The following is a 54,433-nucleotide window of genomic DNA, read 5'->3' on the forward strand; positions in this document are numbered from 1 at the left end:
AGCGCCACATGCAAACGGCCCGCTCACGCGGGCCGTTTCGTTTGCCGCGCCGGCCGGGCCGCAGGGGTCAGGCCAGCGCCAGGTCGCCGGGCTGGACGGCCTCGGCCGGGGCCGGGACCTGTTCGCCGGCCGCCTGCCGCACCGGTGCGAAGCTGCGGCGGTGGTGTACGCAGGGGCCGTGGCTGGCCAGCGCCGCCAGGTGCGCGGGGGTGGCGTAGCCCTTGTGCTCGTGGAAGCCGTAGACCGGGAATTCCTCGTGCAGCTGGCACATCAGCCGGTCGCGGCTGACCTTGGCCAGGATCGAGGCGGCCATGATCGCCGGCTCCAGAGCGTCGCCGCCGACGATCGCCTCGGCCATGCACGGCAGCGAGCGCGGCAGCATGTTGCCGTCGATCCGCGCCAGCTGGGCGTGTTCGCCCAGCGCCAGCACGCAGCGGCGCATGCCCTCCAGGGTCGCCTGCAGGATGTTCAGGCGGTCGATCTCCTCGACCGGGACCAGCTCCACGTGCCAGGCCAGGGCGCGCTCGACGATGCGCGGGTACAGGTCCTCGCGCTGGGCGTGGCTGAGCTTCTTGGAATCGTCCAGGCCGCGGATGCGCCGGCGCGGATCCAGCACCACCGCGGCCACCGCCACCGGGCCGGCCAGCGGGCCGCGCCCGGCCTCGTCCACGCCGGCCACGCGCAGCTGCCTGCGGTCGATCGGGAACAGCCCGCCGTCGGCCCCCTCGGGCATGAAGCTGCGGGCCACGCGCAGGGCGCGCCGGCTCATGCCGCGCCCCCGTGGCCGCCGAGCAGCTCGGCGATGGCGTCGGCCGCCGAGGCCGAGGCATCGCGGCGCAATTCCCGGTGCAGGCGTTCGTACTCCGGCAGCAGCGCCTGGATCGCGTCCGGCTGGTTGAACCACTGCAGCACCGCCGCCGCCAGCGCGTCGGGGGTGCAGTCGTCCTGCATCAGTTCCGGGGCCAGGTCCTTGCCCGCCAGCACGTTGGGCAGGGCGTAGCGCTCGACCTTGAGCAGGCCCAGCGCCTTGACGATGCGGTAGGTCAGCGGCGAGACGCGATAGCCGACCACCATTGGCCGCTTGGACAGCATGGCCTCCAGGGTGGCGGTGCCGGAGGCCAGCAGGACCACGTCGGCGGCGGCGAGCACGTCTCGCGCGCGGCCGTCGAACAGGTGGGTGTGGCTGGAGCGCAGCGGCGAGCGCCGCAGCTGCTGCTGGAGCAGTTCGCGGCCGGCGGCGTTGGCGGCCGGGATCGCCACGTGCAGCGGCTTGAGCACCTCGCTGACCTGCCAGGCCGCGCGCAGGAAGGTGTCGCCCAGGCGGCCGATCTCCCCGAGGCGGCTGCCCGGCAGCACCGCCAGTACCGGCGCGTCCACTGGCAGGCCCAGGCGCGCGCGGGCGCCGGCACGGTCCGGGTGCAGCGGCATGGTGTCGGCCATCGGGTGGCCGACGAAGCGCGCGTCCACGCCATGGCGGGCGTAGATCGCCGGCTCCATCGGGAACAGGCACAGCACGCGGTCGGCGCTGGCGCCGATCTTCCCGGCGCGCTTCTCGCGCCAGGCCCAGACCGAGGGGCTGACGTAGTGCACGGCCGGTACGCCGCGCTGGCGGAACCAGCGCTCCAGGCCGAGGTTGAAGTCCGGGGCGTCGATGCCCACGACCACGTCCGGGCCCCAGGCCAGGCCGCGGCTGCGCAGCTCGCCACGCAGCTTCAGCAGCCGCGGCAGGTGGCGCAGCACCTCGGCCAGGCCCATCACCGCCAGCTCGCTGGCGTCGTACCAGGTCTCCACGCCGGCGCGGCGCATGGCGTCGCCGCCGATCCCGGCGAACCTGGCGTCCGGGTAGCGCCGGCGCAGGGCCTCGACCAGGCCGGCGCCGAGGCCGTCGCCGGAGGCTTCGCCGGCGACCAGCAGGATCCGCGGGGCCAGGCCGCCGCGGGTGCGGACTGCGGGGGCGGGCGCGGGCATGGCCATCAGCGCAGCAGGGGACGCTCGCCGCCGTCGATGAACTCAAGCAGCTGGCGCACGTCGTCGCTGGCCTGGGCCTGCACGCCGAGCTGCTCGCGGGCCTCGGCCAGCGGCAGCCCGGCCACGTACAGGGTGCGGTAGGCGCGCTTGATCGCGGCGATGCGCTCGGGCGCGAAGCCACGGCGCTTGAGGCCCTCGCTGTTGATGCCGCGCGGGCGCCCCAGCGAGTTGCCGCCGACCATGGTGAACGGCGGCACGTCGCCGTTGACCAGCGCGCCCATGCCGAGGAAGGCGTGGTCGCCGATGCGGCAGAACTGGTGGGCACCGGCGAAGCCGCTGATGATCACCCAGTCGCCCACGGTGACGTGGCCGGCCAGGGTGGTGTTGTTGGAGAACACGCAGTTGTTGCCGACGATGCAGTCGTGGGCGACGTGGCTGTAGGCCAGCAGCCAGTTGTCGTTGCCGATGCGGGTGACGCCGCCGCCGCCGCCGGTGCCGCGGTTGACGGTGACGAACTCGCGGAACACGTTGCGGTCGCCGATCACCAGCTCGGTGCGCTCGCCGGCGAACTTCTTGTCCTGCGGTTCGCCGCCGATCGCGCAATGGCCGATGAAGCGGTTCTCGCGGCCGATCCGGGTGGGCCCGGTGAAGCTGCAGTGCGGGCCGATCTGGCAGCCGTCGCCGATTTCGACCTCCGGGCCGATCACGGTGTAGGCGCCGACGCTGACGCCCTCGCCCAGGCGGGCGGAGGGATCGATCACGGCGGTGGGATGGATCCGGGCCTTGTCGTTCATGGAAGTTTCCTGGTCACTCGCGGGTGCCGGCGCACAGCACCTCGGCGCATGCGACTACCTCGCCGTCGACCTTGGCTTCGCCGTAGTACATGGCCATGTTGCGGATCACGCGCTTGACGCACACGTGCAGCTCCAGCACGTCGCCGGGCACCACCTGCTTGCTGAAGCGGGCGTTCTCGACCTTGACCATGTAGAACAGCTTGGACTGCGCGTCGCGGCCCATGGACAGCTGGGTCAGCACGCCGCCGGCCTGGGCCAGGGCCTCGATGATCAGCACGCCGGGCATGATCGGCTGGCCCGGGAAGTGGCCCTGGAAGTAGGGCTCGTTGATCGAGACGTTCTTGCGGCAGACGATGCGCTTGCCCTCGATGTCCAGCTCGTCGACCCGGTCGACCAGGAGGAACGGATAGCGGTGCGGAATCAGCGTCCGGATGGTGGTGACGTCGATGGGCAACTGCACGGTTTCGTTCATTCGGGGCTTCCCTGGGAGGAGGCGATGACGCGGCGCGCCAGCGCGTCCAGTTGCTTGAACCGGGCGGCGTTCTTCCGCCAGGTGCGGTTGTCGGTTAGCGGGGTGCCGGAGGAGTACTCGCCCGGCTCGCGAATGGAATGGGTGACCAGCGACATGGCCGTGACCAGCACCTTGTCGGCCACCTCGAGGTGGCCGAGGATGCCGGCGCCGCCGCCGACCAGGCAATAGCGGCCGATCTTCGCGCTGCCGGCCGCGGCCGAGCAGCCGGCCATGGCGGTGTGCGCGCCGATGCGCACGTTGTGGCCGATCTGGACCAGGTTGTCGATGCGCACGTCCTCCTCGAGGACGGTGTCGTCCAGCGCGCCGCGGTCGATGCAGCTGTTGGCGCCGATCTCGCAGTCGTCGCCGACCACCACGCCGCCCAGCTGCGGCACGTTGACCCAGTGGCCGGCGTCCATGGCCAGGCCGAAGCCGGCCGCGCCCAGCACCGCGCCGGGGAGGATGCGCACGCGCTTGCCCAGGCGCACGCGGGTGTACAGCGTGACCCGGGCCTGCAGCTCGCAGCCTTCGCCCAGTTCGCAGTCGTCGCCGATGACGCAGCCGGGGCCGACCACGCAGCCGGCGGCGACCTTCGACCGGGCGCCGATGGAGACGAACGGGCCGATATGCGCGTCCGGCGAGACCTCGGCGGTCGGATCGACCACCGCGCTGGGATGGATGCCGGGCGCGCGCGCCGGCACCCGTTCGAACAGGGCGGAGATGCGGGCGAAGGCCACGTACGGGTCGCGCGCGATCAGCGCGGTGCCGCGCACGTCCCCGGCGTCCTCGGCGCGCACCACCACCACCGCGGCGGCGGTGGTGGCGAGCTGGCCGCGGTAGCGCGGGTTGGCGAGGAAGGCCAGCTGGCCGGGGCCGGCGCTGGCGAGGGTGGCGACGCCGCGCACGGGCGTGGCGCCGTCGCCCTGCAGCTGCAGCGAGAAGCGCTCGGCCAGGGCGGCGGCGGTGAATTCGGGATGGTCCATGGCGCGCATTCTAGCGTCCCCGGCAAGTGCCCCGGCTCCACCCGGGCTCAGCGCCGCGACAGCAGCACCAGCAGCGCGCCGGTGCCGCCCTGGGCCGGCGGCGCGGAATGGAAGGCCAGCACCTCGCCGCGCTGGCGCAGCAGGCGGTCGACCAGGTTCTTCAGCACCGGCACGCCGCCGGCGCCGCCCTTGCCGTGGACGATGCGCACGCAGCCGAAGCCGGCGTCCAGCGATTCGGCCAGGAAGCGCGCCACCAGCATCTCCGCCTCCAGCGCGCTGGCGCCGTGCAGGTCCAGTTCGTCCTGGGCGGCGAACTGGCCGCGGCGCAGGCGTTGCCAGTCGCGCGCGTTGACCCGCTCGCGGCGGAACGCGCTGGCATCGCCGCGCAACAGCACCGCATCCGGCGACCCGGCGAGCAGTCCGGCCATGCCGCGCGCGTCGCCGCCGTCGTCCTCGCGGCGCACGGCCGGACGCGGCCGCGGCCGTTCCGGCGGCGGCGCGGCGTCGGTCCGCAGCGGGTCCACCTTGCCGACCGCGGCGCGGAACAGGGCGGCATCGTCTTCATCCTCGTGCATTGGCGAAGGGTAGCGCAGCCGCACTGCGAACCGCTGCCGGGCGACGGGCGCGACGCTTCCGGTATCATCGGGTCGTTTTCGAGGAAGCCCATGCGCGTACTGGTTAGCAACGACGATGGCGTCGATGCCCCCGGCATCCACGCCCTGGCCCAGGGGCTGCGCGACGCGGGGCACGAGGTCTATGTGGTGGCGCCCGACCGCGACCGGTCCGGCGCGAGCAATTCGCTCACCCTGGACCTGCCGATCCGGGTCAAGCGGCTGGACCACTACACCTGCTCGGTGGCCGGTACGCCGACCGACTGCGTGCACCTGGCCCTGACCGGCATGTTCGAGTTCGAGCCGGACATCGTGGTCTCCGGGATCAACAACACCGCCAACCTGGGCGACGACGTCATCTATTCCGGCACCGTGTCGGCGGCGATGGAAGGCCGCTTCCTCGGCCTGCCGGCGGTGGCGGTGTCGCTGGACACGCGCAACCACGAGGCGAAGCACTACGAGACCGCGGCGCGCGCGGCGGTGGAGATCGTGGCGCGGCTGAAGGCCGACCCGCTGCCAGCCGACACCATCCTCAACGTCAACGTGCCGGACCTGGCCTGGGACGCGCTGCGCGGCTTCGAGGTCACCCGCCTGGGCAACCGCCACCGCGCCGAGGCCTGCGTGGCCCAGCCCGATCCGCGCGGCCGCACCGTGTACTGGATCGGCCCGGCCGGCCCGGAACAGGACGCCGGCCCCGGCACCGACTTCCACGCCGTGCGCACCGGGCACATCTCGATCACCCCGATCCACGTCGACCTGACCCGCTACCAGGCGCTGGAGAAGGTCGCCGGCTGGGTCGGCGGCCTGACCGCGGCGCTGGCAGGCAACGACCCGGAGGCCTCGGCGTGACCCCGCGCCTGCGCCTGCAGCCGGAGGCCGTCGGGGTCGGCATGACCTCCCAGCGCGTGCGCGACCGCCTGGTCCAGCGCCTGCGCGAGGGCGGCGCCAACGGCGGCATCACCGACGAGAACGTGCTCAACGCGGTGCGCGTGGTGCCGCGCCACCTGTTCGTGGACGAGGCCCTGGCCAGCCGCGCCTACGAGGACACCGCGCTGCCGATCGGCCACGGCCAGACCATCTCCCAGCCCTGGGTGGTGGCGCGCATGACCGAGGCGATCCTGGCGGCGCAGCCGAAGAGGGTGCTGGAGATCGGTACCGGTTCCGGCTACCAGGCGGCGATCCTGGCCGCGCTGGGGCTGGAGGTGTACACGGTCGAGCGCATCGGCGAACTGCTGCGGCAGGCGCGCCGGCGCTTCCGCGCCCTGGGCCTGAACGTGCGCAGCAAGCACGATGACGGCCGGGTGGGCTGGGCCGAGCACGGCCCGTACGATGCGATCCTGGTCACCGCTGCCGCCCCGGCCCTGGTCCAGGCGCTGCTGGAGCAGCTGGCGGTAGGCGGCGTCCTGGTGGCGCCGGTGGGTGGCGCCTCGGCGCAGTCGCTGCTGCGGCTGGCCAAGCGGCCGGATGGATCGATCGAAGAACAGACGCTGGCGCCGGTGGTGTTCGTGCCGCTGCTGGCAGGAACCCTGGACTGAGCGCATGCAGGTATTCGGCCCCCTCTACGACCGCGCCCTGAGCTGGGCCGCCCATCCCCGCGCCCCGACCTACCTGACCGTCCTCAGCTTCATCGAGGCCATCTTCTTCCCGGTGATGCCGGAGGTGATGCTGGCGCCGATGTGCGTGGCCCAGCCGAAGCGGGGCTGGCGGTTCGCCAGCCTGAGCCTGGCCGGCTCGATGGCCGGCGCCATGGTCGGCTACGCCCTGGGCCACTTCGCCTTCGAGGCGGTCAAGCCGCTGCTGGAATGGATGGGCATGCTCTCGAAGATCGAGGAGGGCATCGCCACGATCCAGGCGAAGATGGTGGAGTCGCCCTGGGCGGTGTTCTGGTTCCTGGTGCTGGGCGGGTTCATGCCGATCCCGATGAAGGTCTTCACGTGGGCCTCGGGTATCGTCGGGGTGCCGTTGCTGCCGTATTTCCTGAGCATGCTGGTCGGGCGCGGCAAGCGCGTGTACCTGCTGGCGGCGGCGATCCGCTTCGGCGGCGCGCGCGCGGCCGAGGCGCTGCGGCGCTGGATCGAGCCGCTGGGGTGGGTCGCGACCGCGCTGGTCGCCGCCGCGGTGGCCGTGCTTGTGTGGAGGGCGAAGTTCGCATGAAACCCGAGGGTCTGACCCCGTTCGCGCGCCTGCTGGCCGCGCTGGTGCTGCTGGCCATGCTGGCTGCCTGCGCCAAGAGCACCGTGGTGCGCACGCCCCAGTCCGGAGGCACGAGCGCCGGGCAGGCCGCGGCCTCCTCGAAGGGCCAGCCCGGCAAGTCGGTGGTGGTCCAGCGCGGGGACACGCTTTATTCCATCGCCCGCCGCCACAACACCACGGTGGCGGACATGGCGCGCTGGAACAACCTGGCCCCGCCGTACACCATCTACCCGGGCCAGCGCCTGGCCCTGGGCGCCGGCAGCGGCAGCAGCAAGCCTGCCGCCTCCGGCACCACCGCCAGCAGCGGCGGGACGCGGACGCAGGCCCAGGCCCCGGCCGCCTCCACCGGCACCTCCGGCGCGCAGCGGCCGGCCGCGGCCCCGGTGGCCAGTGGCATCCGCTGGCAGTGGCCGGCGCAGGGCGTGGTCATCGCCACCTTCGTCGAGGGCAATGCCACCCGCCAGGGCATCGACATCGCCGGCAGCAGCGGCCAGGCGGTCAATGCCGCCGCCGACGGCGTGGTGGTGTATTCCGGCGCCGGCCTGGTCGGCTATGGCGAGCTGATCATCGTCAAGCACAACGAGCAGTGGCTGTCGGCCTACGGCCACAACCGCAAGCGCCTGGTGGCCGAAGGCCAGGCGGTGAAGGCCGGGCAGCAGATCGCGGAAATGGGCCGTACCGGCACCGACCGGGACAAGCTGCATTTCGAGATCCGCTACAACGGCAAGCCGGTCGATCCGCAGCTGTACCTGCCGAAGAGGTAACCGGCGCAGCTGGCACGCAGGGGCGGATCCCCAGCCCGGCGCCTGCATGCGCCGGGCGTCCGGTCCGCGCGCGATCCTGGCGGATCGCAAGCGCGCGCCCCGGACCCGCTACAACGGAAAACCCGTGGATCCGCTTCTCTACCTGCCGAAGAAGTAACCGGCGCAGCTGGCACGCAGGGGGCGGATCCCCAGCCCGGCGCCTGCATGCGCCGGGCGTCCGGTCCGCGCGCGATCCTGGCGGATCGCAAGCGCGCGCCCCGGACCCGCTACAACGGCAAGCCGGTCGATCCGCAGCTGTACCTGCCGAAGAGGTAACCGGCGCAGCTGGCACGCAGGGGGCGGATCCCCAGCCCGGCGCCTGCATGCGCCGGGCGTCCGGTCCGCGCGCGATCCTGGCGGATCGCAAGCGCGCGCCCCGGACCCGCTACAACGGAAAACCCGTGGATCCGCTTCTCTACCTGCCGAAGAAGCAACACGCGCAGCTGGCACGCAGGGGCGGATCCCCGGCCCGGCAGGCTCCGTCGTCCCGGCGAAAGCCGGGACCCAGTGGCTTCAGGGGGGCGCAGGACGAGGCTTGGGTGGGCTGAAAGCCAGGCGCACTGCGTCCCGGATCCGGCCTCGTGTGATCCGTCGCGGGCCGTTCGTGCCCGCCAGCCGCGTGCGCCCGGTTCAGCCCAGCAGCATGGCCACCACCACGCGGCGGCCCTCGCCGGCCAGCACGTTGTAGGTGCGGGCGGCGGCGGCGTTGTCCATGGCCTCGATGCCGATGCCGCGGGTCAGGCAGGCGGCCAGGGCCGCGGCCGGGGGAAAGACCTGGCGTGCGCCGGTGCCCAGCACCACCAGTTCCGGCTCCAGGGCCAGCAGGGGCGCGAGGTGGGCCGGCTCCAGGGCGGCGGCCGAGGCCGGGGCGTCCCAGTCCTCCAGCAGGCGGTCCGGGGCGATGGCGAAGCTGCGGGTCAGCACCTGGTCGTTCACGCGGGCGCTGGTGGCGTCGGCCCCGCGCAGGACGAACCCGTAATCCGGGCGTTCGTGGCTCAGCTGCATGGACGGCTCCTGGCGCCGCTTACGCGCGCGGCAGCACGATCGCGGGCGCTTCCTTCGACGGGCGGTACAGCGTGACGGTATGCCCGATGCGCTGCACCAGGGCGGCCCCGGTCTGGCCGGCCAGCTCGGCGATCATCGCGTCGCGGGCCTCGCGGTCCTCGGCGCCGACCTTCACCTTGACCAGCTCGTGCCGCTCCAGGACCTGGTCCAGCTCGGCCACCAGGGCCGGGGTGATGCCCTTGCCGCCCACCTGCATCAGGGCCTTGAGGCTGTGGGCCTGGCCACGGAGGAAACGGGTCTGGGCAGGGGTAAGGGCAACGGACATGCGGATGCGGAGGGGCTTGCGGGCGGATCAGGGTATCATGGCGACCCGTCACGCCGCGGGCAGCGCGCCCGGCTTCCCATCGCATGTCACGCAGCTCCCGCAGCAAGAGCAGCCACCGCTGGCTCCGCGAGCACTTCTCCGATCCCTACGTGAAGAAGGCCCAGGCCGAGGGCCTGCGTTCGCGCGCCGCCTACAAGCTCGAGGAGCTGCTGGAGCGCGACCGCCTGCTGCGGCCGGGCATGGTCGTGGTCGACCTCGGCGCCGCCCCGGGCGGCTGGTCGCAGTACGTGCGCCAGGCCCTGGGCGACAGCGGCCGGGTCGTGGCCCTGGACATCCTGGAGATGCCGCCCCTGGCCGGGGTCGAGTTCCTTCATGGGGATTTCAGGGAGGATGCCGTCTTATCCCAGCTGGAGACGCTGCTGGACGGCCAGCCCGTGGATCTTGTCCTTTCGGACATGGCCCCCAATATGAGTGGCGTGGACGCGGTCGACCAGCCGCGGGCCATGTACCTGGCCGAGCTGGCGCTGGACTTCGCCGACAACCACCTGCGCCCCGGCGGCGCCTTCCTGATCAAGCTGTTCCAGGGAGTCGGGTTCGACGAGTACGTGCGCCAGCTGCGGCGCCGCTACGCCAAGGTGGCGATCCGCAAGCCGGCGGCCTCGCGCAAGCGTTCGCCGGAAGTCTATGCCCTCGGCCAGGGCAAGCTGGCACAGATGAAGTAAGCTGGCCCGGACGCCGGCGGCAATTTTTCAGGACATGCAGGAAAGAACGGGACACCGGAGCCGATGAGGATGAACGACTTGACCAAGAATCTGCTGCTTTGGGTGGTCGTCGCCGTCGTGCTGATGGTGGTCTTCCAGAGCCTTTCGCCGCGCGGCGGCGGCACCGTGGCCGCGGGCGAGACCCCCAGCTACACCCGCTTCCTGCAGGACGTGGACGCCGGCCGCATCCGCTCGGTGGTGTTCACCGACGAGAGCACCTTCACCGCCAACGCCATCCGCTACCGCCGCACCGACGGCACCGAGGGCCAGGTGGTCGGGCCGATGGACGGCAAGCTGATCGACCAGCTGGTCAGCAAGAACGTGGACATCGTGCGCGAGAAGCCGTCCACCGGACCGGGCTTCTGGGGCATCGTGCTGAACTTCCTGCCGGTGCTGCTGCTGATCGGCTTCTGGATCTTCATGATGCGGCAGATGCAGGGCGGCGGAGGCGGAGCCAAGGGCGCCATGTCCTTCGGCAAGTCGCGCGCCAAGCTGCAGGGCGAGGACCAGGTCAAGGTCACCTTCGCCGACGTGGCCGGCTGCGACGAGGCCAAGGAGGAGGTCGCCGAGCTGGTCGAGTTCCTGCGCGATCCGTCCAAGTTCCAGCGCCTGGGCGGCAAGATCCCGCGCGGCGTGCTGATGGTCGGCCCGCCGGGCACCGGCAAGACGCTGCTGGCCAAGGCCATCGCCGGCGAGGCCAAGGTGCCGTTCTTCTCCATTTCCGGCTCGGACTTCGTGGAGATGTTCGTGGGCGTGGGCGCCAGCCGCGTGCGTGACATGTTCGAGCAGGCCAAGAAGCACGCCCCCTGCATCATCTTCATCGACGAGATCGACGCGGTCGGCCGGCACCGCGGCGCCGGCCTGGGCGGCGGCCACGACGAGCGCGAGCAGACCCTCAACCAGCTGCTGGTGGAGATGGACGGCTTCGAGGGCGGCGAGGGCGTGATCGTCATCGCCGCGACCAACCGCCCCGACGTGCTCGACCCGGCGCTGCTGCGCCCGGGCCGCTTCGACCGCCAGGTGGTGGTCGGCCTGCCGGACGTGAAGGGCCGCGAGCAGATCCTCAAGGTGCACATGCGCAAGCTGCCGCTGGCCGACGACGTCGAGCCGCTGGTGATCGCGCGCGGCACCCCGGGCTTCTCCGGCGCCGACCTGGCCAACCTGTGCAACGAGGCGGCCCTGTTCGCCGCGCGCGAGAACGCCAAGGAAGTGCGCATGGACCACTTCGACCGCGCGCGCGACAAGATCCTGATGGGCGCCGAGCGCCGCTCGATGGCCATGAGCGAGGAAGAGAAGCGCCTGACCGCGTACCACGAGGCCGGCCACGCCATCGTCGGCCGCCTGGTGCCCGAGCACGACCCGGTCTACAAGGTCACCATCATCCCGCGCGGCCGCGCCCTGGGCGTGACCATGTACCTGCCCGAGGGCGACCGCTACTCGATGAACCGCGTGGCGATCGAGTCGCAGCTGTGCTCGCTGTACGGCGGGCGCGTGGCCGAGGAGCTGATCTTCGGCGAGGACAAGGTCACCACCGGCGCCTCCAACGACATCGAGCGTGCGACCAAGATGGCGCGCAACATGGTCACCAAGTGGGGCCTGAGCGACGAGATGGGCCCGATCGCCTACGGCGAGGAGGAGGACGAGGTGTTCCTCGGCCGCTCGGTGACCCAGCACAAGAACGTGTCCGACGAGACCGCGCGCAAGATCGACGAGGTCGTGCGCTCGATCCTGGACAAGGCCTACGCGCGGACCAGGAAGATCCTCAGCGAGAACATCGACAAGCTGCACGCGATGTCGCAGGCCCTGCTGCAGTACGAGACCATCGACGCGCCGCAGATCGACGCGATCATGGAAGGCCGCGAGCCGCCGCCGCCGGCCGGTTGGAGCCGCTCGGGCAAGGATGGCGGCGACAAGGGCGGCGATCCGCGTCCGCTGCCGCCGGTCGGCGGCCCGGCGACCCAGACCTGAGGCATGGCCGGGATTCCGCCCGAGCCGCGTCGCGACCCGGCCGGGGCGGAAAAGCCCCGGCCGAGCTATTACGTCCGCAACCCGTGGCGCAACGTCGGCGCCGGCGCCTTCGCCGGGGCCTCGACCGTGCTCTCCGTGACCACCCTGTTCTACGCGCTGGGCCGGCTGCCACTGGTGCTGGTCGGCGCCAGCCTGGTGGTCGCGGCATTGGCCTTCGGCTTCGGCCTGTACGCGCGGCGCCGCGCCGCCCGGGTCGACGCCGCGATCTTCGGCGACGACCGCTAGGCGGCGCGCCGCACCAGGGGACATCGCCATGTTCGACACATCGCCCCGGCTGGACTGCGCCGGACGCATCCTGTCCCTCGACCGTACCCGGGTCATGGGCATCGTCAACGTCACCCCGGACTCGTTCTCCGACGGCGGCGCGCACGCCGATGCCGCCTCGGCCATCGCCCACGGCCTGCGCCTGGTCGAGGAGGGCGCCGACCTGCTGGACGTGGGTGGCGAGTCCACCCGTCCCGGTTCGGAAGGCGTTTCCGTCGAGGAGGAGCTGCGCCGGGTGATCCCGGTGATCGAGGGCCTGGCCGCGCGCACCGGCGTGCCGATCAGCATCGACACCTCCAAGCCGGAGGTGATGCGCGCGGCGGTGGCCGCCGGCGCCGGCATGATCAACGACATCTGCGCGCTGGAGCGCGAGGGCGCGCTGGACGCGGCCGCGGCGCTGGGCGTTCCGGTGGTGCTGATGCACATGCGCGGCGAGCCGCGCTCGATGCAGGAAGCGCCGCACTACGACGACGTGGTCGCCGAGGTCCACCGCTACCTGGCCGACCGCATCTTCGCCGCCGAGCTGGCCGGCATCCCGCGCGCGCGCCTGGTGGTCGACCCGGGCTTCGGCTTCGGCAAGGACGACGGCCACAACCTGGCCCTGCTGGCGCAGCTGGAACGCTTCACCAGCCTGGGCGTGCCGGTGCTGGCGGGCATCTCGCGCAAGCGCACCATTGGCGCGCTGACCGGGCGCCAGGTCCCGGCCGAGCGCGTGGCCGGCTCGGTCGCCGCGCACCTGGTCGCGGCCCAGCGCGGCGCGCGCATCGTGCGCGTGCACGACGTGGCCGCCACGGTCGACGCGCTGAAGGTGTGGGAGGCGGTGGCCGCGGTGCCGGCCCCGCGCAAGGATCCGGCGCCGGCGGGGATCCGCTGGCCGGACGAGGACTGACCCGGGCGATGCCTGCCGACACCCGGCCCCTGGCGATCGCGGTGATGGGCCCGACCGCCTCGGGCAAGACCGCGTTCGCGGTCGAGCTGGCGCGGCGCCTGGACGGGGAGATCGTCAGCGTCGACTCGGCCCTGGTCTATCGCGGCCTGGACATCGGCGCGGCCAAGCCGGACGCGGCCGAGCGCGCCGGCGTGCCGCACCACCTGATCGACGTGCGCGAGCCGTGGCAGCCGTATTCGGCGGCCGAGTTCGCCGAGGACGCGCGCGCCGCGGTGCTCGGCATCGCCGCGCGCGGGCGCCTGCCGGTGCTGGCCGGCGGCACCGGCCTGTACTTCCAGGCCCTGCTGCGCGGACTGGCGGCGATGCCGCCGGCCGACCCGCAGGTGCGCGCCGCGATCGCGGCCGAGGCCGAGGCGCGTGGCTGGCCGGCACTGCATGCCGAACTGGCCGCGGTCGACCCGCATGCCGGCGCGCGCATCCGTCCCGGCGACGCCCAGCGCATCCAGCGCGCGCTGGAGGTGTACCGGGTCAGCGGCCGGCCGATCAGCGCCTGGCAGCGCGACCCGCCGCCGCCGCGGCTGCCGTTGAAGGTGCTGAAGCTGGTGCTGGCCCCGGACAGCCGTGCCGAACTGCACGCGCGCATCGCCGCACGCTTCGATGCGATGCTGGCCGCCGGCTTCCTCGACGAGGTGCGGCGCCTGCGCGCGCTGCCGCGGCTGCGCGACCACCCGGCGCCGCTGGACCTGCCGGCGCTGCGCGCCGTGGGCTACCGCCAGGCCTGGGAATTCCTGGACGGGCAGGGCGATGCCGCCGGCTTCCGCGACCGCGCGATCTTCGCCACCCGGCAGCTGGCCAAGCGCCAGCTGACCTGGCTGCGCGGCGAGCTGGACACGCTCTGGTTCGACCCCCGCCAGGACCCGTCACGCCTGCGCGCGACGGTGGCGCGGTTCACCGGCCGCGACTGGCCGGACGCCGGCACCCCGCTTGTGTAACATGCCCCCTGGACCCGGGGAGGTCCACGGAACCACCACCCACAACAACAAAAAGGAATAAGGGGGAGCCAGATGTCCAAGGGGCAGTCACTGCAGGACCCGTTCCTGAACGCCTTGCGCCGCGAGCGCGTTCCGGTCTCGGTCTACCTGGTCAACGGGATCAAGCTGCAGGGTACGATCGAATCCTTCGACCAGTTCGTGGTGCTGTTGCGCAGCACCGTGAGCCAGATGGTCTACAAGCACGCCATTTCCACCGTGGTTCCGTCGCGCAACGTCCGGGTTGGCCCCGGCGGCGGATACGTGCAGCAGCCGGCCGAGGGTGGAGAGGACGGCGACGAGGGCGCATGAGCGCCCGGGAGCATTGATTGTTCGAACGATCCCGCAAGGGTGAACACGCGCTGCTGATCCAGCCCCACGCGGGCGGGGCGGCGCCCGAGGACGTGCTGGAGGAGTTCGCCGACCTCGCCCGCTCGGCCGGCGCGAGCATCGCGGCCACGCTGACCGCGCGCATCGACCGGCCCAACCCGGCGACCCTGATCGGCAGCGGCAAGCTCGAGGAGGTCAAGGCCGCGGCCGAGGCCACCGGCGCCGACCTGATCCTGGTCAACCACCAGCTGACCCCGGTGCAGGAGCGCAACCTCGAGCGCGCCCTGCAGCGCCGGGTGGTGGACCGCACCGGCCTGATCCTGGACATCTTCGCCCAGCGCGCGCGCAGCCACGAGGGCAAGCTGCAGGTCGAGCTGGCCCAGCTCAAGCACATGGCCACCCGCCTGGTGCGCGGCTGGACCCACCTGGAGCGCCAGCGCGGCGGCTCGATCGGCCTGCGCGGCCCCGGCGAAACCCAGCTGGAAACCGACCGCCGCCTGCTGCAGAAGCGCCTGGAGCAGTTGCAGAAGCGGCTGGACAAGGTCGAGGTGCAGCACGCGCAGATGCGCCGCGCCCGCGTGCGCAGCGAACTGCCGCGGGTGGCCCTGGTCGGCTACACCAACGCCGGCAAGTCGACCCTGTTCAACACCCTGACCGGCGCCGGCGCCTACGCCGCCGACCAGCTGTTCGCGACCCTGGACCCGACCGTGCGCCGCATCTCCCTGCCCGGCGGCAGCGTCGTGCTGGCCGACACCGTCGGCTTCGTCCGCGACCTGCCGCACGAACTGGTGGCCGCGTTCCGCTCGACCCTGTCGGAGGCACGCGAGGCCGACCTGCTGCTGCACGTGGTCGACGCCGCCGACCCGCACCGCGAGGACCGCATCGCCCAGGTCGACGCGGTCCTGGCCGAGGTCGGCGCCGGCGAGCTGCCGCAGCTGCTGGTGTTCAACAAGATCGACCGGATCGAAGGCGCGCAGCCGCGCCACGACCACGCCTCCTCCGCTGCCGACGAACCCGGGCACCGCGAGCGGGTGTGGATCTCCGCGCGCGACGGCCTGGGCCTGGACCTGCTGCAGGACGCCCTGGCCCGGCGCCTGGACCTGCAGCGCGCCGCCGGCGAATTGCGCCTGCCGCCGTCCGCCGGGCGCCTGCGTTCGCACCTGCACGCGCTGGGCGCGGTCCGCGGCGAGCACGCCGACGAGCACGGCTGGCTGCTGCAGGTGGACCTGCCGCGCGGCGAGGCCGAGCGCCTGGCCGCGCGCGCCGACGGCGCGCCGCTGCGCGCGCTGCTGCCGGAGCCGGCGCGCGAGGAATGGGAGACGGACGGGCGCTGAGCGCCCGGCGGCGCCCGGCCCGTCCGGACGGGCGTCCGCCTGCGACTTGCTAGAATCGGACGGCGACCTGCCTGGCGGTCCCCCACCGCCACAGGGCCCCTCATCTCGGAGCGTTCATGGTCTGGAATACACCCGGCAAGGGTGGGGACTCCCCCGACAACAACCGCCGCAACCCCTGGCCCCCGCGCCGCCCCTCCGGTGGCGGCAACGGCCTGGGTGGCGGCTTTGACCGGCTGCGCGACCTGTTCGGAGGCGCCGGCGGTGGCATCGGCCGCTGGATCCTGCTGGCCGTGGCCCTGCTGGTGGTGCTGACCAGCTTCCAGCTGGTGGGCGAGCAGCAGCGCGGCGTGGTCCTGCGCTTCGGCCAGTTCGCGCGGGTCATGCAGCCCGGCCCGAACCTCAAGTGGCCGTGGCCGATCGAGCGCGTGGTCAAGGTCAACGCGACCCAGATCAAGACCTTCAGCAACACCGTGCCGGTGCTGACCCGCGACGAGAACATCGTCAACGTGGCCATGAACGTGCAGTACCGGGTCGGCGACCCGCGCCTGTACCTGTTCGGCTCGCGCGACGCCGACCGGGTGCTGGAGCAGGTGGCGCAGAGCGTGGTCCGCGAGCAGGTCGGCCGCGCCACCCTGGACACCGTGCTCGGCGCCCGCGGCCCGCTGTCGGTGAGCGCCGCCGAGCAGCTGCAGGCCTCGCTGGACGCCTACCGCACCGGCCTGGTGGTGACCGAACTCAACCTGCAGGACGCGCGTCCGCCGGAGGAGGTCAAGCCGGCGTTCGACGAGGTCAACAGCGCCCAGCAGATCAAGGACCAGCTGATCAACGAGGCGCGTGCCTACGCCGCGCGCGTGGTGCCCGAGGCGCGCGGCGAGGCGGCCCGCCGCCGCACCGTGGCCGAGGGCTACAAGGCGGCCAAGATCGCCCAGGCCGAGGGCGACGTGGCCCGCTTCTCGCTGCTGCGCGAGGAGTACCGCAGCGCGCCGGAGGTGACCCGCAAGCGCCTGTGGCTGGAGACCGTGCAGGACGTGCTGTCGCGCAACCGCAAGGTGGTCGGCGGCGACAGCCGCCAGCTGATCTACGTGCCGATGCCGGGGGCCAACGCCGCCAGCCAGCCGCAGGCGGGCACCGCTGCGCCGGCGCCGGCCGGCGAGGCCTTGCTGCCGGTGATCGAAAGCAGTCCCGACAACCTGCGCGACGGGACCCGTGACGGGACCCGCACCGGGCGCGGGGAGGTGAGCCGATGAAATATCCCCTGTGGATCGCGCTGGCGGTGGCCGGCCTGCTGGGCCTGATGGGCTCGGTGTTCGTGGTGCGCGAGGACCAGGTCGGCCTGGTCCTGAACCTGGGCCGGGTGGCCCGTACCGACATCGGCCCGGGCCTGCACTTCAAGGTGCCGCTGGTCGAGACCGCGCGCGTGTTCGACCGCCGCTTCAGCCTGATCGACTTCTCCCCGGAGCGCTACCTGACCTCCGAGCGCAAGGACGTCAGCGTCGACTTCGTGGCCGTTGGCTACATCGACGACGTGCGCGCGTTCTACCGCGCCACCGGCGGCGACGAGAGCGCCGCCGCCGACCGCCTGGCGCCGATCATCAAGGACTCGCTGCGCAACGAGATCAACGCCCGTACCCTGACCCAGCTGGTGTCCGGCGACCGCAGCGGGGTCATCCAGCGCCAGCTGGAGGGCATCAACCGCGGCGCCCTGACCCTGGGCATGCGCATCGTCGACATCCGCCTCAAGCAGATCGACCTGCCCACCGATTCGGACGTGATCAAGCAGGTCTACGACCGCATGCGCGCCGAGCGCAAGCAGGTGGCCAGCGCGCTGCGCGCCGAGGGCGAGGAGCAGGCGCGCACCGTGCGCGCGCAGGCCGACCGCGACCAGGCGGTGATCGTGGCCGAGGCCGAGCGCGACGCGCAGCGCCTGCGCGGCGAGGGCGATGCCGAGGCGGCGCGCCTGTACGCGCAGGCGGCGGCGGCCGATCCGGCGTTCTACGCCTTCTACCGCAGCCTGGAGGCCTACCGCCGCGCGTTCGCCGACGGCCAGGGCGTGGTGGTGCTGGACCGCAACGACCCGTTCCTGCAGTACCTCAAGAGCGATCGTTGATGCTGGAAACGCTGGTCCCGGCGCTGTGCCTGGCCGCCGTGCTCGAAGGGCTGTTCCTGTTCGCCGCGCCGCGCGCGTGGCGGCAGGCGATGCTGCGGCTGCTGCAACGGCCGGACGACGCGCTGCGGCGCTTCGGCCTGGGCGTGCTGCTGGTGGCCGTGGCGGTGCTGTGGCTGGTACGGCAGGCCTGAGGGCCCTCGATGGTCCATGACGCGGGCGCCACGGGGCGCCCGCGTCGTTTCCGGGGATGCGCTCAGCGCCAGTCGATCTGGCCGCGCACCACGCTGGCCACCTGGCCGCCGGACCAGACCTGGCCGTCGCCGTCGACGTACATGTCCAGGCGCGCGTCGTAGCCGACCTCGCGGCCCTGGCTGACGGTATAGCGGCCGCCGCTGCCGGGTAGGGCGTCGCGCAGCGCCAGCCATGCGGCCAGGGTGGCGTTGGCCGCGCCGGACGCGGCGTCCTCGAAGATCGCCGGGCCGCCGACGAAGGCGCGCGCGGCGACCTGGTAGTCGCGCCCGGCGCAGCGGGCGAAGGCCAGCACGCCCATGCTGTCGGTGGCACGGGCCAGGCCGGCGATCGCGTCCCAGTCCGGCTGCGCGTTGCGCAGGCTGGCCTCGTCGCGGGCCTCGGCCACCCACCAGCGGCGGCCGCCGTCCATCAGCGCCGGCGGCAGTTCGCCGGGGGGCAGCCAGTCCAGCGCCTCGAGCATGCGCGAGGCGCGCGCGTCGGCCACTTCCACCAGGTGCGCGCGCGGGGTGCGGATGGCGATGCGGCGTACGCCGCCGGATTCCTCCACCCGCAACGGCAGCAGCCCGGCCACCCCCTCCTGCAGCAGCAGGCCATCCGCGTCCGGCCTGGCCAGCCCGGCCTCCAGCACCGCGTGCGCGGTGCCTACGCTGGGATGGCCGGCGAACGGCACCTCGCGCTTCGGGCTGAACATGCGCAGCGCATAGCTGGCGCCGGGCTGGGTCGGCGGGAACACGAAGGTGGTTTCCGGCAGCCGCGTCCAGCGCGCGATGGCCTGCATTGCCGCGTCGTCCAGGCCGGTGGCGTCCAGCACCACCGCCAGCGGGTTGCCGGCGCCAGGCCGGTCGGCGAACACGTCCACCTGGACGAAGGGGCGCAGGGGCATCGGGGAACCTCGGGGGTGGGCAGGGCGCCCGAGATTACCAGTCCACCGTTCCGCGGATCACCGCCTGCACCGGGCCGCCGACCCAGACCTCGCCGTCGCCGTCGACCTCCAGCCGCAGGCGTGCATCGCGGCCCAGTTCGCGGCCCTGGCTGGCCAGGTAGCGGCCGCCGCGGCCGGGCAGGCGCCCGGCCCGGTGCAGGGCGGCGGCGACCAGGGCGTTGACGCTGCCGGTGGCCGGGTCCTCCGGGATGCCGACGCCGGGTGCGAAGGCGCGCACCACCAGGTCGGCCTCGCCGTCGCCCGGGGCGAACACCGCCAGCTTGCCTTTGCCCGGCAGCGCCGCGATCGCGCCCAGGTCCGGCCGCAGGCCACGCACCGCGGCGGCATCGGCCAGTTCCAGCAGCCACCAGTCCGGGCCGTTGTTCCACAGCGCCGGCGGCAGCGCGCCGCGGCGCGCGCCGAACACCGTGTCCGCCAGCAGCCAGTCCGGCGCGGCCAGGTCGCGGCGCTGCGCACGCGGGCTGCGCACCGCCGGATGCAGCGCGTCGCCGGCCTGGTCGGCACGCACCGGCAGCAGGCCGGCGGCGCATTCCTGCACCAGGCGCCCGGCGCGCGGGCGCGCCAGGCCGGCATCCACCGCGGCCCAGGCCGCGCCCACGCTGGGATGCCCGGCGAACGGCAACTCCATCACCGGGGTGAAGATGCGGACGCGGTAATCGGCCTGCGCGGTGGTCGGTGGCAGGAAGAAGATGGTCTCCGAGAGGTTGGTCCAGGCGGCGAAGGCCTGCATGCGCGCCTCGTCCAGGCCTTCGGCGTCGAGCATCACCGCCAGCGGATTGCCGGCGCCGGGGGCATGGGCGAACACGTCGAGCTGCAGGAAGCGGCGGGTCGGCATGGCAGGCGTCCTCGGTGGGGAAGAGCAGGTTAGGCGCAGCGTGCATGCCTGCGCGAGTGCGCGCGCGATGCCTCGGGCGTGGCGGGGAATGGTTGCCGGTGTGACGCTTCCCGCAGCCTGATGGAAGCTGCAACGAAGTGCGCCGGCGCGCCCGGGATGCGCGTGGATTGCGCTTAGAATCGGCGGCTCATGCCCGGTGGTCGGGTGGTCAAGCCAACTCAATGTCCGCAGCTTCGCCCGCGCAAGACGCCGCCCAAGGCGGCTGGATCGTCCTCAAGTTCGGCGGTACCTCGGTGTCCCGCCGCCATCGCTGGGACACGATCGGCAAACTGGCGAAACAGCGGGCCGAGGCCACCGGCGGCCGCGTGCTGGTGGTGGTATCGGCGCTGTCGGGGGTGACCAACGAACTGACCGCGATCGCCGACGGCAGCGAGGACGCCGCCGCGCGCGTGGCCGCGCTGGAAGCGCGCCACCGCGAATTCCTCGCCGAACTGGAGCTGGATGCCGACGTGGCGCTGGGCGAGCGCCTGGCCGTGCTGCGCGGCCTGCTCGAGGACCCGCGCGCCGCGACCCGGCCGCTGGACTGGCAGGCCGAGGTGCTGGCCCAGGGCGAACTGCTCTCGTCCACCCTGGGCGCGGCCTACCTGCGCAAGCAGGGACTGGACATCGGTTGGATGGACGCGCGCGACTGGCTGCGCGCGCTGCCGCCGCAGCCGAACCAGAGCGAGTGGGCGCAGCGGCTGTCGGTGAACTGCCACTGGGAGTCCGACGGAGACTGGCGCGCGCGTTTCGCGCGGCAGCCCACGCGCGTGCTCATCACCCAGGGCTTCATCGCCCGCCACCAGGACGGCGGCACCGCGATCCTCGGCCGCGGCGGTTCGGATACCTCGGCCGCGTACTTCGGCGCGCTGCTGGGCGCCAGCCGCGTGGAGATCTGGACCGACGTGCCCGGCATGTTCAGCGCCAACCCGCGCGAGGTCCCGGACGCGCGCCTGCTCAGCCGCCTGGGCTACGCCGAGGCGCAGGAAATCACCACCACCGGCGCCAAGGTGCTGCACCCGCGCTCGATCAAGCCATGCCGCGACTCCGGCGTGCCGATGGCGATCCTGGACACCGAGCGCCCGGAGCTGCCAGGCACGGTGATCGACCGCAGCGCCGCCACCGTGGCCGGCGTGAAGGCGATCAGCCGCCGCAACGGCGTGGTCCTGGTGTCGGTGGAGGACATCGGCATGTGGCAGCAGGTCGGCTACCTGGCCGAGGTGTTCGCGCTGTTCCGCAAGCACGGGCTGTCGGTGGACATGATCGGCACCTCGCAGACCAACGTCACCGTGTCGCTGGATCCGAGCGAGAACCTGCTGAGCCAGAACGTGCTCTCGGCGCTGGCCGAGGACCTGGGGAAGATCGGGCGGGTGAAGGTGATCGTGCCGTGCGCCGCCATCACCCTCGTCGGCCGCGGCATGCGCTCGCTGCTGCACCGGCTGTCCGAGGTGTTCTCCAGCTTCGTGCACGAGCGCGTGCACATGATCTCGCAGTCGTCCAACGACCTGAACCTGACCTTCGTGATCGACGAGGCCGACGCCGACGGCCTGCTGCCGCAGCTGCACGCAGCGCTGATCGACAGCGGCGCCATGCCGGTGCAGGAAACCGAGGTGTTCGGCCCGCGCTGGCGCGAGATCAACGGCGCGGTGCGGCCGCGCCCGCAGCCGTGGTGGAAGCTGGAGCGGCCGCGCCTGCTGCAGCTGGCCGAAGCCGGCACGCCGCGCTACGTCTACCACCTGCCGACCGTGCGCGAGCGCGCGCGGCAGCTGCAGGCGGTGGCCGCGGTGGACCGCCGCTACTACGCGATCAAGGCCAATCCGCACCCGGCGATCCTCAAGGTGCTGGCGGAGGAGGGCTTCGGCCTGGAGTGCGTGTCGCTGGCCGAGCTGCACCACGTGTTCGCCGCGGTGCCGGGGATCGAGCCGTCGCGGGTGCTGTTCACCCCCAGCTTCGCCCCGCGCGGGGAATACGAGCAGGCGCTGGCGCTGGGCGTGACCGTCACCGTCGACAACGTCGAGTTGCTGCGCAACTGGCCGGAGACCTTCCGCGGCCGCTCGCTGTGGTTGCGCATCGACCTGGGCCACGGCGACGGCCACCACCAGAAGGTCAACACCGGCGGCAAGGAGGCCAAGTTCGGCCTGTCCGCGCAGCGGGTGGACGAGTTCGTGGCCGAGGCGCGCGCGCTTGGCATCGTCATCACCGGCCTGCACGCGCACCTGGGCAGCGGGGTGGAGAACATGGGCCACTGGCGGCAGATGTGCGACGAGCTGGCCGGCTTCGCCCGCCGCATCGGCACCGTGGCGACCCTGGACATCGGCGGCGGCCTGCCGATCCCGTACGCGCCGGACGACGAACCGTTCGACCTGGAGGCCTGGGCCGCGAGCCTGGCCGAGGTGCGCGCGGTGCACCCGGCGTTCGGCCTGGTGGTCGAGCCGGGCCGCTTCCTGGTGGCCGAGGCCGGCGTGCTGCTGGCGCGCGCCACCCAGGTGGTGGAGAAGGACGGCATCGTGCGCGTGGGCCTGGACGCGGGCATGAACGCGCTGGTGCGCCCGGCGATGTACGACGCCTGGCACGACATCGTGAACCTGCAGCGGATCGATGCCCCGGCCGATGGCCAGTTCGACGTGGTCGGCCCGATCTGCGAGTCCAGCGACCTGTTCGGCAAGCGCCGCCGGCTGCCACGCGACACCGCCCCGGGCGACGTGATGCTGCTGGCCGACACCGGCGCCTACGGCCATGCCATGGCCAGCCGCTACAACCTGCGCGAGCTGCCGCCGGAGGACGTGATCGATGGGCCCGTGGCCTGACACGGGCCTGCTCCCGGGCGCCGCCGCCGTGGCCGGCGCCGCCCGTGGCCCCGGCGCGCGGCGGTCAAGGCTGCCTTCGGCCGCGCTTGGCGCTACGCTGGCGGCTTCCGTGGCGGGCCGCGGCGCGGCCGCCACCCCCGATTTCCTGCCTGGCGGCCCCGCACCGCGGCGCCCGGCGTGCTCCACCCTGGATCCTGCATGACTGCATTCGACCGCGATTCCATCCGCGTTTTCCGCTTCGTCCGCTGCGGCTTCGACCCGGCGACCGGCGTGGCCGAGCTGGCCTACGCCTTCGACGAAGGCCCGGAGCTGGTGGAAACCGTCACCATCCCCGGCGCCCCGTTCGCGCTGGACGCCACCCGCGCCGCGGCGGTGGAACAGGCCCTGCGCCTGCTGCACCTGGTCGCGGGCGTCAGCTACTACAAGGCCGCGGTGCCGCCGCAGATCCGGATCGACGGCTACCCCATCGACGAGGCCACCGCCGCGCTGATGGAGCAGGTGTACCTCAACGGCCTGGGCGAGTTCGCCTACCGCAACGGCCTGGACCTGCGCGGGCGCATCCGCTTCCCGCGTGACGGCGCCGCAACCGGGCAGGCACCGGCCGCCGGGCTGCCGGAACGCGCACTGGTGGCCATCGGTGGCGGCAAGGACTCGCTGGTCAGCATCGAGGCGCTGCGCGCCGCCGGGGTGGAGCAGACCGTGGCCTGGATCGGCGGCTCGCAGCTGATCCGCACCTGCGCCGAGCGCACCGGCCTGGCCACGCTCAACATCGGTCGCGCGCTGGCGCCGGCGCTGTTCGAGATCAACCGCCAGGGCGCGTACAACGGCCATATCCCGGTGACCGCGGTGAACTCGGCGATCCTGGTGCTGGCCGCGCTGCTCACCGGCCACGGCCAGGTGGTGTTCTCCAACGAGCGCTCGGCCAGCTACGGCAGCCTGATCCCGGGCACCGGCGAGGTGAACCACCAGTGGTCCAAGGGCTGGGCCTTCGAGCAGGCCTTCGGCGAGCACGTCGAGCGCGTGGTTGCGGCCGACCTGCACTACTACTCGCTGCTGCGCCCGCTGTCGGAGCTGGCGGTGGCGCGGCAGTTCGCGCGCAGCGACCGCTACGACGCGCATTTCTCCAGCTGCAACCGCAACTTCCACATCCTCGGCGAAAAGCCGGCGCAGCGCTGGTGCGGGCTGTGCCCGAAGTGCCACTTCGTGTTCCTGGCGCTGGCACCGTTCATGCCCAAGCCCCGGCTGGTGAGGATCTTCGGGCGCAACCTGCTGGACGATCCGGGCCAGGCCGCCGGCTACGACGCGCTGCTGGAGTTCCAGGACCACAAGCCGTTCGAGTGCGTGGGCGAGGGCAGGGAATCGCGCGCGGCGATGGAGCAGCTGGCCGGCCGTGCCGAATGGCGCGAGGACGCGCTGGTGGCGCGCTACGCGCGCGAGATCCGGCCGCAGCTGGATCCGGCGGAACTGGCGATCGAACCGCTGCTGCAGGCCGGTGGCGAGCACCGCGTGCCGGCCGCGCTGTGGGAGCGGGTGAGTGCGCATTTCGCAGCTTGAGGGACGGCGCGTCGCGTTGTGGGGCTGGGGGCGCGAAGGCCGCGCCGCCTGGAAGGCGGTCCGCACGCGGCTGCCGCAGCTGCCGCTGGCGCTGTTCTGCAACGAGGCCGAGGCGGCCACCGTCGCCGGCCTGGGCGATCCGCTGCTGCAGCCGCGCACCCAGGTCGATGCCGATGCGCTGGCCGCGTTCGACATCGTGGTGAAGTCGCCGGGCATCAGCCCGTACAAGCCCGAGGCCCTGGCCGCCGCCGCGCGCGGCACGTGCTTCATTGGCGGGACCACGCTGTGGTTCGGCGAGCATGCCGATGCACGCACCGTGTGCGTGACCGGCACCAAGGGCAAGAGCACCACCACCTCGCTGCTGGCCCACCTGCTGCGCGCCGGCGGCCACCGCACCGCCCTGGCCGGCAACATCGGCCTGCCATTGCTCGAAGTACTGGATCCGCAACCGGCGCCGGAGTTCTGGGCGATCGAACTGTCCAGCTACCAGACCGGCGACGTCGCCCGCAGTGGTGCGCATCCGGAGGTGGCGGTGGTGCTCAACCTGTTCCCCGAGCACCTGGACTGGCACGGCAGCGAAGACCGCTACATCGAGGACAAGCTGCGCCTGGTCACCGGAGCGCGGCCGCGCACCGCGGTGCTCAACGCCGCCGATCCGCGCCTGGCGCGACTGCAGCTTCCGGACAGCCGCATCGTGTGGTTCAACCGCGAGGACGGCTGGCACCTGCGCGACGACGCCCTGTACCGCGGCGACGCCTTCGTGTTCGACACCGCGGCCGTGCCGCTGCCCGGGCGCCACAACCGCGGCAACCTGTGCGCGGTGCTGGCGGCGATCGAGGCGCTGGGCGTGGACGCCGCGCCGCTGGCGCCGGCGGCGATGGACTTCCGCCCGCTGCCGCACCGCCTGCAGTGGCTGGGCGAGCGCGACGGCATCGGCTACGTCAACGATTCGATCAGCACCACCCCGCACGCCAGCCTGGCGGCGCTGGACTGCCATCGCGGCTCGCCGGTGGCGATCCTGCTGGGCGGCCACGACCGCGGCCTGGACTGGCACGGCTTCGCCGAGCGCCTGCGTGCGCAGCCGCCACGGGCGGTGGTCACCATGGGCGCCAATGGCCCGCGCATCCATGACTTGCTGGCACCGCTGGCCGCCGAGGGCCTGTTCGCGCTGGAAGCGGCCGACGACCTGGCCGACGCGGTGGCCCGCGCGCAGCGGCTGCTGGCCGGCCGCGGCCTGGTCCTGCTGTCGCCGGGCGCGCCGAGTTTCGGCGCCTATCGCGACTACACCGAGCGAGGCCGCCACTTCGCGGCCCTGGCCGGGTTCGATCCGGACGGCATCAGCGCCATTCCCGGGCTTGGCGTGGCCTGAGCGACGTAGCCGGGGCCGCGGGGGTGCACGGCGGCAAGCCGCGGTGCGGCGCGCGGACGGGCCGCGCGCGCAGGTGCAAAGGGATGGGCCGCGCGGCGGCCCCGGGGATCAGTGGCTGCGCTCGACCGCGTAGCGGGCCAGGCCGCGCAGCGCCTGCAGGGCCTCGCTCTCCGGCAGCCCGGCAAGCGCCGCCTCGGCCTCGGCGGCGTAGTCCATCGCGCGCTTGCGGCTGTACTCCAGGCCGCCGGTGGCGCGGATCGCGGCCAGCACCTCGTCCATGGCCGAGGTGTCGCCTTCCTGCACGATCTGGCGCAGGCGCTGGCGGGTGGCCTCGCCGGAATGGGTCATGGCGTGGATCAGCGGCAGGGTGGCCTTGCCCTCGGCCAGGTCGTCGCCGAGGTTCTTGCCCAGGGTGGCGGCATCGGCGGTGTAGTCGAGCACGTCGTCGGCGATCTGGAAGGCATAGCCCAGGGCCATGCCGTAGTCGTACAGCGCCTGCTGGGTGGCGGCGTCGGCATTGGAGGCCAGCGCGCCCAGGCGGGTGCCGGCGGCGAACAGCACCGCGGTCTTGCGCTCGATCACGCGCAGGTAGGCGGCCTCGTCGGTGTCCGGGTTGCGCACGTGCAGCAGCTGCAGCACCTCGCCTTCGGCGATGCGGTTGGTGGTGTCGGCCAGCACCTGCATCACCTCCATCCGGTCCAGCTCGACCATCAGCTGGAAGCTGCGCGAGTACAGGAAGTCGCCGACCAGCACGCTGGCGGCGTTGCCCCAGATCGCGTTGGCGGTGCTGCGGCCGCGGCGCAGGTCGGATTCGTCGACCACGTCGTCGTGCAGCAGGGTGGAGGTGTGGATGAACTCGATGATCGCCGCCAGCTGGTGGTGGTCGGCGGTGGTGCCGAAGCTGCCAGCGGTGGCCTGCCCGGCCAGCACCACCAGCATCGGGCGCAGGCGCTTGCCGCCGGCCGAGACGATGTGCTCGGCGATCTGGTTGATCAGGACCACGTCCGACGCCAGGCGGGTGCGGATCAGGCTGTCGACCGCGGCCATGTCGGCGGCCGCGAGGGCCTGGATCTGGGGCAGGGAGGCGTAGGAGGGGGAGCTGAAGTGGTCTGCCATGCTGGCCGCCTGGAATACAGGCGCGGAATTATAAGCCGCCGGCAGCGGGCAGCCCCAAGCAGGGGGGGGCTGGCCACTGGCGCGCCCTTCGGACCGGTGCCTGCCTGGCGCGGGGCGCGCTGCGCGTTCGGATACCTGAACGCGCAGCGCGTGGTCCTGCCTTGGGCCGGAGCGTGGGCAGGGGCAGGCTGGCCGCGACGGAAGCGGGGCGGTCCGCCGGCCACGGGCGGGCAACGCGGGGCCGGGCGCAGGGATCGGCACGCACCTGCGGAATATCCCTACGCAAGGATCCGCTCTCCGGCGATGGCGCGGGAGGGGCGGCTATACTCTCCTACCTTCCCCGGATCCGGTCGGGTCCTGCACACGGAATCAGAACTATGGCGCGCGGCATCAACAAGGTGATCCTGGTCGGCAACCTCGGCGACGATCCCGAAACCAAGTACACGCAGTCCGGCATGGCCGTGACCACCATCCGCCTGGCCACCACCAGCGTGCGCAAGGACCGCGATGGCAACACCCAGGAGCGCACAGAGTGGCACCGGGTGAAGTTCTTCGGCAAGCTCGGCGAGATCGCCGGCGAGTACCTGCGCAAGGGCTCGCAGTGCTACGTGGAAGGCTCGATCCGCTACGACAAGTTCACCGGCCAGGACGGCCAGGAGCGCTACATCACCGAGATCATCGCCGACGAGATGCAGATGCTCGGTGGCCGTGGCGGCGGTGGCGGCGAGGGTGGCTATGCCGGCGGCGACCGGCCGCAGCGCAGCGCCCCGCCGCGCCGCGAGTACGGTGGCGGCCAGCGCAGCGCCCCGGCGCCGGCCCCGGCCGCCCCGGCGGCGGGCGGCTTCGACGACGGCTTCGCCGACGACGACATCCCGTTCTGAGCCGGCCCGCGCCGCCCCGGCGGCGCCGGCCCGGTCCCGGAATGTCCCGGCGCGGACGGCCCTGGCCGTCCGCGCCGCGTTTGTGCGCCTGCCGGTCCGGAAAGGGACGGCACCGGTACTGGACCTGCCGCCCCGGGGCCGATAACGTGGCGGCCTCTTTGTATGCAGGGGTAACAGAATGGCCGGCCCGGGCACGCCACAGTTGACTTTCCGCGCCGTCGTCCTCGCCATCGTGCTCGCGGTGGTGCTGTCGGCGGCCAATGCCTACCTCGGCCTGTTCGCCGGCCTGACCGTGGCCACCGCGATCCCCGCGGCGGTGGTGTCCATGGGCGTGCTGCGCCTGCTGGGCGGCGGCACCATCCTGGAGAACAACATCGTCCAGACCGGCGCCTCGGCCGGCTCGTCGATCGCCGCCGGCGTGATCTTCACCATCCCCGCCCTGGTCCTGATGGGCTACTGGCCGGACTTCGACTACTGGTGGGTACTGGGCATCGCCGGCCTCGGCGGCCTGCTGGGCGTGCTGTTCTCGGTGCCGCTGCGGCGCACGATGATCGTCGAGGAGCCGCTGCCGTTCCCCGAGGGCAAGGCCGCGGCCGAAGTGCTCAAGGCCGGCGAGAATCCCGGCCCGGGCCTGAAGATCCTCGGCATCTCCGCCGCCATCGGTGGCCTGGTCAAGCTGGCCGCCGCCAACGGCCTGCGCCTGATCCCGGACAGCTGGGCGGTGGCCGGCTACTTCGCCAACAACAAGGTGATCGGCTATCTCGGCACCGGCCTGTCGCCGGCGCTGCTGGGCGTGGGTTACATCGTCGGCCTGAACGTGGGCATCGTGGTGCTGTCCGGCGCGATCCTGTCCTGGCACATCGCCATCCCGCTGTACCACGCCTTCTTCCTCGACAGCGATCCGGCCCTGGCCAGCGCGATTGCCGGTGCACCGGCGGCTGACGCGGCCTTCGCCATCTGGTCGGCCAAGGTCCGCTTCCTGGGCGTGGGCGCGATGCTGATCGGCGGCGTGTGGACCCTGTTCTCGCTGCGCAACTCCCTGCTGGCCGGCATCAAGAGCGGCTTCGCCGCCGCGCGCAAGGGCGCGATGCACGGCGCGGTGATCGCCGAGACCGACCGCGACCTGCCGATGAAGTGGATGCTGGTGGCGCTGGTGGCCTTCGTGGTGCCGCTGTGGCTGCTGTACCACGCCATCGTCGGCTTCTGGGTGGCCAGCCTGGCCATGACCCTGATCATGATCGCGGCCGGCTTCCTGTTCGTGTCCGTGTCCGGCTACCTGGCCGGCCTGGTCGGCTCGTCCAACAACCCGGTCTCGGGCATCACCATCGCCACCATCCTGTTCGCCTCGGTGGTGCTGCTGGTGCTGCTGGGCGCCGACGGCCAGGCCCAGGTCGGCGGCGCGCCGCTGGGCGCGGTCGCGGCGATCATGATCGGCGCGGTGGTGTGCTGCGCCGCGGCCGTGGGCGGCGACAACCTGCAGGACCTGAAGACCGGCTACCTGGTCGGCGCCACCCCGTGGAAGCAGCAGCTGATGCTGGGCATCGGCGCCTTCTCCTGCGCGCTGATCATGGCCCCGGTGCTGAACCTGCTGCAGGAGGCCTACGGCATCGGCTCCAAGACCCTGCCGGCGCCGCAGGCCAACCTGATGGCCTCGGTGGCCAAGGGCCTGTTCGGCGGCGAGCTGCCGTGGACCATGATCGGCATCGGCGCGGTGATCGGCGCGATCGTGATCGCGATCGACGGCTGGCTGAAGAAGACCGGCAAGCGCTTCCGCGTGCCGGTGCTGGCCGCGGCCATCGGCATCTACCTGCCGCTGGAACTGATGGTGCCGATCTTCCTCGGCGGCCTGCTGGCGCACCTGGTCGAGCGCTTCCACAAGGCCAGCCCCGACGACGAGGCGGCGCTGGACCGCGTGCACCGTCCCGGCGTGCTGTTCTCGGCCGGCCTGATCACCGGCGAGGCGCTGATGGGCATCGGCATCGCCCTGCCGATCGTGATCAGCCAGGACGCCGAGGTGCTGGCGCTGCCGGTGGACCTGGGCGCCGCCGGGCAGTGGGTGGGCCTGGTGGTGCTGGCCCTGGTCGGCTGGCTGCTGTACCGCACCGGCAAGCGCGCAGAACAGGCGGGCTGAGCCGGCAGGCTCGGCAAACCGGGCGGAAGGCCGGCATGACCTTCCGCCTTTGCGCCGGCCCGGCGGCGCTGCCTAGCATCCGGGATCGCCTTCATTCCAAGGAGTCCCCGATGTCCGCACGCACGCCCCTCGCCCTGGCCCTGGCCGGCCTGCTCGTCCTCGGCGTGGCCAACGAGGCCGAGGCCGCCCGCGGCTTCGACGTCCGCGACCTGCACAAGCTGGACCGCGTCTCTTCCCCGGTGCTGTCGCCGGACGGCGCGCGCGTGGTGTTCGCCAAGCGCGAGATCGGCGAGGACCTGGGCAAGGCCAGCACCGGCCTGTGGATCCGCGACCTGCGCACCCGCGACCTGGCACCGCCCAGGCGCCTGACCCCGGAAGGCTGGAGCGTCAACTCGCCCGCGTTCTCCGCCGATGGCCAGTCGGTGTACTTCCTCAGCGCGAAGGACGGCACCCAGCAGCTGTACTCGATCCCGGTCACCGGCGGGCAGCCGCGGCAGCTGACCCGCTATCCGCTGGACATCGGCAGCTACAAGGTCTCCCCGGACGGCAAGCGCATCGCGGTGAGCATGGACGTGTTCCCCGACTGCGGCGCCGACCTGGACTGCACGGTCTCGCGCCTGGACGAGCGCGAGAAGTCCAGGACCAGCGGCGTGCTCTACGAGCAGCTGTTCGTGCGCCACTGGGACACCTGGGCCGACGGCCGCCACAGCCGCCTGTTCGTGACCACGCCGGCCAACGGCGACAAGGCGCCGGCACCGGTGCTGGTGGGCGCGGCGAAGAACGACCCGGTGGGCCACGTGCCGTCGCGTCCGTTCGGCGGTTCCGACGAGTACACCTGGTCGCCGGACGGCAAGTCGCTGGTGTTCTCCATGCGCGTGGCCGACCGCCAGGAGCCGTGGTCGACCAACTTCGACCTGTACCTGTACCGCGACGGCCAGCCGCTGAAGAACCTGACCGCCTCCAACCCGGCCTGGGACACCGGCCCGGTGTTCAGCGCCGACGGCAAGACCCTGTACTACCGCGCGATGAAGCGCCCGGGCTTCGAGGCCGACCGCTTCGGCCTGATGGCGATGGACCTGGCCAGTGGCAAGGTGCGCGAGATCGCGCCGACGTGGGACCGCAGCGCCGATGGCATCGTGCTGTCCGCCGACGGCAAGACCATCTACACCACCGCCCAGCACCTGGGCCAGCACCCGCTGTTCGCGGTGGACGTGGCCAGCGGCAAGGTCGAGCAGGTGGTGGGCGAGGGCAGCATCTCCGCCTTCGACATCGCCGGCGACACCCTGGCCTTCACCCGCAACTCCCTCAAGAGTGGCGACCAGCTGTTCACCGCCGCGCTGTCCAGCCCGGCCGCGCAGCGCGCCATCACCCCCAGCGCGGGCGAGATGCTGCCGGAGGTGGCCTTCGGCGAGTACGAGCAGTTCACCTTCGCCGGCTGGAACAACGAGACCGTGCACGGCTACGTGGTCAAGCCGTGGAACTACGAGGAAGGCAAGCGCTACCCGGTGGCGTTCCTGATCCACGGCGGCCCGCAGGGCAGCTTCGGCGACGGCTGGAGCTACCGCTGGAACCCGCAGACCTACGCCGGCCAGGGCTACGCCGTGGTGATGATCGACTTCCACGGCTCCACCGGCTACGGCCAGGCCTTCACCGATTCCATCAGCGGCGACTGGGGCGGCAAGCCGCTGGAGGACCTGCAGAAGGGCTGGGCCGCGGCGCAGCAGAAGTACCCGTTCCTGGACGGCGGCCGCGCCTGCGCCCTTGGCGCCAGCTACGGCGGCTACATGATCAACTGGATCGCCGGCAACTGGTTCGAGTCCGATGGAAGCTCGCCGTGGAAGTGCCTGGTCAACCACGACGGCGTGTTCGACACCCGCGCCATGGGCTACGTGACCGAGGAGCTGTGGTTCACCGAGTGGGAGAACGGCGGCACCCCGTACGACAAGCCGGAGAACTTCGAGAAGTTCAACCCGGTCAACCACGTCGCCAAGTGGCGCGTGCCGATGCTGGTGGTGCAGGGCGAGAAGGACTACCGCGTGCCGGTGGACCAGGGCCTGTCCGCCTTCACCGCGCTGCAGCGCAAGGGGATCGAGTCGCAGCTGCTGTACTTCCCGGACGAGAACCACTGGGTGCTCAAGCCGGCCAACAGCGTGCTCTGGCACGACACCGTCAACGCCTGGCTGAAGAAGCACATCGGCCAGTGAACCAGACGGAAAGCCGGCGCGAGCCGGCTTTCCGCTTTGCGCGGCCCCCCGCACCGCAAGCAACGGAGTTGTACATGGCGCCCGAAACCGCCGAAACGTCGACTGCCCTGATCACCAACGACATCGTCGTGTTCGGCCTGATCGCGGCCACCCTGGGCCTGATCTTCTGGCTGGCCAGCGGGCCCACCCCGTTCTGGAGGAAGTTCTTCGCCTGGGTGCCGGCGCTGCTGCTGTGCTACTTCGTGCCGGCGATCTACAACACCGTTGGCCTGATCGACGGCAGCCAGGGCGCGGTCTACAACCCGATCGGCAGCCGCGTGCTGCTGCCGGTGGCCCTGGTCCTGCTGACCATGACCATCGACCTGAAGGGCGTGCTCAGGCTCGGTCCACGGCTGCTGTTCGTGTTCTGCGCCGCCACCTTCGGCCTGTTCCTGGGCGCGATCGTGGCCTTCCAGCTGTTCCAGTGGTTCTGGCCGGACGTCGTGGCCGGCGAGGTGTGGAAGGGCATGGCGGCGCTGGCCGGCAGCTGGATCGGCGGCGGCGCCAACATGGTGGCGATCCGCGAGGTGTACCAGGTCGACGCCACCCTGTTCGGCCAGTTCGCGGTGGTGGACGTGGCCATCGCCAACAGCTGGATGGCCGTGCTGCTGTTCCTGGCCGGGCGCGCGGCGACGATCGATGCGCGCAGCGGCGCCGACACCTCGGCCATCGACGAGATGAAGACGCGGCTGGAGGCCTACGAGGCGGCCAACGCGCGCATCCCGACCCTCACCGACCTGATGGTGATCCTGGGCATCGGCTTCGGCATCGTCGGCGCGGCCCACGCCGTGTCCGCGCCGGTGGCCGCCTGGTTCGGCGCGCACGTAGCCAATGCCAGCCAGTACAGCCTGGACTCGGCCTTCGTCTGGGTGGTGCTGCTGGCCACCTTCGCCGGCCTGGGGCTGAGCTTCACCCCGGTGCGGCGGCTGGAGAACGCGGGCATGGCCAAGATCGGCAGCGCGTGCCTGTACTTCCTGATCGCCAGCATCGGCATGCAGATGGACTTCACCCGCCTGGCCGAGCGGCCCGGCCTGCTGGCCCTGGGCATGGTCTGGATGGCCGTGCACATCCTGGTGCTGTGGGGCGCGGCGAAGCTGGTCCGGGCGCCGCTGTTCTATTTCGCGATCGGCTCGCAGGGCAACATCGGCGCCGCCGCATCGGCGCCGGTGGTGGCGGCGGCCTTCCATCCGACGCTGGCCCCGGTGGGCGTGCTGCTGGGCACGGTGGGCTATGCCACCGGCACGATGATCGCGTACTGGCTGGGGCAGATCCTGCGGATGATGGCAGGGCAGTAAGCCGTCGCTCCGACGCGCGCACCGGAAAGGCGAAGCCTCGGCTTCGCCTTTCTTTTTGCGGCGTTCGTGGCCCCTCGTGCCGCGCGACAAGGGGCTCGAAGCGGTTCTTCCGTAGCCCGGGTAAGCGAAGCGCACCCGGGGATGCCCGTGACAAAGGCGGCCCCGCCCAGATTCGTCCCGCGGCTCCGGGCTGCGCGTGCTGCAAAGGCACGGGTAACATCGAAACATGCTTTGCCATCCGCTTCGCGGCTGGCGAGTCACTTTTCCTTGCCCGTGCAAAGAGGCGCTTCCCGGCGCCGAATGGCTGCCTGGAAATAACAAAGAAGAACGCCAACCCGAACCCCTCGCCGTCCGGCCGCGCCGGCCGGTGCCCTGCGCTTCCCGCAACGGCGGAGCAGGGCCCATGTCTCGCTTCGCCCGGGCGTACGGCCTCCACTGCGCCGCCGTGGCGGCGATGCCAGGTTCGCTGCAACGGGCGGAATGACAGCAACACGGCAGGGCAGGAGTGCCTGGAAAAAAAGAAGGGCGAAGCTTTCGCTTCGCCCTCCCGGGTTCACCTGCCTCCGACCCTCAGCAGCAGCGGAAGCCGCTGCGGCCCCCGTAGCGGGCTTCCTGCCGCTCGCGGAAGAAGGTCTTGTAATCCATCGGCTCCTTGTCCGGATGCTTCTCCAGCATGTGCCGGACATAGTTGTCGTAGTCCGGGATGCCGCAGCACAGCCGCGCGGTCTGGACCAGCCGCCGCCACACCCGCTTGTGCGTGGCGTAGTGGGCGACGGGGACGAGCTGGGTACCCATGGCCTCCTCCTTACAGGTAGGCCTGCGCGGCCTGCTGCTCCGCGGTGAGCGCGACGTAGGCGGTCTCGCGGTCGGTGCGCGCCGGGTTGGCGCGAGCGGCCAGGATCGCGCGGATCGAGTAGAACAGGATCGAGAACACGACCAGCAGGAACAGAACGGTCAGGCCGGTGTTGACGTAGGCATTGGTCACCACCTGGTGCATCTGGTCCATGTTCTTGGCCGGGGCCAGCACCTGGCCGGAGGCGATACCGTCCTGGAACTTGCGTGCCTGGGCGAGGAAGCCCTGCGCCGGGTTGCTGTCGAAGATCTTGATCAGGCCTGCCCAGGTGGTGCAGATCAGCAGCCAGGCCGCGGGCAGGGCGGTGACCCAGGCGTAGCGGTCGCGCTTCATCTTGAACAGCACCACCGTGCCCAGCATGAGCGCGATGCCGGCCAGCATCTGGTTGGAGATACCGAACAGCGGCCACAGGGTCTGGATGCCCCCGAACGGATCGACCACGCCGGTGTAGAGCAGGTAGCCCCACAGTGCCACGCAGCCACCGGTGGCGATGATGTTGGCGCCCCAGGACTCGGTGCGGCGCAGCGCCGGGATGAAGTTGCCCAGCAGGTCCTGCAGCATGAAGCGGCCGGAGCGGGTGCCGGCGTCCACCGCGGTGAGGATGAACAGCGCCTCGAACAGGATCGCGAAGTGGTACCAGAACGCCATCATCGCGTCGCTGCCGCTGGGGATGGCCTCGTGCAGGATCTGGGCGATGCCCACCGCCAGCGTGGGCGCGCCACCGGCGCGGTGCAGGACGGTCGGTTCGCCGATCGCGGCGGCCGTGGCCTCCAGGTCCTGCGGGGTGATGGTGAAGCCCCACTGCTGGGTGATGTGGGCCGCGGCCGAAGCTGCGTCCGCGCCGATCACCGCCGCCGGGCTGTTCATGGCGAAGTACACGCCCGGGTCGATGATCGAGGCCGCGACCAGGGCCATGATCGCCACGAACGACTCCATCAGCATGCCGCCGTAGCCGATGTAGCGGGCGTGCCCCTCGTTGGCCAGCAGCTTGGGCGTGGTGCCCGAGCTGATCAGGGCATGGAAGCCGGACACCGCGCCGCAGGCGATGGTGATGAACAGGAACGGGAACATGCCGCCCTTCCACACCGGGCCGTCGCCGCTGGCGGCGAACTGGGTGAGCGCGGGCATGCGCAGTTCCGGCATCACGATCACGATGCCGATGGCCAGGGCGACGATGGTGCCGATCTTGAGGAAGGTGGACAGGTAGTCGCGCGGCGCCAGCAGCAGCCACACCGGCAGGACCGAGGCGACGAAGCCGTAGCCGATCAGCATCCAGGTGATCTGGGTCGCGCTGAAGGTGAAGGCCGGGCCCCAGGTCGGGTGCGAGGCGACCTGGCCGCCGAGCCAGATCGCGGCCAGCAACAGGACCAGGCCGACCACCGAGATCTCGCCGATCCTGCCGGGACGGATGTAGCGCATGTAGATGCCCATGAAGATCGCGATCGGCATGGTCGCGATCACGGTGAACATGCCCCACGGGCTTTCGGCCAGCGCCTTGACCACCACCATCGCCAGCACCGCCAGGATGATGATCATGATCAGGAAGGCGCCGAACAGGGCGATGGTGCCGGGGATGCGCCCCATCTCCTCGCGCACCAGGTCGCCCAGCGAGCGGCCGTCGCGGCGCGAGGAGATGAACAGGACCATGAAGTCCTGCACCGCGCCGGCCAGCACCACGCCGACCACCAGCCACAGCAGGCCGGGCAGGTAGCCCATCTGCGCAGCCAGCACCGGGCCTACCAGGGGGCCTGCGCCGGCGATGGCGGCGAAGTGGTGGCCGAACAGCACGTGCTTGTTGGTCGGCACGTAGTCCAGGCCATCGTTGTGCAGCACGGCGGGCGTGGCCCGGGTGGGATCCAGTCCCATGACCCGGTTGGCGATGAACTGGCCATAGAAGCGGTATGCAGCCAGGTAGATCGATACGGCTGCCACCACGATCCACAAGGCGTTGATCTGCTCGCCGCGGCGCAGCGCGATCGTGGCCAGGCAGAACGCGCCGAGCAGCGCCAGCGCTGCCCACGCAACCTTCGAGAATGCCTTCATGTGTTGTCTCCGGCGGGGGTACGACAAGGGTCGTCCTGCGTGCCGGGACCGTCAATGCGCCTGCCGCCCCTGCGGCTTCGACTTTGGTCTTACCCGGCGGCGCGAGGATTCCACCGCGGATGTTGTCGCGGTGTGTTCACAGCCAGCGTGCGCGCTTGAACAAACGGTACAGGACCACGCACACCAGGCCCACGCCGGCCGCCAGCGCCGGGTAGGCCCAGCGCGGCGCCAGCTCGGGCATGTGCGCGAAGTTCATGCCGTACCAGCTGGTGACCAGGGTCGGCGCGGCCAGCAGCGCGGCCCAGGCGCCCAGGCGCTTGACCGTCTCGCCCTGCGCGAGCGTGACCATGGACAGGTTCACGCTCAGCGCGGTGCCGAGCATGTCGCGCAGGCTGTCGATGGCGTCGTTGATCCGCACCACGTGGTCGTGCACGTCGCGCAGGTACAGGCGCACGTCCTCCGGCACCAGCTGGCCCTGCGCCGCCTGGCTGCGCACCAGCTGGGCCAGCACGTCCTGCAGCGGCGACACCGACACCCGCATGTTGGTCAGTTCGCGCTTGAGGTCGTACAGGCGCACCACGATCTCGCGGCGGTAGGTATCGGAGAAGATGTCGCGCTCCAGCGCGTGCAGGGTGTCGCGGTGGGCATCGACGATCGGGGCGTAGTTGTCGACGATGAAGTCGAGCACGCCGTACAGCGCCATCGCCGGCCCGGGGCGCAGCAGCTCCGGCTCGCGTTCCAGGCGCGCGCGTACCGGGGCGTAGGACAGCGAGGCACCATGGCGCACGGTCAGCAGGAAGCGCCGGCCAAGGAAGGCGTGGGTCTCGCCGTAGGCGATGCGGCCCCCGTCCATCTGCGCGGTGTGCGCGGCCAGGAACAGGGTGTCGCCATAGGCCTCGACCTTGGGCCGCTGGTGCGCCTTGCCCGCGTCCTCCACCGCCAGCGGGTGCAGGCCCAGCGCGGCCTGCAGCCGGGCGAGGATCTCGTGCGCCGGTTCGTACAGGCCGATCCAGGCAAAGCCCGGGGCCTGCCCGGCGATGCGCTGGCCGACCTCTTCCAGCGACAGGTCCTGGCGCTGGCCGTCGCCGTCGTACCAGGCGCAGGCCAGGACGCAGGCGGGCAGGGGCGAGGGCGTGCTCATGCGCGGCATCCTGCGGGCTGCCCGTGCCGCCGGCAAGCCCGGCTCAGGCGCGGCGGCCCAGCGCCAGTGCCAGCGCCAGGTGCAGCGGCAGCAGCAGCGCGATCCACGGCTGGTTGGACTGCGCTTGCAGGCTCAGCCACTGCAGCACCCAGCCGAGGCAGGCGATCGCGGCCACGCCCCACGGCAACGCCCGGAACAAGCGCCCGGGCACGCGTCCGCGCAGCAGGGCGAAGGCGCCGGGAAGCAGCAGCAGGCACAGCGGGTCGAGCAGGAACAGGTTGCGGTTGGCCCAGCCGGCCTCGTGCGCGGTGCCCAGCCAGATGAAGGCCATCAGCGCGCCGCCGATGCCGCACAGCAGCCACAGCGGCGCGGCGAAGGCAGCCAGCGCACGCGGGCGGCGGCGCAGGGCGAGGATCGCGACGGCCCCGGCCAGGCCGGCCAGCAGCCAGGGCCAGACCCGGCGCGGGCGCTCCACGGGCTCGGGAGCGATCAGGTGCGGCAGCAGTTCGTGCTCGGACAGCACCAGCGGGCGGCCGTCGGCCCGGCGCGCCTCGCGCAGGCTGTCGGCCAGGCGCATCGGCACGAAGGCTTCCTCCCAGCGCGACAGCGGGCGGTCGGCGTACGGGCCCAACCCGAGGTCGAAGCCCAGCCACATCCACGGCGCTGGCCGCGCCAGGCGCACCGCCTCGCTGCGGTAGGTGTTGCCGCGTGAACGTCCCGCCAGCTGGCTGCGCAGCGCACCGCCCAGCGCCTGGTCGAGCGCGTCGCGCACCTGGGTGGCGCAGTTGGCGGTGAAGTAGTCGTAGCGGTAGCGCGCGTTCTCCGGACGGGCGCGTTCGGCCAGGCTTGCGGCCAGCGCGCGCGCCTGTTCCGGCTCCAGGTCCAGCCACTGCAGGGTCACGCCGCGGCCGGACTGGCGGTACTGCTCCAGGTCCTGCTCCAGCGGCAGCGCCACCAGCATGTACATCATCTCGCCGCGCACGAAGCGGGCGACGAAGTCCGGCTCGGTTGGGTCGAAGTAGCCGAAGTTGTACGAGACCGCCTCGCCGCTGGCCGGGTCGGCCACGACGATGGCGTCGTGGCCGAAGCGCTCGAAGAACACCTCGCCCGGCTGCATGGTCAGCACCCCGATGCGGGGCGCGGCCGCGGCCACCGGGGCCAGCAGCGCCAGCAGGCCGGCCAGCAGCAGGGCGGCCCAGGCACGCGCCGGCATCAGTGCCCGTCCACCGTCTCGGCCGGCAGCACGCCGACCTGGAAGGCGCGCACCCGACGCGCGTCGGCGCGGATCACGCGGAACGCGAAGCGGTCCAAGGTCAGCTCCTCGCCGACCTCGGGCAGGTGGCCGATGGCCTCGGTCACCAGGCCGCCGATGGTGTCGTACTCGTCGTCGGGGAAGTCCGCGCCGAAGCGCTGGTTGAAGTCGCCGATCGGGGTCAGCGCGTCGACGATGTACTGGCCGTCGGCCTGCACCGCGATCAGCGCGCTGTCGTCGGCGGCCTCGTCGTGCTCGTCGTCGATCTGGCCGACGATCTGCTCCAGCACGTCCTCGATGGTGACCAGGCCGGCCACGCCGCCGTACTCGTCGACCACGATCGCCATGTGGTTGCGCGAGAGCCGGAACTCCTTGAGCAGGACGTTGAGCTTCTTGGATTCGGGGATCAGCACCGCCGGACGCAGCAGCGGGTTGATCTCGCACGGGCCCCGGTTGGCGGCCACGCCGCGCAGCAGGTCCTTGGCCAGCAGGATGCCGAGGATCTCGTCGCGGTCCTCGCCGTGCACCGGGAAGCGCGAGTGGCCGGATTCGACCACCTGGGCGATCAGCTCGGAGAAGGGCGCGTCGGCCGAAAGCGAGACCATCTGCGACCGCGACACCATGACGTCGCCCACGGTCAGCTCGGAGACCGAGAGCGCGCCTTCCATCATGCGCAGGGTGTCGGCGTCGATCAGCCCGTTGCCCTGGGCGTCGCGCAGCAGGGCGACCAGGTCCTCGCGGGTGTCGGGTTCGCCGGAAAAGGCGGCGCTGATGCGCTCGAGCCAGTTGCGTCGCCGCTCGTGCGGCTCGGAAGCGTGGTGGCTGCTACTGTCGTCTTCTGACATCTGGGGTGGAAACGGCGCCCCGATGCGGGGGCGTTGGGTCCCAGTCTAGCGTGGAAGGGCGACGCCGGGCGAGGCGCCGGTCGCAGGCGCGGGCTCCCCGGGTTCCAGCGGATCGCGGCTGTAGCTGCAGCCGGCCAGGGTCTTGCCCGGGTGGGAGTCCACGTTCGAGACGTTGATCACGGCCGACTCGATCCAGCCGCCGTCCTCCGCGGCAACCTCCTCGGCCCGCACCTCCAGCCCGAACAGGGCCTTCTGCGGGGTGTCGATCCCGGTTTCCAGGCGCAGTTCCCGCGCCAGCACCCGCGGGTCCCCCAGGTCGAGCACGGCGAGGATGGCGTCGCCGGCCAGGGCGATGTGGTCGGTGCGGTGCCCGAACACCTCGACCGGGGTGTTGAGCCGGTACTCGAGCATGAACGGGTTGGCCTGGGCCTGCGGGCGCCAGCCGAGCGCGACCGCGGCCAGCGGGTCGGCCTGGACCGGCGCCAGCTGCATGAACGCTTCGTACGAGCCGCGGCACTCGATCAGCGCGCCCAGGTCGGGGGCGGCGGGGCGATCGGCGGCGGCGGCCGGGGCGAGGGCCAGGAGCAGGGCGGCGGCGGGGAGGCGCGTGGACACGGCTCAGTCCCCGCGCTCGGCCGCGTACGGGTCCGGCAGCCCCAGGCTGGCGAGGATCTCCCGCTCCAGCTGTTCCATGGCCTCGGCCTCCTTGTCGTCCTCGTGGTCCCAGCCCAGCAGGTGCAGGGTGCCGTGCACGGTGAGGTGGGCGTAGTGCGCGGCCAGGGCCTTGCCCTGCTCGGCCGCCTCGCGCGCCACCACCGGCGCGCAGATCACCAGGTCGCCCAGCAGCGGGAACTTGACCCCCTTGGGCAGGCCTTCCGGCAGCTCGGCCGGGAAGCTCAGCACGTTGGTGGCGTAGTCCTTGCCGCGGTAGTGGCGGTTGAGTGCCTGGCCCTCGGGCGCGTCGACGATGCGGATGGCCAGGTCGGCCTCGCGGATGCGTCCGGCCAGCGCGGCGGCCACCCACTTGCGGAAGCTCTGCGCGGCGGGCACGCCGGCGCGCGGCACCGCGTAGCTCACCGCGACATCGAGACGGACGGGGCCCTTGGTCATGGCTGCAGGATCGACGGGAATGGACGCGCAGTATCGCGCGCGGCGGCCGCGGCCGCGAGCGCGGCGCCTACCCGCGTTCCTCTTCCTGCCGGGCCGGGGACTCGCGGTCGCGGCGGTCGTAGGCGTTGACGATGCGCGCCACCAGCGGGTGGCGGACCACGTCGCGGCCCTCGAAGAAGGTGAAGCTCACGCCTTCCACCCCGCGCAGCACCTCGATCGCGTCCTTCAGGCCCGACTTGACGTGCTTGGGCAGGTCGACCTGGGTCATGTCGCCGGTGACCACCGCGGTGGAGCCGAAGCCCAGGCGGGTCAGGAACATCTTCATCTGCTCGATGGTGGTGTTCTGGGCCTCGTCCAGGATCACGAAGGCGTCGTTGAGGGTGCGGCCGCGCATGTAGGCCAGCGGCGCGATCTCGATGACGTTCTTCTCCAGCAGCTTGACCACCTTCTCCACGCCCAGCATCTCGTACAGGGCGTCGTACAGCGGGCGCAGGTAGGGATCGACCTTCTGGGTCAGGTCGCCGGGCAGGAAGCCGAGCTTCTCGCCGGCCTCCACCGCCGGGCGCACCAGCACCAGGCGCTGCACCCGCGACTCGTTGAGCGCGTCCACCGCCATGGCCACGGCCAGGAAGGTCTTGCCGGTGCCGGCCGGGCCGATGCCGAAGTTGATGTCGTGGGTGGCGATCGAATGCAGGTAGCGGGCCTGGTTGGCGCCGCGGCCGCGGATGGTGCCGCGGCGCACCTTCACCGTCACCTCCTGCGGCTGGTAGCCGACCTCGTCGATGCGGTCGACGTTGGCCTCGTTCAGGCGCAGGTGGATGGCGTGGCTGTCGAAGGTGGTCTCGCCGGCCTCCGCGTACAGCGCCTGCAGCAGGTGCTCGGTGCGCGACACCGCCTCGGACTGGCCGGTGACGCGGAACACGTTGCCGCGGTTGGCGATCTCCACGCCCAGGCGCAGTTCGATCTGGCGCAGGTGCTGGTCGAACGGCCCGGCCAGGTTGGCCAGGCGCTCGGTGTCGGCGGGTTCGAGGGTGAAGTCGCGTTGGGTCGGGGTGGTCATCGGCGGGGCGCGGCCTGCGCGCGGGACGCGCGGGCGCCGTTCGGTCGGGGGCGGAAAGGTTAGCGCGGGGCAGGTAGCGGAGCCAGTGAAAACCCCGCTCCCGCCGGTGGTGCCCCGGCCGGCGGACGGGCCGCCGCGCCAGAGGCCTCAGGCCACCACCACCTCGCCGCGCAGCGAGTTGGTCAGGGCCGCGGTGATGCGCACGTCCACGAACTGGCCGACCAGGCGCGGATTGCCGGGGAAGTTCACCGAGCGCATGTTCTCGGTCTTGCCGGTCAGCTCGGCCGGGTCCTTCTTCGACGGGCCTTCCACCAGCACCTTCTGCACCGTGCCGACCATGGCCCCGGAGATGCGCGCGGCATTGGCGTTGATCGTGGCCTGCAGGTGCGCCAGGCGCGCATGCTTGACCTCGTCGCTGACGTCGTCGGGCAGGTCCGCGGCCGGGGTGCCGGGGCGGCGCGAATAGATGAAGGAGAAGCTCTGGTCGAAGCCCACGTCCTCGATCAGCTTCATGGTCTTCTCGAAGTCCGCGTCGGTCTCGCCGGGGAAGCCGACGATGAAGTCCGAGCTGATCGAGATGTCCGGGCGCACCGCGCGCAGCTTGCGGATCTTCTGCTTGAACTCCAGCGCGGTGTAGCCGCGCTTCATCGCGCTGAGGATGCGGTCGCTGCCGGACTGCACCGGCAGGTGCAGGTAGTTGGCCAGCTGCGGCACGTCGCGGTAGGCCTCCACCAGCGAGTCGGAGAACTCCAGCGGGTGCGAGGTGGTGAAGCGGATGCGGCCGATGCCCTCGATCTGGGCGATGGTGCGGATCAGCAGGCCAAGGTCGGCGACTTCGTCCGTGCCTTCGCCCATCGGCCCGCGGTAGGCGTTGACGTTCTGGCCCAGCAGGTTGATCTCGCGCACGCCCTGGGCGGCCAGCTGCGCGACCTCGACCAGCACGTCCTCGAACGGGCGGCTGACCTCGGTGCCGCGGGTGTAGGGCACCACGCAGAAGCTGCAGTACTTGGAGCAGCCCTCCATGATCGAGACGAAGGCGCTGGGGCCTTCGGCGCGCGGCTCGGGCAGGCGGTCGAACTTCTCGATCTCCGGGAAGGAGATGTCCACCTGCGGGCGCTTCTGCTCGCGCCGGGCGCGGATCAGCTCCGGCAGGCGGTGCAGGGTCTGCGGACCGAACACCAGGTCCACGTAGGGCGCGCGGCGGATGATCGCCTCGCCTTCCTGCGAGGCCACGCAGCCGCCGACGCCGATGATCACGTCGCGGCCGCCGTCCTTGAGCGCCTTCCAGCGGCCGAGCTGGCTGAACACCTTCTCCTGGGCCTTCTCGCGGATCGAGCAGGTGTTGACCAGGACGACGTCGGCCTCCTCCGGGTTGTCGGTCAGTTCCAGGCCCTCGTGCTCGGCGAGCACGTCGGCCATGCGGGCCGAGTCGTACTCGTTCATCTGGCACCCGTGGGTCTTGATGTAGAGCTTGCCGCGGGCCCCGCCGGGAATGGCGCGCGGGGCGGCGCCCGGCAGCGGGACCAGGGACGGGGCGGGGGTGGTGGCGGGCGCGATGGCGGCGTCCGGAGTGCGCTCCGGCGTGGCGGTCATCCCGGTCATGGCGGTTAATCCAGGCGGGCAGGGGCCGGCATTGTAGCCGCGAAGCCGGACCGGCGCCCCGGTTTGCCGGCCCGCGACTTGGCAAGGCGGCCGGCAGCCGGGATACTCCCGGCCCATGGGGAACCTGGGGAAGGCAGCCGTCCTGCTGCTGCTCGGGCTGGCTGCGCTTCCGGCCAGCGCGGGCACCGTATACCGGTGCGTCGGCAGTGACGGTGTATCCAGCTACGTGACCAAGCGCGTGCCCGGCGCCCGTTGCGCCGTGGCCAGCCATTTCACGCCCGATCGCCGCAGCCCCAGGCCCGCCGCGCCGCCCGCGGCCGCCCCGGCCAGTACGGCCAGTACGGCCAGTACGGCCAGTACGGCTGCCGCACCGGCCACCCTGGTCCCGGCGGCCATCACCACCCCGGCATCCGCTGCCAGCCCCGCGACCGCGGCCACGCCGCCCCGGCGCCGGGTCAGCGGCCAGGTTTATTCCTACGTCAAGGACGGGGTGCGCCACTTCAGCAGCCGGCCCCCGGCCCGCGGTTCCGGCGCCAGCGGCGTGCGCGCGGTGGCCTACAGCTTCATGGAGACCTGCTACGCCTGCGCGGTCCAGCCGGGGGTGAGCTTCGCCACCGTGCGCCTGAACACCGACGCCTACCGCGACGAGATCGCCGCGGCCGCGCGCGAGTTCGGGGTGGAGGAAGCGGTGGTGCGGGCGGTGATCCACGCCGAATCGGCCTTCAACCCGATGGCGCTGTCGCACGCCGGTGCCCAGGGACTGATGCAGCTGATGCCGGCCACCGCCCAGCGCTTCGGGGTCAGCGACAGCTTCGACGCGCGCCAGAACATCCGCGGCGGGACCCAGTACCTGGCCTGGCTGCTGAAGCGCTACAACGGCGACCTGACCCTGGCCGCGGCCGGGTACAACGCCGGCGAGGGCGCGGTGGACCGCTACAACGGGGTGCCGCCGTACAGCGAGACCCAGCGCTACGTGCAGCGCGTGGGCGTGCTGGCCGAGCGCTACCGCGGCGTGCTGGCGGCGCGCTGAGGCCGCGGGGACGGGCATGCGACCGGGACGCAGCATGCGAGGGACAGGCCGCCATTGTCGGCCCATTAAGCGTTCCGTTACACTTCCCTGTCTTTTGCGACCAGCCATGGTCGCGGGCAGCCAACGCTACCAGCTGAAGATTTTCGGAGTGCCGGATGGCCAACGATGAGGTCCAAGCGCCCGTGAACACGGGCCGACGCCGGTTCCTGACCGCCACCACCGCCGTGGTGGGGGCCGTGGGCGCCGGTTTCGCCGCAGTGCCGTTCATCAAGTCGTGGAACCCGAGCGCCCGGGCCAAGCTGGCCGGCGCCCCGGTGACCGCCGACATCAGTGCCCTGCAGGAGGGCCAGCGGCTGATCCTGGAGTGGCGCGGCCAGCCGATCTGGATCGTCAAGCGTTCCAAGGCCGTGCTCGACGCACTGCCTACGCTGGACGGCCGCCTGCGCGACCCGCAGTCGGAGAATCCGGACCAGCAGCCGGAGTACGTGCGCCAGGCCAACCCGGTGCTGCGCTCGCTCAAGCCCGAGATCTCGGTGCTGGTGGGCCTGTGCACCCACCTGGGCTGCTCGCCGGAGATGGCCGCCGAGATCAAGCCCGAGCCGTACGACCCGGAGTGGAAGGGCGGCTACTTCTGCCCGTGCCACAAGTCCCGCTTCGACATGGCCGGGCGCGTGTTCCAGGGCGTGCCGGCGCCGACCAACCTGGTCGTGCCGCCGCACCACTACGCCGACGACAACACCATCGTCATCGGCGTCGATCCGCAGGGGGCATAAGCCATGGCCAACATCTTCACCCGCGCCGCCACCGGCGTGATGGACTGGGTCAACGCGCGCGCGCCGGCCCTGGCGCCGATGTACCGGAAGCACATGTCCGAGTACTACGCGCCGAAGAACTTCAACATCTGGTACATCTTCGGCGTGCTGTCGCTGGTGGTGCTGGTCAACCAGATCGTGACCGGCATCTTCCTGACGATGCACTTCAAGACCAGCGCGGCGGAAGCCTTCGCCTCGGTCGAGTACATCATGCGCGACGTCGAGTGGGGCTGGCTGATCCGGTACATGCACAGCACCGGCGCCTCGCTGTTCTTCATCGTCGTCTACCTGCACATGTTCCGCGGCCTGATGTACGGCTCGTACCAGAAGCCGCGCGAGCTGGTGTGGATCCTCGGCATGCTGATCTACCTGGTGCTGATGGCCGAGGCCTTCATGGGCTACGTGCTGCCGTGGGGCCAGATGTCGTTCTGGGGCGCCAAGGTGATCATCTCGCTGTTCGGCGCGATCCCGGTGATCGGCAACGGCCTGACCGAGTGGATCATGGGCGACTACCTGCCCTCCGACGCCACCCTCAACCGCTTCTTCGCCCTGCACGTGATCGCGCTGCCGCTGGTGCTGCTGCTGCTGGTCGTGCTGCACCTGGGCGCGCTGCACGAGGTCGGTTCCAACAACCCCGACGGCGTGGAGATCAAGAAGGGCCCGAAGGGCAACCGCTGGTCGCCCACCGCGCCGGCCGACGGCGTGCCGTTCCACCCGTACTACACGGTGAAGGACACCTTCTACGTGTGCCTGATGCTGCTGGTGGCGGCCTTCATCATCTTCTTCGCCCCGGCGTTTGGCGGCTGGTTCCTCGAGCACGACAACTTCACCGAGGCCAACAGGCTGGTCACCCCGGAACACATCAAGCCGGTGTGGTACTACACGCCCTTCTACGCGATGCTGCGCGTGGTCCCGGACAAGCTCGGCGGCGTGCTGGTGATGTTCGGCGCGATCGCGATCCTGTTCGCGGTGCCGTGGCTGGACCGCTCCAGGGCCAAGTCCTACCGCTACCGCGGCGTGCTGTCCTGGGCGCTGCTGCTGGGCTTCGCCTTCAGCTTCGTGTGGCTGGGCAAGATCGGCGCCGGCCCGGGCACGGATCCGGTCGAGACCATCGTCGGCCGCTTCCTGACCGCCTACTACTTCCTGTTCTTCCTGACCATGCCGATCTGGACCAAGATCGACAAGACCAAGCCGGTGCCGGAACGGGTGACGACGCATGACTAAGAAGTGGATTGCACTCCTGGCTTCGGCCGCGATCGGGCTGCTGTCCTCGGCCTCCGCGCTGGCCGCCTCCGGCGGCCAGCTGCAGCAGGCCGGCAACGACCTGTCCGACCGCGCCTCGCTGCAGCGCGGCGCGGCGCTGTACATGAACTACTGCTCCGGCTGCCACTCGCTGAAGTACCTGCGCTACTCGCGCATGGGCGAGGACCTCGGCCTGACCGAAGAAGAGGTGATGCAGAACCTCAACTTCACCGGCGCCAAGTACGGCGAGCAGATCCACGTCGCGCTGGCCCCGGCGGACGCCGAGAAGTGGTTCGGCAAGATGCCGCCGGACCTGAGCCTGATCTCGCGCGTGCGCGGCACCGACTGGCTGTACACCTACCTCAAGTCCTTCTACCTGGACGAGACCCGCCCGCTGGGCTGGAACAACAAGCTGTTCCCGAACGTCTCCATGCCCAACCCGCTGTGGGAGCTGCAGGGCCTGCAGCACGCCGAGTACGGCGAGCCGGACGAGGCGGGCGAGCGCCATCCGGAGCGGCTGGTGGTGACCTCCCCGGGCAAGGTGAGTACCCAGGAGTTCGACCAGGCGGTGCGCGACATCACCAACTTCCTGGAGTACGCCGGCGAGCCGGCTGCGCTCAAGCGCCAGGCCATCGGCATCTGGGTGATCCTGTTCCTGGTGGTGCTCTCGTTCCTGGCCTACCTGCTCAAGCAGGAATACTGGCGGGACGTGCACTGAGGTCCCCCCTCCAGGGTTCGCAGCCAAGGCCGGGTCTCCCCCGGCCTTGCGCTTTTTGGCGCCGGAACGGCACACTCGGGGGATTATCACGACCGGCGGCGAGGGGCCGCCGGCGTTGGTGCGACCGGCGGAGCCCGGTCGTCGGAGGCCCAGATGGCAGCGAGCGTGCGCATGCGCAATACCCTGACTTTGTTTTCCTCCGTCGATGACGTCCTGTGTCATCGAGTACGCCTGGTCCTGGCGGCCAAGGGCGTGACCTACGACCTGGTGGCGGTGGATGCCCAGAACCCGCCCGAGGACCTGATCCACCTCAACCCCTACCACTCGGTGCCCACCCTGGTGGAGCGCGAGCTGGTGCTGTACGCCGCCTCGGTGGTCAGCGAATACCTGGACGAGCGCTACCCGCACCCGCCGCTGATGCCGGTGGACCCGCTGTCGCGCGCGCGCCTGCGCCTGGCGATGCTGCGCATCGAGCACGACTGGGTGCCGCAGGTGCAGGCCATCCAGCTGGGCAACAAGCAGCAGGCCGAGGCCGGCCGCAAGCGCCTGCGCGAGCTGCTGACCGAGTCGCTGCCGCTGTTCAAGGCCAGCAAGTTCTTCCTCAACCCCGAGATGAGCCTGGCCGACTGCGCCATGGCCCCGATCATCTGGCGCCTGCCGGCGCTGGACGTGCCGCTGCCGAAGGACGGCAAGGCCATCGAGGACTACGGCAACCGCATCTTCCGCAACCCCGGTTTCGCCCGCAGCCTCACCGAGCAGGAACGGAAGCTGCGCGACCTTCCGGTCTGAACGGCGCCGCGGCGGCCCCCGGCCGCCGCGGTCGCGTAGACTGTCCGCATGAGCGACGACGTCCCCCGCATGACCTCCTACCGTCCGTACCTGCTGCGGGCGCTCACCGAGTGGATCAACGACAACGGCATGACCCCGCACATCCTGGTGGATGCGTCGGTGCCGGGGGTCCAGGTGCCGCCGGGTGCGGTGCGCGACGGCAAGGTGGTGCTCAACATCGCCGACCGCGCCGTGGTCGGCCTGCACATCGACAACGCCTGGATCGGCTTCACCGCGCGCTTCGGTGGCGTCAGCCAGCCGGTCAGCGTGCCGGTCAGCGCGGTGCTGGCGGTGTACGCGCGCGAGACCGGGCAGGGCATGGTCCTGCCCGAGGACACCGGCCTGCCACCCGATGCGGCGAGCGACGAGCACGACGGCCCGGACGACACGCCCCCGGCGCCGGAACCGCCGCCGGCCGGCAAGCGCCCGCACCTGCGGGTGGTCAAGTAAGCCCGATGCACGCGCCGGCCCTTGGCCGGCGCGGCCGTTTCAGTCCTGCAGGCCGGCGCGGCCGCGCGCAGGCAGGGGAACGACCGTGGCCCCGGACGAGGGCCCGGTGAACGACACCAGGCGCCCGCCGCGCAGCACCAGCCGTCCGCTGTGGCGGTCGGTGCCGTCGTGCGAATAGTCGAAGCGGAAGGTGCGCTCCAGGCCAAGCCAGCCGTCCTCGCGCCGGTACAGGCGCAGGCCGGCGGCGTGCACGCTGTGGTCCAGCCATTGCACGCCGGCGGCGGCGCAGGCATCGCGGCCGAGGGCCTCGGCGCGTTCGGCCGCCGCGCGCGCCGCGTTCCAGAACGCGACCATCGCGGCGCCGGCAATCATCAGCAGGATCAGGCTGGGCATGCGCGGACTCTAGCCCAGCGCCGCCGCGTGCGCACCGGTCAGTCGCCGTCCGCGGTGGCGTCCGGTGGCGTGGATCCGGATGCGGGCGCGGCAACGGGTTCCGGTCCAGCCGCCGGTGCCGGTGCGGGCGTTGCCGGCACCGGCGGGGCGCCGGACCACAGCGCATCCAGTTCCGCCTGCGTCCGCAGTTTCAGCAGCACCGCCCAGTCGCGCCGGTTGAGGCTGCAGGCCTCCGGGCGGGCGGGGCCGCAGGCGGCCGCGGGCATGGTGCCGTCGTAGTCGGCGCCGGCGGTCTGGCCGGCGCCGACAAGGCCGGCGACGCTGCGCTCCAGGCGTCCGGTGCGATCCAGCGGCAGCTGGCGCATCACCACGGAATTGAGCACGTTGCCGCCGATCGAATAGAGGGTGCGGTCGCCGCCGGGATTGGCCGCGACCACCACCTCGCAGTGCGACTGCCGCGGCAGTGGCCCGCTGCCGGACAGGCCGGCGCGCAGTCCCGCGGCGCCCCGGCCCTCGTCGTTCCCGCGCAGGAAGCACAGCAGGTCGCCCGGCGCGGGCTTGTCCGCGAACGGATCGGCGTAGCGGTACGGGCTGTGCTCCGGATCGCGGTAGGCCTGGGCGATGTAGTCCATGTGCCGCGGCGAGGCAGCGAAGTTCGGCACCCCGGCGCGGCGCACGACCCAGGAGATGAACGCCGCCGACCAGGGGTGGTCGAGCAGGAAGGCGCGGCAGTCGCTGTCGTAGTGGCGGTCGCCCGGCGGCAGGAAGCAGCTGGTGGCGCCGGGAAGCGCGCCCATCTGCGCCAGGGTGCCGCTCTCGCGCCAGTAGCGCGCGACCTGCTGCCAGGCCGGGGTGGCATCGTCCGCGAGCCGGGTGCGGTCGCCTTCGCCCAGGGCCAGCGCGATCACCCGGCCCTCGCTGTCGATGAAGGGCCGGTACCACAGCCGGTACTCCTGGCAGGCGACCCGGGCCACCGCAGCAGCGGTGCGCTCGACGCCATAGCGCGGTGGCAGGTCGCAGGCCTCGACCGCGGCGCGGGCCGGCGCCGGGGCCAGGAGCAGCCCGGCCAGGGCGAGCAGGATCAGGCAGGGGAGGTTGGGGCGCATGCGGACTCCTTTCCCGTGGCCCCGAGGTTAGCCGCTGGCGGTGGGCGCGGCGTGACCGCGGCTCAGGCGGGCGGCGGGCCGAGCTTGAGCGACAGGTCGACCGCGCGCACGTGCTTGGTCAGGGCGCCGATGGAAATGAAGTCCACGCCGTCCTCGGCGATCGCGCGCAGGCCTTCAAGGCCGACGCTGCCGGAGACCTCCAGCGGGATGCGGCCGGCGAACGGCGCCGAGCGGGCGATGCGCACCGCCTCGCGGCGGGTGGCGGCGTCGAAGTCGTCGACCAGGATGCGGTCGCAGCCGGCTTCCAGCGCCTCGCGCAGCTCGTCCAGGGTTTCGACCTCGACGATCAGCGGCAGGTCGGGCCGCGCCGCCCGCGCGGCCTGGATCGCGGCGCCGACCGAACCGGCCACGCGCACGTGGTTCTCCTTGAGCATCACCGCGTCGTACAGGCCCATGCGGTGGTTGCCGCCGCCGCCGGCGCGCACCGCGTACTTCTGCGCCTGGCGCAGGCCGGGCAGGGTCTTGCGGGTATCGAGGATGGTGGTGCCGGTGCCGCGCACGGCCTCGACGTAACGGGCCGTCACCGTGGCGGTGCCGCTGAGGGTCTGCATGAAGTTGAGCGAGGTACGCTCGGCGCTCACCAGCGCCCGGGTGCGGCCATGCAGGACGGCCAGCACGGTGCCGGCGGCCACGCGCTGGCCCTCGGCCACGTGCCATTCGATGCGGACCTGCGGGTCGAGCACGCGGTGCGTGGCCTCGAACCAGGGGCGGCCGGCGACGACCGCGTCTTCCTTGCACAGCAGGTAGGCCCGCTCGGGCTGGTCCGGCAGCAGGGCGGCGGTGGCGTCGCCGTCGCCGATGTCCTCGGCCAGGGCGCGGCGCACGTCCTCCAGCACCACCGCTTCCGGGGGCGGGAGCAGGTCCGGCCGGCTCATGCCGGCGGGAAGTCGGCCACCTGGGCCGTGGCCAGGGCTTCCTCGACCAGCAGCACCGGGATGCCGTCCTCGATCCGGTAGACGTGGCGGCGGTCGCGGGTGACCAGGGCCTCGCGCAGCGGTTCGCGCTGCGGCGTGCCGTCGGCGCGGCTCACCTGGCCGGCGGCGATGGCGCGGTTGAGCGCTTCCAGCCCGCGCGACTCCAGCAGGGCCAGCGGCTGGCGGGTGTCGGGCGAACAGAGCAGGTCGAGCAGCTTGCGGTCCATGGCATTCGGTCGGGGAGCGGAGGCGGCTAGAATACGGCCTTGCCACCGAGGACGGCCATGCCAGCCCAGCCCAATCCGCCCGCGCCCACCGCCGCCGCGCCCCTGGTCGGCGTCGTGATGGGTTCCCGCTCCGACTGGGAGACGATGCAGCACGCCGTGCAGAAGCTCGAGGCCCTCGGGGTTCCGCACGAAGTCCGCGTCGTGTCCGCGCATCGCACCCCCGACGTGCTGTTCGAGTACGCCGCCAGCGCCCAGGCGCGCGGCCTGCGCGCGATCATCGCCGGCGCCGGTGGTGCGGCCCACCTGCCGGGCATGCTCGCCTCCAAGACCCCGGTGCCGGTGCTGGGCGTGCCGGTGCAGAGCCGCGCGCTCAACGGCCTGGATTCGCTGCTGTCGATCGTGCAGATGCCGGCCGGCATCCCGGTCGCGACCTTCGCCATCGGCAACGCCGGCGCCGCCAATGCCGGCCTGTTCGCCGCGGCGATGCTGGCCGCCGACCATCCGGACATCGCCCGCGCGCTGGAAGCTTTCCGCCAGCGCCAGACCGAGGACGTCATGGCCAATGACGACCCGCGGCAGTGAGTCGCCGCGCATGAGCCGTCGCCAACGCGTGGGGATCCTCGGGGGCGGGCAGCTGGCGCGGATGATGGCGCTGGCCGGCCTGCCGCTGGGGCTGCAGTTCAAGGTGCTGGACCCGGCCGCCGACGCCTGCGCCGGCGAGTGCGCGCCGCTGCTCAACGCCGCGTTCGACGATGCCGCCGCGCTGCAGGCGCTGGCCGGCGAGGTCGACGTGGTCACCTTCGATTTCGAGAACGTGCCGGCCGACAGTGCCCGTGCCCTGGCCGGCAAGGTGCCGGTGTTCCCGGCGCCGGATGCGCTGGCCGTGGCCCAGGACCGCCTGGCCGAGAAGACCCTGTTCCGCGAACTGGGCATCCCGGTGCCGGCGTTCGCCGCGATCGACAGCCGCGAAGGGCTGGAGCGCGCGCTGGACGAGGTCGGCGTGCCGTGCATCCTCAAGACCCGCCGCCTGGGCTACGACGGCAAGGGCCAGTTCCGCATCCGCAGCCACGCCGACGCCGATGCCGCCTGGGAGGCGCTGGGCGCGCAGGCGGCGCGGGTAGGCCTGGTCCTCGAGGCCTTCGTGCCGTTCGACGGCGAGGTCAGCGTGGTTGCCGTGCGTGGCCGCGACGGCGAATTCCGCGCCTGGCCGCTGACCGCCAACTGGCATGTCGACGGCGTGCTCTCGGCCAGCCTGGCGCCGGCGCCGGTGCCGGCCCGGGTGCAGGACACCGCGCTTCGCTACGCCCGCCTGCTGGCGGAGAAGCTGGGCTACGTCGGCGTGTTCGCGCTGGAGCTGTTCCGCCGCGGCGACCAGCTGCTGGCCAACGAAATGGCGCCGCGCGTGCACAACTCCGGGCACTGGACGATCGAGGGCGCGGAGACCTCGCAGTTCGAGAACCACCTGCGCGCCGTGCTGGGCCTGCCGCTGGGCAGCACCGCGATGCGCGGCCATGCCTGCATGCTCAACTGGATCGGCGCGATGCCGGACGCGGCCGGCGTGCTCGGCCAGGCCGGCGGCCACTGGCACGACTACGGCAAGGAGCCGCGCGCAGGGCGCAAGGTCGGCCATGCCACCTTCCGCGCCGACACGCCGCACGCGCTGGCCGATGCGCTGGAGGCCGCCGGCGCGGCGCTGGAGCGGCAGGCGCAGGTCGTGCCGGTCGTGGCCCTGCTGCGCGGCTGAGCCGCGCCGTGGCCGGTCAGCGCAGGCGGCGGGCCACGGCCTCCCAGTCCACCACCTTCCAGAAGCCGGCCAGGTAGGCGGCGCGGTCGTCCTGGTGGTCCATCCACCAGGCGTGTTCCCACAGGTCGCAGGCCAGCAGCGGGGTGTCGCTGCCGGTGGCCGGGGTGCTGGCGCCGCGGGTGACCAGGATGCCGGGGCTGCCGTCGGGGCGCTGCACCAGCCAGGCCCAGCCGGGCCCGGGCTGGGCCAGGGCCATGCGCTCGAACTCGGCGCGGAAGCCGGCGAGGTTGCCGTAGCGGCGTGCCAGCAGGTCGGCCAGCGCGCCGCGCGGTTCGCCGCCGCCGCGTGGCGACATGCAGCTCCAGTAGAAAGCGTGGTTCCAGGCCTCGGCGGCGGCCTCCGCCAGCCGGCCCTGGGCCCGGCGCAGCAGCTCCGGCAGCGCCAGCGCCTCCAGCCCGGAGCCAGGCAGCAGGCGGTTGAGCGCCTCCACATGCTCGCGGTGCACGCCACGGTGCGCTTCCAGCGCGGCGGCGGAAACATGGGGCTCCAGCGCGGTGCGCGCGTAGGGCAGGTCGGGCAACTCGAACGGCATCGGGGGACTTTCCGGGGGGGCGCGGCGTCGGGGCGGCCGCGCTGGGATTACAATTGCAACTTCAGTGTAGCCGACGGCCGTCCAGGCCCCGGCGTCAGGAGACTCGCAATGGCGGTGATGGATCGCATCCAGGCCGAGGTCGAGAGCCGGCCAATCGTGCTGTTCATGAAGGGCACTCCGGCGTTCCCGATGTGCGGGTACTCGGCCCGCGCGGTGCAGGCCCTGCAGGCCGCCGGGGCCAAGGACCTGCACACGGTCAACGTGCTGGAGGAGCCGGAGATCCGCGCCAACCTGCCGCGCTATTCCAACTGGCCGACCTTCCCGCAGCTGTTCCTGCACGGCGAGCTGATCGGCGGCTGCGACATCACCCTGGAGCTGCTGGAGTCCGGCGAGCTGCAGCGGATGGTCAGCGAAGCGCAGACGCAATGAGCCTGGTTGGTCTTCCCGTGGCGGCGCCAAGGCCGCTGGCAGGTCGTGTCGTGCTCGTGGCCGGTGCCCATGGCGGGCTGGGCAGCGTGGCTTCCCGTGCCTGCGCCGAAGCCGGCGCCACCGTGGTCCTGCTGGGCCGCAAGCTGCCGCGGCTCAACCGCGTGTACGACGCCGTCGCCGCGGCGGGCCCGGAGCCGCTGCTGTACCCGCTGGACCTGGAGGGCGCCACGCCGGACGACTACGCCGAGCTGGCCGGGCGCATCGAGGCCGAGCTGGGCCGGCTGGATGGCATCCTGCACTGCGCCGCCGAGTTCCGCGGCCTGACGCCGCTGGAACACCAGGACCCGGCCCAGTTCGCCCGCGCCATCCACGTCAACCTGACCGCGCCGTGGTGGCTGCTGCAGGCCTGCCTGCCGCTGCTGCGCCAGGCGCCGGACCCGGCGGTGGTGCTGGCGGTGGACGACCCGGCGCGGGTGGGGCAGGCGTACTGGGGCGGCTACGGCGTGGCCCAGCACGGGCTGCACGCGCTGCTGCGCATGCTGGCCGCCGAGCTGGCCAACGACCCGGTGCGCGTCTGCGGCCT

The 54,433-nt window shown here is 72.0% G+C and carries 56 protein-coding genes (1 of these 56 cut by a window edge); 31 read left to right on the top strand and 25 right to left on the bottom strand.

The annotated features are described in order from the left end of the window. Positions 1-67: 67 nt before the first annotated feature. From EIM47_RS06900 to EIM47_RS06925, 6 genes are read right to left on the bottom strand one after another with little or no spacing between them, the layout of a single operon-like run. Positions 68-733, bottom strand: a complete 666-nt coding sequence (locus EIM47_RS06900) for a ribonuclease HII (protein ID WP_232211041.1) — start codon at positions 731-733, stop codon at positions 68-70. Between the two features lie 32 nt (positions 734-765). Beyond that, complete coding sequence (lpxB, locus tag EIM47_RS06905; RefSeq protein ID WP_125076519.1) at positions 766-1,974, bottom strand: lipid-A-disaccharide synthase; 1,209 nt, start codon at positions 1,972-1,974, stop codon at positions 766-768. Continuing rightward, a complete protein-coding gene (gene lpxA / locus EIM47_RS06910) occupies positions 1,974-2,762 on the bottom strand; it encodes an acyl-ACP--UDP-N-acetylglucosamine O-acyltransferase (RefSeq protein WP_019399862.1) in 789 nt (262 codons plus the stop codon). The genes lpxB and lpxA overlap by 1 nt, the downstream gene beginning before the upstream one ends. Before the next feature lie 13 nt (positions 2,763-2,775). Beyond that, the gene (gene fabZ, locus EIM47_RS06915; protein WP_125076520.1) at positions 2,776-3,234 is read right to left on the bottom strand and encodes a 3-hydroxyacyl-ACP dehydratase FabZ; all 459 of its coding nucleotides are present in this window, start codon (positions 3,232-3,234) and stop codon (positions 2,776-2,778) included. Then, positions 3,231-4,256 (bottom strand): UDP-3-O-(3-hydroxymyristoyl)glucosamine N-acyltransferase, encoded by a 1,026-nt coding sequence (gene lpxD, locus EIM47_RS06920; protein ID WP_026010778.1) that lies wholly within the window; start codon positions 4,254-4,256, stop codon positions 3,231-3,233. Before lpxD ends, fabZ begins: the two co-directional genes overlap by 4 nt. 47 nt (positions 4,257-4,303) lie before the next feature. Then, positions 4,304-4,831: a Smr/MutS family protein gene (locus EIM47_RS06925; RefSeq protein WP_019399865.1), complete on the bottom strand. Its 528-nt coding sequence runs from the start codon at positions 4,829-4,831 to the stop codon at positions 4,304-4,306. Positions 4,832-4,921: 90 nt separating this feature from the next. Between EIM47_RS06925 and surE the strand changes: the two genes are divergently transcribed. From surE to EIM47_RS06945, 4 genes are read left to right on the top strand one after another with little or no spacing between them, the layout of a single operon-like run. Then, the gene (surE, locus tag EIM47_RS06930; protein ID WP_019399866.1) at positions 4,922-5,716 is read left to right on the top strand and encodes a 5'/3'-nucleotidase SurE; all 795 of its coding nucleotides are present in this window, start codon (positions 4,922-4,924) and stop codon (positions 5,714-5,716) included. Continuing rightward, on the top strand, positions 5,713-6,402 hold the full coding sequence (locus EIM47_RS06935; protein ID WP_019399867.1) for a protein-L-isoaspartate(D-aspartate) O-methyltransferase: 690 nt from the start codon (positions 5,713-5,715) through the stop codon (positions 6,400-6,402). Before surE ends, EIM47_RS06935 begins: the two co-directional genes overlap by 4 nt. 4 nt (positions 6,403-6,406) lie before the next feature. After that, positions 6,407-7,021, top strand: a complete 615-nt coding sequence (locus EIM47_RS06940; RefSeq protein ID WP_019399868.1) for a YqaA family protein — start codon at positions 6,407-6,409, stop codon at positions 7,019-7,021. A gap of 56 nt (positions 7,022-7,077) precedes the next feature. Continuing rightward, positions 7,078-7,824, top strand: coding sequence for a peptidoglycan DD-metalloendopeptidase family protein (locus EIM47_RS06945; protein WP_232211040.1), 747 nt, complete (start codon positions 7,078-7,080; stop codon positions 7,822-7,824). 669 nt (positions 7,825-8,493) lie between these two features. Here the strand turns inward: EIM47_RS06945 and EIM47_RS06950 are convergent. Both EIM47_RS06950 and yhbY read right to left on the bottom strand, forming a co-directional pair. Further along, a complete protein-coding gene (locus tag EIM47_RS06950; RefSeq protein ID WP_019399870.1) occupies positions 8,494-8,868 on the bottom strand; it encodes an Mth938-like domain-containing protein in 375 nt (124 codons plus the stop codon). A gap of 19 nt (positions 8,869-8,887) precedes the next feature. After that, complete coding sequence (yhbY, locus tag EIM47_RS06955; protein WP_028915862.1) at positions 8,888-9,193, bottom strand: ribosome assembly RNA-binding protein YhbY; 306 nt, start codon at positions 9,191-9,193, stop codon at positions 8,888-8,890. 83 nt (positions 9,194-9,276) lie between these two features. Here yhbY and rlmE point away from each other — a divergent pair, with 83 nt between their 5' ends. The 10 genes from rlmE to EIM47_RS07005 all read left to right on the top strand — a co-directional run bounded on the left by rlmE (position 9,277) and on the right by EIM47_RS07005 (position 18,125). Then, positions 9,277-9,915 (top strand): 23S rRNA (uridine(2552)-2'-O)-methyltransferase RlmE, encoded by a 639-nt coding sequence (rlmE, locus tag EIM47_RS06960; RefSeq protein WP_019399872.1) that lies wholly within the window; start codon positions 9,277-9,279, stop codon positions 9,913-9,915. Between the two features lie 69 nt (positions 9,916-9,984). Then, on the top strand, positions 9,985-11,922 hold the full coding sequence (ftsH, locus tag EIM47_RS06965; protein ID WP_164514561.1) for an ATP-dependent zinc metalloprotease FtsH: 1,938 nt from the start codon (positions 9,985-9,987) through the stop codon (positions 11,920-11,922). Between the two features lie 3 nt (positions 11,923-11,925). Next, a complete protein-coding gene (locus EIM47_RS06970) occupies positions 11,926-12,207 on the top strand; it encodes a hypothetical protein (RefSeq protein WP_019399874.1) in 282 nt (93 codons plus the stop codon). Between the two features lie 28 nt (positions 12,208-12,235). Beyond that, positions 12,236-13,135: a dihydropteroate synthase gene (folP, locus tag EIM47_RS06975; RefSeq protein ID WP_125076522.1), complete on the top strand. Its 900-nt coding sequence runs from the start codon at positions 12,236-12,238 to the stop codon at positions 13,133-13,135. A gap of 8 nt (positions 13,136-13,143) precedes the next feature. Further along, positions 13,144-14,127, top strand: coding sequence for a tRNA (adenosine(37)-N6)-dimethylallyltransferase MiaA (gene miaA / locus EIM47_RS06980; protein WP_028915858.1), 984 nt, complete (start codon positions 13,144-13,146; stop codon positions 14,125-14,127). Positions 14,128-14,199: 72 nt separating this feature from the next. Beyond that, positions 14,200-14,475, top strand: a complete 276-nt coding sequence (hfq, locus tag EIM47_RS06985) for an RNA chaperone Hfq (protein ID WP_019398774.1) — start codon at positions 14,200-14,202, stop codon at positions 14,473-14,475. A 17-nt stretch (positions 14,476-14,492) separates the two neighbouring features. Continuing rightward, on the top strand, positions 14,493-15,827 hold the full coding sequence (hflX, locus tag EIM47_RS06990; RefSeq protein WP_125076523.1) for a ribosome rescue GTPase HflX: 1,335 nt from the start codon (positions 14,493-14,495) through the stop codon (positions 15,825-15,827). A 116-nt stretch (positions 15,828-15,943) separates the two neighbouring features. Beyond that, the gene (hflK, locus tag EIM47_RS06995) at positions 15,944-17,074 is read left to right on the top strand and encodes an FtsH protease activity modulator HflK (protein WP_019398776.1); all 1,131 of its coding nucleotides are present in this window, start codon (positions 15,944-15,946) and stop codon (positions 17,072-17,074) included. After that, positions 17,071-17,934, top strand: a complete 864-nt coding sequence (hflC, locus tag EIM47_RS07000; RefSeq protein ID WP_125076524.1) for a protease modulator HflC — start codon at positions 17,071-17,073, stop codon at positions 17,932-17,934. The genes hflK and hflC overlap by 4 nt, the downstream gene beginning before the upstream one ends. After that, entirely contained in the window at positions 17,934-18,125 is a 192-nt protein-coding gene (locus EIM47_RS07005; RefSeq protein WP_232211035.1) for a DUF2065 family protein, read from the top strand. The genes hflC and EIM47_RS07005 overlap by 1 nt, the downstream gene beginning before the upstream one ends. Positions 18,126-18,187: 62 nt before the next feature. Here EIM47_RS07005 and EIM47_RS07010 read toward each other — a convergent pair whose 3' ends face one another. Beyond that, positions 18,188-19,069: a PhzF family phenazine biosynthesis protein gene (locus EIM47_RS07010; protein ID WP_125076525.1), complete on the bottom strand. Its 882-nt coding sequence runs from the start codon at positions 19,067-19,069 to the stop codon at positions 18,188-18,190. A gap of 34 nt (positions 19,070-19,103) precedes the next feature. Beyond that, complete coding sequence (locus EIM47_RS07015) at positions 19,104-19,964, bottom strand: PhzF family phenazine biosynthesis protein (protein WP_019398779.1); 861 nt, start codon at positions 19,962-19,964, stop codon at positions 19,104-19,106. A gap of 221 nt (positions 19,965-20,185) precedes the next feature. On the opposite strand from EIM47_RS07015, the gene EIM47_RS07020 reads away from it, so the two are divergent. The 3 genes from EIM47_RS07020 to murD all read left to right on the top strand — a co-directional run bounded on the left by EIM47_RS07020 (position 20,186) and on the right by murD (position 25,733). Beyond that, a complete protein-coding gene (locus EIM47_RS07020) occupies positions 20,186-22,810 on the top strand; it encodes a bifunctional aspartate kinase/diaminopimelate decarboxylase (protein ID WP_028915855.1) in 2,625 nt (874 codons plus the stop codon). A gap of 198 nt (positions 22,811-23,008) precedes the next feature. Beyond that, positions 23,009-24,364: a UDP-N-acetyl-alpha-D-muramoyl-L-alanyl-L-glutamate epimerase gene (gene murL, locus EIM47_RS07025; protein ID WP_125076526.1), complete on the top strand. Its 1,356-nt coding sequence runs from the start codon at positions 23,009-23,011 to the stop codon at positions 24,362-24,364. Further along, a complete protein-coding gene (murD, locus tag EIM47_RS07030; RefSeq protein ID WP_125076527.1) occupies positions 24,345-25,733 on the top strand; it encodes a UDP-N-acetylmuramoyl-L-alanine--D-glutamate ligase in 1,389 nt (462 codons plus the stop codon). Before murL ends, murD begins: the two co-directional genes overlap by 20 nt. A gap of 108 nt (positions 25,734-25,841) precedes the next feature. Here the strand turns inward: murD and EIM47_RS07035 are convergent, their stop codons facing one another. Continuing rightward, complete coding sequence (locus tag EIM47_RS07035; RefSeq protein ID WP_019398783.1) at positions 25,842-26,849, bottom strand: polyprenyl synthetase family protein; 1,008 nt, start codon at positions 26,847-26,849, stop codon at positions 25,842-25,844. Positions 26,850-27,226: 377 nt separating this feature from the next. On the opposite strand from EIM47_RS07035, the gene ssb reads away from it, so the two are divergent. From ssb to EIM47_RS07055, 4 genes are all read left to right on the top strand, one after another. Next, positions 27,227-27,730: a single-stranded DNA-binding protein gene (gene ssb / locus EIM47_RS07040; RefSeq protein WP_028915853.1), complete on the top strand. Its 504-nt coding sequence runs from the start codon at positions 27,227-27,229 to the stop codon at positions 27,728-27,730. Between the two features lie 178 nt (positions 27,731-27,908). Then, complete coding sequence (locus EIM47_RS07045) at positions 27,909-29,861, top strand: oligopeptide transporter, OPT family (RefSeq protein ID WP_019397768.1); 1,953 nt, start codon at positions 27,909-27,911, stop codon at positions 29,859-29,861. Between the two features lie 110 nt (positions 29,862-29,971). Continuing rightward, entirely contained in the window at positions 29,972-32,065 is a 2,094-nt protein-coding gene (locus EIM47_RS07050) for a S9 family peptidase (protein WP_125076528.1), read from the top strand. Between the two features lie 74 nt (positions 32,066-32,139). Further along, positions 32,140-33,399 carry a DUF819 family protein gene (locus tag EIM47_RS07055; protein WP_125076529.1) on the top strand — a complete coding sequence of 420 codons (1,260 nt, stop codon included), beginning with the start codon at positions 32,140-32,142 and terminating at the stop codon, positions 33,397-33,399. A 570-nt stretch (positions 33,400-33,969) separates the two neighbouring features. On the opposite strand, the gene EIM47_RS07060 is transcribed toward EIM47_RS07055, so the two are convergent. From EIM47_RS07060 to miaB, 9 genes are all read right to left on the bottom strand, one after another. Beyond that, positions 33,970-34,194: a CstA-like transporter-associated (seleno)protein gene (locus tag EIM47_RS07060; RefSeq protein WP_019397765.1), complete on the bottom strand. Its 225-nt coding sequence runs from the start codon at positions 34,192-34,194 to the stop codon at positions 33,970-33,972. A 10-nt stretch (positions 34,195-34,204) separates the two neighbouring features. Beyond that, positions 34,205-36,295 (bottom strand): carbon starvation CstA family protein, encoded by a 2,091-nt coding sequence (locus EIM47_RS07065; RefSeq protein WP_125076530.1) that lies wholly within the window; start codon positions 36,293-36,295, stop codon positions 34,205-34,207. A gap of 136 nt (positions 36,296-36,431) precedes the next feature. After that, on the bottom strand, positions 36,432-37,436 hold the full coding sequence (locus EIM47_RS07070) for a magnesium and cobalt transport protein CorA (RefSeq protein WP_125076531.1): 1,005 nt from the start codon (positions 37,434-37,436) through the stop codon (positions 36,432-36,434). 43 nt (positions 37,437-37,479) lie between these two features. Continuing rightward, a complete protein-coding gene (locus EIM47_RS07075; protein ID WP_125076532.1) occupies positions 37,480-38,649 on the bottom strand; it encodes a DUF4105 domain-containing protein in 1,170 nt (389 codons plus the stop codon). Continuing rightward, positions 38,649-39,533, bottom strand: a complete 885-nt coding sequence (locus tag EIM47_RS07080) for a transporter associated domain-containing protein (protein ID WP_019397761.1) — start codon at positions 39,531-39,533, stop codon at positions 38,649-38,651. Before EIM47_RS07080 ends, EIM47_RS07075 begins: the two co-directional genes overlap by 1 nt. Before the next feature lie 45 nt (positions 39,534-39,578). After that, the gene (locus tag EIM47_RS07085) at positions 39,579-40,148 is read right to left on the bottom strand and encodes a hypothetical protein (RefSeq protein WP_028915845.1); all 570 of its coding nucleotides are present in this window, start codon (positions 40,146-40,148) and stop codon (positions 39,579-39,581) included. A gap of 3 nt (positions 40,149-40,151) precedes the next feature. Beyond that, on the bottom strand, positions 40,152-40,643 hold the full coding sequence (gene ybeY, locus EIM47_RS07090) for an rRNA maturation RNase YbeY (protein WP_019397759.1): 492 nt from the start codon (positions 40,641-40,643) through the stop codon (positions 40,152-40,154). Positions 40,644-40,710: 67 nt separating this feature from the next. Next, positions 40,711-41,703: a PhoH family protein gene (locus tag EIM47_RS07095; RefSeq protein WP_125076533.1), complete on the bottom strand. Its 993-nt coding sequence runs from the start codon at positions 41,701-41,703 to the stop codon at positions 40,711-40,713. Between the two features lie 147 nt (positions 41,704-41,850). Continuing rightward, positions 41,851-43,296, bottom strand: coding sequence for a tRNA (N6-isopentenyl adenosine(37)-C2)-methylthiotransferase MiaB (miaB, locus tag EIM47_RS07100; RefSeq protein WP_125076620.1), 1,446 nt, complete (start codon positions 43,294-43,296; stop codon positions 41,851-41,853). A 124-nt stretch (positions 43,297-43,420) separates the two neighbouring features. On the opposite strand from miaB, the gene EIM47_RS07105 reads away from it, so the two are divergent. The 6 genes from EIM47_RS07105 (at position 43,421) to EIM47_RS07130 (ending at position 48,385) form a co-directional block, all read left to right on the top strand. Continuing rightward, on the top strand, positions 43,421-44,335 hold the full coding sequence (locus EIM47_RS07105) for a lytic transglycosylase domain-containing protein (protein WP_125076534.1): 915 nt from the start codon (positions 43,421-43,423) through the stop codon (positions 44,333-44,335). Between the two features lie 155 nt (positions 44,336-44,490). Beyond that, positions 44,491-45,108: a ubiquinol-cytochrome c reductase iron-sulfur subunit gene (gene petA, locus EIM47_RS07110; protein WP_019397754.1), complete on the top strand. Its 618-nt coding sequence runs from the start codon at positions 44,491-44,493 to the stop codon at positions 45,106-45,108. A gap of 3 nt (positions 45,109-45,111) precedes the next feature. Further along, positions 45,112-46,371, top strand: a complete 1,260-nt coding sequence (locus EIM47_RS07115) for a cytochrome bc complex cytochrome b subunit (protein ID WP_028915841.1) — start codon at positions 45,112-45,114, stop codon at positions 46,369-46,371. Then, on the top strand, positions 46,364-47,107 hold the full coding sequence (locus tag EIM47_RS07120; RefSeq protein WP_028915840.1) for a cytochrome c1: 744 nt from the start codon (positions 46,364-46,366) through the stop codon (positions 47,105-47,107). Before EIM47_RS07115 ends, EIM47_RS07120 begins: the two co-directional genes overlap by 8 nt. A 153-nt stretch (positions 47,108-47,260) precedes the next feature. Next, complete coding sequence (locus EIM47_RS07125; RefSeq protein ID WP_026010333.1) at positions 47,261-47,896, top strand: glutathione S-transferase N-terminal domain-containing protein; 636 nt, start codon at positions 47,261-47,263, stop codon at positions 47,894-47,896. Positions 47,897-47,944: 48 nt separating this feature from the next. Next, positions 47,945-48,385 (top strand): ClpXP protease specificity-enhancing factor, encoded by a 441-nt coding sequence (locus tag EIM47_RS07130; RefSeq protein ID WP_026010332.1) that lies wholly within the window; start codon positions 47,945-47,947, stop codon positions 48,383-48,385. A 39-nt stretch (positions 48,386-48,424) separates the two neighbouring features. Here EIM47_RS07130 and EIM47_RS07135 read toward each other — a convergent pair whose 3' ends face one another. From EIM47_RS07135 to EIM47_RS07150, 4 genes are all read right to left on the bottom strand, one after another. Beyond that, positions 48,425-48,778 (bottom strand): DUF3301 domain-containing protein, encoded by a 354-nt coding sequence (locus EIM47_RS07135; RefSeq protein WP_019397749.1) that lies wholly within the window; start codon positions 48,776-48,778, stop codon positions 48,425-48,427. A gap of 38 nt (positions 48,779-48,816) precedes the next feature. Then, positions 48,817-49,884: a DUF2272 domain-containing protein gene (locus EIM47_RS07140; protein ID WP_028915839.1), complete on the bottom strand. Its 1,068-nt coding sequence runs from the start codon at positions 49,882-49,884 to the stop codon at positions 48,817-48,819. Between the two features lie 62 nt (positions 49,885-49,946). Beyond that, positions 49,947-50,819, bottom strand: a complete 873-nt coding sequence (gene nadC, locus EIM47_RS07145; RefSeq protein ID WP_028915838.1) for a carboxylating nicotinate-nucleotide diphosphorylase — start codon at positions 50,817-50,819, stop codon at positions 49,947-49,949. Continuing rightward, positions 50,816-51,085, bottom strand: a complete 270-nt coding sequence (locus EIM47_RS07150) for a Trm112 family protein (protein ID WP_019397746.1) — start codon at positions 51,083-51,085, stop codon at positions 50,816-50,818. Before EIM47_RS07150 ends, nadC begins: the two co-directional genes overlap by 4 nt. Before the next feature lie 57 nt (positions 51,086-51,142). On the opposite strand from EIM47_RS07150, the gene purE reads away from it, so the two are divergent. Further along, the gene (purE, locus tag EIM47_RS07155) at positions 51,143-51,667 is read left to right on the top strand and encodes a 5-(carboxyamino)imidazole ribonucleotide mutase (RefSeq protein ID WP_019397745.1); all 525 of its coding nucleotides are present in this window, start codon (positions 51,143-51,145) and stop codon (positions 51,665-51,667) included. A gap of 10 nt (positions 51,668-51,677) precedes the next feature. Then, the gene (locus tag EIM47_RS07160) at positions 51,678-52,829 is read left to right on the top strand and encodes a 5-(carboxyamino)imidazole ribonucleotide synthase (RefSeq protein WP_125076535.1); all 1,152 of its coding nucleotides are present in this window, start codon (positions 51,678-51,680) and stop codon (positions 52,827-52,829) included. 16 nt (positions 52,830-52,845) lie between these two features. Here EIM47_RS07160 and EIM47_RS07165 read toward each other — a convergent pair whose 3' ends face one another. Further along, positions 52,846-53,421 (bottom strand): Fe-Mn family superoxide dismutase, encoded by a 576-nt coding sequence (locus EIM47_RS07165; protein ID WP_019397743.1) that lies wholly within the window; start codon positions 53,419-53,421, stop codon positions 52,846-52,848. 108 nt (positions 53,422-53,529) lie between these two features. On the opposite strand from EIM47_RS07165, the gene grxD reads away from it, so the two are divergent. Together grxD and EIM47_RS07175 are read left to right on the top strand one after the other, a co-directional pair. Next, positions 53,530-53,850, top strand: coding sequence for a Grx4 family monothiol glutaredoxin (gene grxD / locus EIM47_RS07170; RefSeq protein ID WP_019397742.1), 321 nt, complete (start codon positions 53,530-53,532; stop codon positions 53,848-53,850). After that, positions 53,847-54,433, top strand: the 5' portion of a protein-coding gene (locus EIM47_RS07175) for an SDR family NAD(P)-dependent oxidoreductase (protein WP_026010329.1). Its footprint extends 172 nt past the window's final position; the window shows 587 of its 759 coding nt (coding positions 1-587); its start codon is at positions 53,847-53,849; its stop codon lies off the right edge, out of view. Before grxD ends, EIM47_RS07175 begins: the two co-directional genes overlap by 4 nt.

Source organism: Pseudoxanthomonas sp. SGT-18 (assembly GCF_003931645.1).
In the GTDB taxonomy this organism is placed as follows: Bacteria; Pseudomonadota; Gammaproteobacteria; order Xanthomonadales; family Xanthomonadaceae; genus Pseudoxanthomonas.

What these genes read in the sequence shown, in the direction of transcription:
- EIM47_RS07115 (WP_028915841.1), top strand. Translation starts at nt 45,112, where the DNA reads ATGGCCAACATCTTCACCCGCGCCGCCACCGGCGTGATGGACTGGGTC.
- EIM47_RS07045 (WP_019397768.1), top strand. Translation starts at nt 27,909, where the DNA reads ATGGCCGGCCCGGGCACGCCACAGTTGACTTTCCGCGCCGTCGTCCTC.
- lpxA (WP_019399862.1), bottom strand. Translation starts at nt 2,762, where the DNA reads ATGAACGACAAGGCCCGGATCCATCCCACCGCCGTGATCGATCCCTCC.
- hflK (WP_019398776.1), top strand. Translation starts at nt 15,944, where the DNA reads ATGGTCTGGAATACACCCGGCAAGGGTGGGGACTCCCCCGACAACAAC.
- EIM47_RS07015 (WP_019398779.1), bottom strand. Translation starts at nt 19,964, where the DNA reads ATGCCGACCCGCCGCTTCCTGCAGCTCGACGTGTTCGCCCATGCCCCC.
- EIM47_RS07105 (WP_125076534.1), top strand. Translation starts at nt 43,421, where the DNA reads ATGGGGAACCTGGGGAAGGCAGCCGTCCTGCTGCTGCTCGGGCTGGCT.
- yhbY (WP_028915862.1), bottom strand. Translation starts at nt 9,193, where the DNA reads ATGTCCGTTGCCCTTACCCCTGCCCAGACCCGTTTCCTCCGTGGCCAG.
- EIM47_RS07070 (WP_125076531.1), bottom strand. Translation starts at nt 37,436, where the DNA reads ATGAGCACGCCCTCGCCCCTGCCCGCCTGCGTCCTGGCCTGCGCCTGG.
- EIM47_RS07065 (WP_125076530.1), bottom strand. Translation starts at nt 36,295, where the DNA reads ATGAAGGCATTCTCGAAGGTTGCGTGGGCAGCGCTGGCGCTGCTCGGC.
- miaB (WP_125076620.1), bottom strand. Translation starts at nt 43,296, where the DNA reads ATGACCGCCACGCCGGAGCGCACTCCGGACGCCGCCATCGCGCCCGCC.
- EIM47_RS07140 (WP_028915839.1), bottom strand. Translation starts at nt 49,884, where the DNA reads ATGCGCCCCAACCTCCCCTGCCTGATCCTGCTCGCCCTGGCCGGGCTG.
- murL (WP_125076526.1), top strand. Translation starts at nt 23,009, where the DNA reads ATGACTGCATTCGACCGCGATTCCATCCGCGTTTTCCGCTTCGTCCGC.
- EIM47_RS06925 (WP_019399865.1), bottom strand. Translation starts at nt 4,831, where the DNA reads ATGCACGAGGATGAAGACGATGCCGCCCTGTTCCGCGCCGCGGTCGGC.
- fabZ (WP_125076520.1), bottom strand. Translation starts at nt 3,234, where the DNA reads ATGAACGAAACCGTGCAGTTGCCCATCGACGTCACCACCATCCGGACG.
- EIM47_RS07120 (WP_028915840.1), top strand. Translation starts at nt 46,364, where the DNA reads ATGACTAAGAAGTGGATTGCACTCCTGGCTTCGGCCGCGATCGGGCTG.
- EIM47_RS07075 (WP_125076532.1), bottom strand. Translation starts at nt 38,649, where the DNA reads ATGCCGGCGCGTGCCTGGGCCGCCCTGCTGCTGGCCGGCCTGCTGGCG.
- EIM47_RS07050 (WP_125076528.1), top strand. Translation starts at nt 29,972, where the DNA reads ATGTCCGCACGCACGCCCCTCGCCCTGGCCCTGGCCGGCCTGCTCGTC.
- EIM47_RS07035 (WP_019398783.1), bottom strand. Translation starts at nt 26,849, where the DNA reads ATGGCAGACCACTTCAGCTCCCCCTCCTACGCCTCCCTGCCCCAGATC.
- EIM47_RS07055 (WP_125076529.1), top strand. Translation starts at nt 32,140, where the DNA reads ATGGCGCCCGAAACCGCCGAAACGTCGACTGCCCTGATCACCAACGAC.
- EIM47_RS06940 (WP_019399868.1), top strand. Translation starts at nt 6,407, where the DNA reads ATGCAGGTATTCGGCCCCCTCTACGACCGCGCCCTGAGCTGGGCCGCC.
- ftsH (WP_164514561.1), top strand. Translation starts at nt 9,985, where the DNA reads ATGAACGACTTGACCAAGAATCTGCTGCTTTGGGTGGTCGTCGCCGTC.
- lpxD (WP_026010778.1), bottom strand. Translation starts at nt 4,256, where the DNA reads ATGGACCATCCCGAATTCACCGCCGCCGCCCTGGCCGAGCGCTTCTCG.
- EIM47_RS07150 (WP_019397746.1), bottom strand. Translation starts at nt 51,085, where the DNA reads ATGGACCGCAAGCTGCTCGACCTGCTCTGTTCGCCCGACACCCGCCAG.
- grxD (WP_019397742.1), top strand. Translation starts at nt 53,530, where the DNA reads ATGGCGGTGATGGATCGCATCCAGGCCGAGGTCGAGAGCCGGCCAATC.
- EIM47_RS06900 (WP_232211041.1), bottom strand. Translation starts at nt 733, where the DNA reads ATGCCCGAGGGGGCCGACGGCGGGCTGTTCCCGATCGACCGCAGGCAG.
- EIM47_RS06945 (WP_232211040.1), top strand. Translation starts at nt 7,078, where the DNA reads ATGCTGGCTGCCTGCGCCAAGAGCACCGTGGTGCGCACGCCCCAGTCC.
- EIM47_RS07135 (WP_019397749.1), bottom strand. Translation starts at nt 48,778, where the DNA reads ATGCCCAGCCTGATCCTGCTGATGATTGCCGGCGCCGCGATGGTCGCG.
- EIM47_RS07130 (WP_026010332.1), top strand. Translation starts at nt 47,945, where the DNA reads ATGAGCGACGACGTCCCCCGCATGACCTCCTACCGTCCGTACCTGCTG.
- EIM47_RS07020 (WP_028915855.1), top strand. Translation starts at nt 20,186, where the DNA reads ATGTCCGCAGCTTCGCCCGCGCAAGACGCCGCCCAAGGCGGCTGGATC.
- surE (WP_019399866.1), top strand. Translation starts at nt 4,922, where the DNA reads ATGCGCGTACTGGTTAGCAACGACGATGGCGTCGATGCCCCCGGCATC.
- petA (WP_019397754.1), top strand. Translation starts at nt 44,491, where the DNA reads ATGGCCAACGATGAGGTCCAAGCGCCCGTGAACACGGGCCGACGCCGG.
- ybeY (WP_019397759.1), bottom strand. Translation starts at nt 40,643, where the DNA reads ATGACCAAGGGCCCCGTCCGTCTCGATGTCGCGGTGAGCTACGCGGTG.
- miaA (WP_028915858.1), top strand. Translation starts at nt 13,144, where the DNA reads ATGCCTGCCGACACCCGGCCCCTGGCGATCGCGGTGATGGGCCCGACC.
- lpxB (WP_125076519.1), bottom strand. Translation starts at nt 1,974, where the DNA reads ATGGCCATGCCCGCGCCCGCCCCCGCAGTCCGCACCCGCGGCGGCCTG.
- EIM47_RS07010 (WP_125076525.1), bottom strand. Translation starts at nt 19,069, where the DNA reads ATGCCCCTGCGCCCCTTCGTCCAGGTGGACGTGTTCGCCGACCGGCCT.
- EIM47_RS07160 (WP_125076535.1), top strand. Translation starts at nt 51,678, where the DNA reads ATGAGCCGTCGCCAACGCGTGGGGATCCTCGGGGGCGGGCAGCTGGCG.
- folP (WP_125076522.1), top strand. Translation starts at nt 12,236, where the DNA reads ATGTTCGACACATCGCCCCGGCTGGACTGCGCCGGACGCATCCTGTCC.
- EIM47_RS07080 (WP_019397761.1), bottom strand. Translation starts at nt 39,533, where the DNA reads ATGTCAGAAGACGACAGTAGCAGCCACCACGCTTCCGAGCCGCACGAG.
- hflC (WP_125076524.1), top strand. Translation starts at nt 17,071, where the DNA reads ATGAAATATCCCCTGTGGATCGCGCTGGCGGTGGCCGGCCTGCTGGGC.
- EIM47_RS07095 (WP_125076533.1), bottom strand. Translation starts at nt 41,703, where the DNA reads ATGACCACCCCGACCCAACGCGACTTCACCCTCGAACCCGCCGACACC.
- rlmE (WP_019399872.1), top strand. Translation starts at nt 9,277, where the DNA reads ATGTCACGCAGCTCCCGCAGCAAGAGCAGCCACCGCTGGCTCCGCGAG.
- EIM47_RS06950 (WP_019399870.1), bottom strand. Translation starts at nt 8,868, where the DNA reads ATGCAGCTGAGCCACGAACGCCCGGATTACGGGTTCGTCCTGCGCGGG.
- EIM47_RS07060 (WP_019397765.1), bottom strand. Translation starts at nt 34,194, where the DNA reads ATGGGTACCCAGCTCGTCCCCGTCGCCCACTACGCCACGCACAAGCGG.
- EIM47_RS07125 (WP_026010333.1), top strand. Translation starts at nt 47,261, where the DNA reads ATGGCAGCGAGCGTGCGCATGCGCAATACCCTGACTTTGTTTTCCTCC.
- EIM47_RS07165 (WP_019397743.1), bottom strand. Translation starts at nt 53,421, where the DNA reads ATGCCGTTCGAGTTGCCCGACCTGCCCTACGCGCGCACCGCGCTGGAG.
- purE (WP_019397745.1), top strand. Translation starts at nt 51,143, where the DNA reads ATGCCAGCCCAGCCCAATCCGCCCGCGCCCACCGCCGCCGCGCCCCTG.
- nadC (WP_028915838.1), bottom strand. Translation starts at nt 50,819, where the DNA reads ATGAGCCGGCCGGACCTGCTCCCGCCCCCGGAAGCGGTGGTGCTGGAG.
- ssb (WP_028915853.1), top strand. Translation starts at nt 27,227, where the DNA reads ATGGCGCGCGGCATCAACAAGGTGATCCTGGTCGGCAACCTCGGCGAC.
- EIM47_RS07005 (WP_232211035.1), top strand. Translation starts at nt 17,934, where the DNA reads ATGCTGGAAACGCTGGTCCCGGCGCTGTGCCTGGCCGCCGTGCTCGAA.
- hfq (WP_019398774.1), top strand. Translation starts at nt 14,200, where the DNA reads ATGTCCAAGGGGCAGTCACTGCAGGACCCGTTCCTGAACGCCTTGCGC.
- EIM47_RS06970 (WP_019399874.1), top strand. Translation starts at nt 11,926, where the DNA reads ATGGCCGGGATTCCGCCCGAGCCGCGTCGCGACCCGGCCGGGGCGGAA.